Source organism: Streptomyces sp. CB02056 (assembly GCF_001905545.1).
Taxonomy (GTDB): Bacteria; Actinomycetota; Actinomycetes; order Streptomycetales; family Streptomycetaceae; genus Kitasatospora.
In genome coordinates this window covers 226,385-282,935 of record NZ_LIPD01000004.1, presented here as the reverse complement: position 1 = coordinate 282,935, position 56,551 = coordinate 226,385, and the positions used below count along the sequence as shown (strand labels likewise).

55 protein-coding genes and 1 pseudogene (2 of these 56 cut by a window edge) are annotated in these 56,551 nt (G+C 72.8%); 11 read left to right on the top strand and 45 right to left on the bottom strand.

Annotated features, from left to right (window positions below; translation table 11 throughout):
* Positions 1–449, bottom strand: the start of a protein-coding gene (locus AMK13_RS13145) for an aminotransferase class V-fold PLP-dependent enzyme (protein WP_241852864.1). It extends 724 nt beyond the left edge of the window; only the first 449 of its 1,173 coding nucleotides appear in the window; it begins with the start codon at positions 447–449; the stop codon falls past the left edge of the window.
* Positions 450–541: 92 nt separating this feature from the next.
* On the opposite strand from AMK13_RS13145, the gene AMK13_RS13140 reads away from it, so the two are divergent.
* Entirely contained in the window at positions 542–2,608 is a 2,067-nt protein-coding gene (locus AMK13_RS13140; RefSeq protein WP_198959342.1) for a S9 family peptidase, read from the top strand.
* 182 nt (positions 2,609–2,790) lie between these two features.
* Positions 2,791–5,157 (top strand): immune inhibitor A domain-containing protein, encoded by a 2,367-nt coding sequence (locus AMK13_RS13135; protein ID WP_074002331.1) that lies wholly within the window; start codon positions 2,791–2,793, stop codon positions 5,155–5,157.
* A gap of 121 nt (positions 5,158–5,278) precedes the next feature.
* On the opposite strand, the gene AMK13_RS13130 is transcribed toward AMK13_RS13135, so the two are convergent.
* The gene (locus AMK13_RS13130) at positions 5,279–6,715 is read right to left on the bottom strand and encodes an MFS transporter (RefSeq protein WP_074002330.1); all 1,437 of its coding nucleotides are present in this window, start codon (positions 6,713–6,715) and stop codon (positions 5,279–5,281) included.
* 86 nt (positions 6,716–6,801) lie between these two features.
* On the opposite strand from AMK13_RS13130, the gene soxR reads away from it, so the two are divergent.
* Positions 6,802–7,275 (top strand): redox-sensitive transcriptional activator SoxR, encoded by a 474-nt coding sequence (soxR, locus tag AMK13_RS13125; RefSeq protein WP_049651587.1) that lies wholly within the window; start codon positions 6,802–6,804, stop codon positions 7,273–7,275.
* A gap of 150 nt (positions 7,276–7,425) precedes the next feature.
* Here soxR and AMK13_RS13120 read toward each other — a convergent pair whose 3' ends face one another.
* From AMK13_RS13120 to AMK13_RS13100, 5 genes are read right to left on the bottom strand one after another with little or no spacing between them, the layout of a single operon-like run.
* Positions 7,426–8,427 carry an ABC transporter ATP-binding protein gene (locus AMK13_RS13120; RefSeq protein WP_049651588.1) on the bottom strand — a complete coding sequence of 334 codons (1,002 nt, stop codon included), beginning with the start codon at positions 8,425–8,427 and terminating at the stop codon, positions 7,426–7,428.
* Positions 8,427–9,425, bottom strand: coding sequence for an ABC transporter ATP-binding protein (locus tag AMK13_RS13115; RefSeq protein WP_049651589.1), 999 nt, complete (start codon positions 9,423–9,425; stop codon positions 8,427–8,429). The genes AMK13_RS13120 and AMK13_RS13115 overlap by 1 nt, the downstream gene beginning before the upstream one ends.
* Complete coding sequence (locus AMK13_RS13110; RefSeq protein ID WP_074002329.1) at positions 9,425–10,411, bottom strand: ABC transporter permease; 987 nt, start codon at positions 10,409–10,411, stop codon at positions 9,425–9,427. Before AMK13_RS13110 ends, AMK13_RS13115 begins: the two co-directional genes overlap by 1 nt.
* Complete coding sequence (locus tag AMK13_RS13105) at positions 10,408–11,370, bottom strand: ABC transporter permease (protein WP_074002328.1); 963 nt, start codon at positions 11,368–11,370, stop codon at positions 10,408–10,410. Before AMK13_RS13105 ends, AMK13_RS13110 begins: the two co-directional genes overlap by 4 nt.
* A gap of 13 nt (positions 11,371–11,383) precedes the next feature.
* Complete coding sequence (locus tag AMK13_RS13100; protein WP_049651592.1) at positions 11,384–13,132, bottom strand: ABC transporter substrate-binding protein; 1,749 nt, start codon at positions 13,130–13,132, stop codon at positions 11,384–11,386.
* A gap of 162 nt (positions 13,133–13,294) precedes the next feature.
* Here AMK13_RS13100 and AMK13_RS13095 point away from each other — a divergent pair, with 162 nt between their 5' ends.
* On the top strand, positions 13,295–14,746 hold the full coding sequence (locus AMK13_RS13095) for an aminopeptidase P family protein (RefSeq protein ID WP_074002327.1): 1,452 nt from the start codon (positions 13,295–13,297) through the stop codon (positions 14,744–14,746).
* A gap of 22 nt (positions 14,747–14,768) precedes the next feature.
* Here AMK13_RS13095 and AMK13_RS13090 read toward each other — a convergent pair whose 3' ends face one another.
* From AMK13_RS13090 to AMK13_RS13070, 5 genes are all read right to left on the bottom strand, one after another.
* Positions 14,769–15,098, bottom strand: coding sequence for an XRE family transcriptional regulator (locus AMK13_RS13090; RefSeq protein WP_074002326.1), 330 nt, complete (start codon positions 15,096–15,098; stop codon positions 14,769–14,771).
* A gap of 2 nt (positions 15,099–15,100) precedes the next feature.
* A complete protein-coding gene (locus tag AMK13_RS13085) occupies positions 15,101–15,466 on the bottom strand; it encodes a type II toxin-antitoxin system RelE/ParE family toxin (RefSeq protein WP_074002325.1) in 366 nt (121 codons plus the stop codon).
* A gap of 100 nt (positions 15,467–15,566) precedes the next feature.
* On the bottom strand, positions 15,567–16,589 hold the full coding sequence (locus AMK13_RS13080; RefSeq protein ID WP_074002324.1) for a nitronate monooxygenase: 1,023 nt from the start codon (positions 16,587–16,589) through the stop codon (positions 15,567–15,569).
* A 48-nt stretch (positions 16,590–16,637) separates the two neighbouring features.
* A complete protein-coding gene (locus AMK13_RS13075) occupies positions 16,638–17,264 on the bottom strand; it encodes a response regulator transcription factor (RefSeq protein ID WP_049656462.1) in 627 nt (208 codons plus the stop codon).
* Positions 17,261–18,466 carry a sensor histidine kinase gene (locus AMK13_RS13070; RefSeq protein ID WP_049656461.1) on the bottom strand — a complete coding sequence of 402 codons (1,206 nt, stop codon included), beginning with the start codon at positions 18,464–18,466 and terminating at the stop codon, positions 17,261–17,263. The genes AMK13_RS13075 and AMK13_RS13070 overlap by 4 nt, the downstream gene beginning before the upstream one ends.
* Positions 18,467–18,631: 165 nt before the next feature.
* On the opposite strand from AMK13_RS13070, the gene AMK13_RS13065 reads away from it, so the two are divergent.
* Positions 18,632–19,708, top strand: a complete 1,077-nt coding sequence (locus tag AMK13_RS13065; protein ID WP_049656458.1) for an ABC transporter permease — start codon at positions 18,632–18,634, stop codon at positions 19,706–19,708.
* On the top strand, positions 19,705–20,388 hold the full coding sequence (locus AMK13_RS13060) for an ABC transporter ATP-binding protein (protein ID WP_049656456.1): 684 nt from the start codon (positions 19,705–19,707) through the stop codon (positions 20,386–20,388). The genes AMK13_RS13065 and AMK13_RS13060 overlap by 4 nt, the downstream gene beginning before the upstream one ends.
* A 1-nt stretch (position 20,389) precedes the next feature.
* On the opposite strand, the gene AMK13_RS13055 is transcribed toward AMK13_RS13060, so the two are convergent.
* The 3 genes from AMK13_RS13055 to AMK13_RS13045 form a co-directional block, all read right to left on the bottom strand.
* Positions 20,390–20,986 (bottom strand): Uma2 family endonuclease, encoded by a 597-nt coding sequence (locus tag AMK13_RS13055; protein ID WP_049656455.1) that lies wholly within the window; start codon positions 20,984–20,986, stop codon positions 20,390–20,392.
* A 93-nt stretch (positions 20,987–21,079) separates the two neighbouring features.
* Positions 21,080–21,796 (bottom strand): GntR family transcriptional regulator, encoded by a 717-nt coding sequence (locus tag AMK13_RS13050; protein WP_049656453.1) that lies wholly within the window; start codon positions 21,794–21,796, stop codon positions 21,080–21,082.
* 241 nt (positions 21,797–22,037) lie between these two features.
* Complete coding sequence (locus AMK13_RS13045) at positions 22,038–22,919, bottom strand: NAD(P)-dependent oxidoreductase (protein ID WP_074002323.1); 882 nt, start codon at positions 22,917–22,919, stop codon at positions 22,038–22,040.
* A 251-nt stretch (positions 22,920–23,170) separates the two neighbouring features.
* Here AMK13_RS13045 and AMK13_RS13040 point away from each other — a divergent pair, with 251 nt between their 5' ends.
* Positions 23,171–23,728, top strand: coding sequence for a TetR/AcrR family transcriptional regulator (locus tag AMK13_RS13040; RefSeq protein WP_074002606.1), 558 nt, complete (start codon positions 23,171–23,173; stop codon positions 23,726–23,728).
* Positions 23,729–23,884: 156 nt separating this feature from the next.
* Positions 23,885–24,214, top strand: a complete 330-nt coding sequence (locus AMK13_RS13035) for a hypothetical protein (RefSeq protein WP_049656450.1) — start codon at positions 23,885–23,887, stop codon at positions 24,212–24,214.
* Between the two features lie 178 nt (positions 24,215–24,392).
* On the opposite strand, the gene AMK13_RS13030 is transcribed toward AMK13_RS13035, so the two are convergent.
* The 24 genes and pseudogenes from AMK13_RS13030 to arc all read right to left on the bottom strand — a co-directional run bounded on the left by AMK13_RS13030 (position 24,393) and on the right by arc (position 47,655).
* Positions 24,393–25,328 (bottom strand): ornithine cyclodeaminase family protein, encoded by a 936-nt coding sequence (locus tag AMK13_RS13030; RefSeq protein WP_338016276.1) that lies wholly within the window; start codon positions 25,326–25,328, stop codon positions 24,393–24,395.
* A 23-nt stretch (positions 25,329–25,351) separates the two neighbouring features.
* Positions 25,352–26,380 carry a proline racemase family protein gene (locus AMK13_RS13025; protein ID WP_074002322.1) on the bottom strand — a complete coding sequence of 343 codons (1,029 nt, stop codon included), beginning with the start codon at positions 26,378–26,380 and terminating at the stop codon, positions 25,352–25,354.
* Positions 26,380–27,738, bottom strand: a complete 1,359-nt coding sequence (locus tag AMK13_RS13020) for an aldehyde dehydrogenase family protein (protein WP_079272090.1) — start codon at positions 27,736–27,738, stop codon at positions 26,380–26,382. Before AMK13_RS13020 ends, AMK13_RS13025 begins: the two co-directional genes overlap by 1 nt.
* Before the next feature lie 50 nt (positions 27,739–27,788).
* The gene (locus AMK13_RS13015; RefSeq protein ID WP_049660310.1) at positions 27,789–28,793 is read right to left on the bottom strand and encodes a proline racemase family protein; all 1,005 of its coding nucleotides are present in this window, start codon (positions 28,791–28,793) and stop codon (positions 27,789–27,791) included.
* Positions 28,794–28,886: 93 nt separating this feature from the next.
* Positions 28,887–29,750 carry a dihydrodipicolinate synthase family protein gene (locus tag AMK13_RS13010; protein ID WP_369808372.1) on the bottom strand — a complete coding sequence of 288 codons (864 nt, stop codon included), beginning with the start codon at positions 29,748–29,750 and terminating at the stop codon, positions 28,887–28,889.
* 179 nt (positions 29,751–29,929) lie between these two features.
* Positions 29,930–31,345 carry an FAD/NAD(P)-dependent oxidoreductase gene (locus AMK13_RS13005; protein ID WP_074002321.1) on the bottom strand — a complete coding sequence of 472 codons (1,416 nt, stop codon included), beginning with the start codon at positions 31,343–31,345 and terminating at the stop codon, positions 29,930–29,932.
* Positions 31,326–31,643 carry a (2Fe-2S)-binding protein gene (locus AMK13_RS13000; RefSeq protein WP_049652011.1) on the bottom strand — a complete coding sequence of 106 codons (318 nt, stop codon included), beginning with the start codon at positions 31,641–31,643 and terminating at the stop codon, positions 31,326–31,328. The genes AMK13_RS13005 and AMK13_RS13000 overlap by 20 nt, the downstream gene beginning before the upstream one ends.
* A gap of 79 nt (positions 31,644–31,722) precedes the next feature.
* Positions 31,723–32,883 carry an NAD(P)/FAD-dependent oxidoreductase gene (locus AMK13_RS12995; RefSeq protein WP_049652010.1) on the bottom strand — a complete coding sequence of 387 codons (1,161 nt, stop codon included), beginning with the start codon at positions 32,881–32,883 and terminating at the stop codon, positions 31,723–31,725.
* A 131-nt stretch (positions 32,884–33,014) separates the two neighbouring features.
* Entirely contained in the window at positions 33,015–33,908 is an 894-nt protein-coding gene (gene tatC / locus AMK13_RS12990) for a twin-arginine translocase subunit TatC (RefSeq protein ID WP_049652009.1), read from the bottom strand.
* A 163-nt stretch (positions 33,909–34,071) separates the two neighbouring features.
* Positions 34,072–34,377 (bottom strand): Sec-independent protein translocase subunit TatA, encoded by a 306-nt coding sequence (gene tatA / locus AMK13_RS12985; protein ID WP_049652008.1) that lies wholly within the window; start codon positions 34,375–34,377, stop codon positions 34,072–34,074.
* Between the two features lie 191 nt (positions 34,378–34,568).
* Complete coding sequence (locus AMK13_RS12980) at positions 34,569–34,781, bottom strand: hypothetical protein (RefSeq protein ID WP_049652007.1); 213 nt, start codon at positions 34,779–34,781, stop codon at positions 34,569–34,571.
* A 21-nt stretch (positions 34,782–34,802) separates the two neighbouring features.
* Positions 34,803–35,033 (bottom strand): hypothetical protein, encoded by a 231-nt coding sequence (locus AMK13_RS12975; protein ID WP_049652006.1) that lies wholly within the window; start codon positions 35,031–35,033, stop codon positions 34,803–34,805.
* 3 nt (positions 35,034–35,036) lie between these two features.
* Positions 35,037–35,963 carry a helix-turn-helix transcriptional regulator gene (locus tag AMK13_RS12970; RefSeq protein ID WP_181970795.1) on the bottom strand — a complete coding sequence of 309 codons (927 nt, stop codon included), beginning with the start codon at positions 35,961–35,963 and terminating at the stop codon, positions 35,037–35,039.
* Between the two features lie 26 nt (positions 35,964–35,989).
* Positions 35,990–36,964 (bottom strand): helix-turn-helix transcriptional regulator, encoded by a 975-nt coding sequence (locus tag AMK13_RS12965; protein ID WP_049652004.1) that lies wholly within the window; start codon positions 36,962–36,964, stop codon positions 35,990–35,992.
* Positions 36,965–37,141: 177 nt separating this feature from the next.
* On the bottom strand, positions 37,142–37,525 hold the full coding sequence (locus tag AMK13_RS12960; RefSeq protein WP_049652003.1) for an FKBP-type peptidyl-prolyl cis-trans isomerase: 384 nt from the start codon (positions 37,523–37,525) through the stop codon (positions 37,142–37,144).
* Positions 37,526–37,688: 163 nt separating this feature from the next.
* Positions 37,689–39,002, bottom strand: coding sequence for an FKBP-type peptidyl-prolyl cis-trans isomerase (locus tag AMK13_RS12955; RefSeq protein WP_049652002.1), 1,314 nt, complete (start codon positions 39,000–39,002; stop codon positions 37,689–37,691).
* 203 nt (positions 39,003–39,205) lie between these two features.
* Positions 39,206–40,195, bottom strand: coding sequence for an FKBP-type peptidyl-prolyl cis-trans isomerase (locus AMK13_RS12950; RefSeq protein ID WP_074002320.1), 990 nt, complete (start codon positions 40,193–40,195; stop codon positions 39,206–39,208).
* 123 nt (positions 40,196–40,318) lie between these two features.
* Positions 40,319–41,680 carry a Pup--protein ligase gene (pafA, locus tag AMK13_RS12945; protein ID WP_049652001.1) on the bottom strand — a complete coding sequence of 454 codons (1,362 nt, stop codon included), beginning with the start codon at positions 41,678–41,680 and terminating at the stop codon, positions 40,319–40,321.
* Positions 41,681–41,801: 121 nt separating this feature from the next.
* Positions 41,802–42,557, bottom strand: coding sequence for a proteasome subunit alpha (gene prcA, locus AMK13_RS12940; RefSeq protein ID WP_049652000.1), 756 nt, complete (start codon positions 42,555–42,557; stop codon positions 41,802–41,804).
* Positions 42,558–42,751: 194 nt separating this feature from the next.
* Positions 42,752–43,549: a proteasome subunit beta gene (gene prcB / locus AMK13_RS12935; RefSeq protein ID WP_369808298.1), complete on the bottom strand. Its 798-nt coding sequence runs from the start codon at positions 43,547–43,549 to the stop codon at positions 42,752–42,754.
* Positions 43,546–43,623, bottom strand: a pseudogene (locus tag AMK13_RS46405) (endonuclease VII domain-containing protein); the annotation flags it as partial. The gene prcB and the pseudogene AMK13_RS46405, both read right to left, overlap by 4 nt.
* 132 nt (positions 43,624–43,755) lie before the next feature.
* On the bottom strand, positions 43,756–43,974 hold the full coding sequence (locus AMK13_RS12930) for a ubiquitin-like protein Pup (protein WP_049652012.1): 219 nt from the start codon (positions 43,972–43,974) through the stop codon (positions 43,756–43,758).
* A 174-nt stretch (positions 43,975–44,148) separates the two neighbouring features.
* Positions 44,149–45,660: a depupylase/deamidase Dop gene (gene dop, locus AMK13_RS12925; protein ID WP_049651998.1), complete on the bottom strand. Its 1,512-nt coding sequence runs from the start codon at positions 45,658–45,660 to the stop codon at positions 44,149–44,151.
* Between the two features lie 228 nt (positions 45,661–45,888).
* Complete coding sequence (gene arc / locus AMK13_RS12920) at positions 45,889–47,655, bottom strand: proteasome ATPase (protein WP_049651997.1); 1,767 nt, start codon at positions 47,653–47,655, stop codon at positions 45,889–45,891.
* 286 nt (positions 47,656–47,941) lie between these two features.
* Between arc and AMK13_RS12915 the strand changes: the two genes are divergently transcribed.
* Positions 47,942–48,244, top strand: a complete 303-nt coding sequence (locus AMK13_RS12915) for a ferredoxin (RefSeq protein WP_049651996.1) — start codon at positions 47,942–47,944, stop codon at positions 48,242–48,244.
* 12 nt (positions 48,245–48,256) lie between these two features.
* Here AMK13_RS12915 and AMK13_RS12910 read toward each other — a convergent pair whose 3' ends face one another.
* The 3 genes from AMK13_RS12910 to AMK13_RS12900 form a co-directional block, all read right to left on the bottom strand.
* Entirely contained in the window at positions 48,257–48,868 is a 612-nt protein-coding gene (locus AMK13_RS12910) for a hypothetical protein (RefSeq protein ID WP_079272089.1), read from the bottom strand.
* Between the two features lie 129 nt (positions 48,869–48,997).
* Positions 48,998–49,957 (bottom strand): tRNA (adenine-N1)-methyltransferase, encoded by a 960-nt coding sequence (locus AMK13_RS12905; RefSeq protein ID WP_074002319.1) that lies wholly within the window; start codon positions 49,955–49,957, stop codon positions 48,998–49,000.
* A 46-nt stretch (positions 49,958–50,003) separates the two neighbouring features.
* Positions 50,004–51,215 (bottom strand): site-2 protease family protein, encoded by a 1,212-nt coding sequence (locus tag AMK13_RS12900; RefSeq protein ID WP_074002318.1) that lies wholly within the window; start codon positions 51,213–51,215, stop codon positions 50,004–50,006.
* A gap of 166 nt (positions 51,216–51,381) precedes the next feature.
* Here AMK13_RS12900 and AMK13_RS12895 point away from each other — a divergent pair, with 166 nt between their 5' ends.
* Together AMK13_RS12895 and AMK13_RS12890 are read left to right on the top strand one after the other, a co-directional pair.
* Positions 51,382–52,281, top strand: a complete 900-nt coding sequence (locus tag AMK13_RS12895; RefSeq protein WP_049650979.1) for a RecB family exonuclease — start codon at positions 51,382–51,384, stop codon at positions 52,279–52,281.
* Positions 52,282–52,953: a response regulator gene (locus AMK13_RS12890; RefSeq protein ID WP_049650980.1), complete on the top strand. Its 672-nt coding sequence runs from the start codon at positions 52,282–52,284 to the stop codon at positions 52,951–52,953.
* A 97-nt stretch (positions 52,954–53,050) separates the two neighbouring features.
* On the opposite strand, the gene AMK13_RS12885 is transcribed toward AMK13_RS12890, so the two are convergent.
* The 3 genes from AMK13_RS12885 to metH all read right to left on the bottom strand — a co-directional run.
* Positions 53,051–54,655, bottom strand: coding sequence for an ABC transporter substrate-binding protein (locus AMK13_RS12885; RefSeq protein ID WP_158077697.1), 1,605 nt, complete (start codon positions 54,653–54,655; stop codon positions 53,051–53,053).
* Positions 54,656–54,876: 221 nt separating this feature from the next.
* Complete coding sequence (locus tag AMK13_RS12880) at positions 54,877–55,581, bottom strand: HAD family hydrolase (protein WP_049650982.1); 705 nt, start codon at positions 55,579–55,581, stop codon at positions 54,877–54,879.
* 139 nt (positions 55,582–55,720) lie between these two features.
* Positions 55,721–56,551, bottom strand: partial view of a methionine synthase gene (gene metH, locus AMK13_RS12875; RefSeq protein WP_074002317.1) — the final stretch only. It continues 2,682 nt past the right edge of the window; the window shows 831 of its 3,513 coding nt (coding positions 2,683–3,513); its start codon lies beyond the right edge, outside the window — the gene reads right to left on this strand; its stop codon occupies positions 55,721–55,723.

Below are 56,551 nucleotides of genomic sequence, written 5' to 3'. Positions count from 1 at the left end.
GCCTGCTCGTCGGGGGCGTCCAGCGGGACGGGGGCCACCACGAGTTCGGCGCCGGTCTCGGCGGCCTTGCGGGCGGCGGCCTGGGTCACCGCGCCGTAGCCGTGGTCGGTGACCAGGATCCGGTCGCCGGGCGCGAACGGGATGCTGTCGAGGGCGATCGCGACCGCCTCGGTGACGTTGGAGACGAGCGCGAGCCGGTCCGGGTCGGTGTCGAGTTCGGCGGCGATCAGGGCGCGGGCGGCGGCGATCCGGGCCGGGAGGTCGGCGAAGAAGCCGTCCGGGTCCTGCTCGTGCTCGGTGCGCAGCCGGTCCTGCGCCCGCTGGACGGGGACGGGCACGGCGCCGAAGGAGCCGTGGTTCAGGTGCGCGGTCCGCGGCGACACGCTGAACAGCCCGTCGGCGGCGGGCAGTGGCGCCGGGGGTTCGACGGTCCGCAGGTCCTCGATCACGGTTTCCTCCGCTCACTGGCGCACACTGGTGTGTGACATTTCACATGACAGACTACTGGTCGGGACACGCACCGCGCGACCACCATCGGGCCGTGACCATCACCGACGCCTTCCTTGCCCTCAGCGCCCGTACCGGTCGGTTCACCTTCGGCGCGCCGCGTGCGTACACCTTCGCCGAGGACGGTACCCGGCTGCTGCTCCTCCGCTCCAGCGGTCCGGAGGATCCGGTCGACCGCCTCCACCTGCTCGACACCGCCACCGGCGAGGAGCGGCTGGTCGCCGACCCGGCCGCGCTGCTGCCCGGCCGCACCGGCCGGCGCGACGACCTGCCCGTGGTCGAGCGCCGGCTGCGCGAACGCAGCCGGCTGGTCGCCGCCGGGATCGGCACGTACGCCGCCACCGCCGACCTCGCCACCGCCGTCTTCACCCTGGACGGCCGGCTGTTCCGCACCGACACCACCGCCGGCACCAGCGACGAACTCCCGGTCGCCGGGCCCGCGTTCGACCCCCGGCCGGACGCCACCGGACAGCGCGTCGCCTACGTCGCCGAGGACGCCCTGTACGTCACCCCCGGCCTCGAACCGCTCTCCCCCGCCGACGGCGCCCGCTGGGGCGTCGCCGAGTTCGCCGCCGCCGAGGAGCTCGGCCGCCACCGGGGCCACTGGTGGCGCCCGGACGGCGGCGCGCTGCTGGCCGCCCGGGTCGACGAATCCGCCGTCCCCCGACGGTACTTCGCCGACCCGGCGCACCCCGGCGAGGCCCCCGAGGACTTCGCCTACCCGCAGGCCGGCGGCCCCAACGCGGACGTCCAGCTCTGGGTGCTCGGCCTCGACGGCACCCGGGTCCGACTGCGTTGGGACACCGAGGAGTTCCCGTACCTCTGCGCCGCCTCCTGGACCTCCACCGACGAGGTGCTGCTCACCGTCGCCGACCGCCTGCAGCAGAACGTGCTGCTGCTGAGCGCCGACCCGGCCACCGGTGACACCGCCGAACTCTCCCGCACCACCGACGAGTTCTGGGTGGACGACCTGCCCGGCACCCCCGCCCGGCTGGCCGACGGCCGGCTGCTCACCGTCCACGACACCCCGCAGGCCCGCGGCCTCGCGCTCGACGGCAAGCCGCTGGACACCACCGGCCTGCAGATCCGCCGGGTCGTCGGCCGGCTGCACGGCCGACTGCTCTGCGAGACCGGCGAGGGCGACCCGTTCGACCAGTACGTCCACCTGGTCGACCCGGACGGCGGCGCACCCGAGCCGCTCGCCTCCGGCCCCGGCCTGCACTCGGCGCTCGCCGCCGCCGACACCCTGCTGCTCACCTCGGCCACCGCCGACGGCGTCCGGCGCGTCATCAGCCGCGACGGCCACGAGCTGGCGCTCACCGACCTCAGCGAGCCGCTGCCCCACCGGGTGGAGCCGCAGCTCGCCCGGGTCACCGAACGCGCCCTGCCCAGCGCCGTGGTGTACCCGCGCGGCCACGTCCCCGGCACCCGGCTGCCCGTCCTGCTGGACGTCTACGGCGGGCCCGGCTACCAGGCGGTGGCCGCCGAACCGCGCCGCTGGCAGCTCAAGCAGTGGTGGGCCGACCAGGGCTTCGCGGTGGTCACCGTCGACAACGGCGGCACCCCGTTCGTCTCCCCGGACTTCTCCCGCACCATCTTCCGGCGGATGTCCCAGGTGGCGCTGGACGACCAGGTCGACGCGCTGCACGCGCTCGCCGAGCGGCACCCGGACCTCGACCTCGGCCGGGTCGGCGTGCGCGGCTGGTCGTACGGCGGCTACTTCGCGGCGCTCGCCGTGCTGCGCCGGCCAGACGTCTTCCACGCCGCCTGCGCGGGCGCCCCGCCCACCGACTTCCGGCTCTACGACACCGCGTACACCGAGCGCTACCTCGGCCTGCCGCAGGAGAATCCGGAGGGCTACGCCGACGACTGCCTGCTCCCCGACGCGCCCGGTCTGAACAGGCCGCTGCTGCTGATCCACGGGCTGGCCGACGACAACGTCCACCCCTCGCACACCCTGCTGCTCTCCCAGGCGCTCACCCGGGCCGGCCGCCCGCACAACGTGCTGCCGCTGCCCGGCGCCACCCACATGACCCCGGGCGGGCTGCTGGAGCAGCTGGCCCAGGCCGAACTCGCCTTCCTGCGGGCCTCCTTGGGCTGATCCGCAGCAGCGTCGGGGCCGCCGGGTGACGGCCCGGCAGTCGAAGGGCGTCGCACCCCCGGGTGCGGCGCCCTTCCGCTTGCCGCACACCTCTTTCACGTAACCCGTGACATGTGAAATATTACCTGCGCTTCACCTACCGATGACCGAGGCACCCCCATCCCCCGGAAAGGACCGGTCAGTTGCGCAGACTGTCCGCGGCCCTCGCCGCCGCACTCACCACGAGTGCGATAGCGGCCACCCTGCTGGGCACCCCCGCCCAGGCCGCACCCCCGACCCCCGCCACCCTCGCCGCCGCGTCCGCCGACGCCCAACAGGGCGCCGAGGCCCCGCCCGCCCCGCTCGCGCCCCAGGAGCGCGAGCGCCAGGCGCTGCGCGGCAAGGCCCTGGAGCAGCTCAACAAGGGCACCGTCGCCAAGGCCGCCGGCAAGCGGGCCCCGGCGAAGGTGAAGGTCGGCAACGACTACGTCCAGCTCGCGCACCAGCGCACGGACAAGGTCTTCGTGATCCTCGCCCAGTTCGGCGACCAGGTCGACAACACCACCCAGTGGAACGGCCAGCCCCGCTACGGCGGCACCCCCGGCCCGGCCCACAACCAGATCCCCAAGCCGGGCAAGGACGACAACCACACCCTGTGGTCACAGGACTTCGACCGCGGCTACTACCAGAAGATGTTCTTCGACGACACGCCCGGCGCGGTGTCGATGCGCAACTACTACCGCACCCAGTCCTCCGGCCGGTACGACGTCGAAGGCACCGTCAGCGACTGGGTCACCGTCCCGTACAACGAGGCCCGCTACGGCAGCAACAAGGGCCCGCAGGGCTCCGGCGCCTGGACCCAGGGCCAGGAGTTCATCCGGGACGCCGTGAAGGCCTGGTACGACGGCGAGGTCGCCAAGGGCCGCTCCGCCGCCGACATCAAGGCGCAGCTCGCCCAGTACGACGTCTACGACCGCTACGACCACGACAAGAACGGCGAGTTCGCCCAGCCGGACGGCTACCTGGACAACGTCGTCGTGGTGCACGCGGGCGTGGACGAGACCTGGGGCGGCGGCGCCCAGGGCGCCGACGCGCTGTGGGCGCACCGCAGTTGGACCTTCCCGGACGCGACCGGGCAGACCGGCCCGGAGGGCAACAAGATCGGCGGCGCCCCCGTCGGCGACACCGGCCTGTACGTCTACGACTACGTCCAGGCGGGCGAGAACAGCGGCGTCGGCCTGTTCGCCCACGAGTTCGGCCACAACCTCGGCCTGCCCGACCTGTACCCCACCAACGGCGGTGACAACAGCGTCAACTTCTGGTCGCTGATGTCCTCCGGCTCCTACCTGGGCAAGGGTCCGAACACCACCGGCGGCTACCCCGGCGACCTCGACGCCTGGAGCAAGCTGCAGTTCGGCTGGCTCGACTACGACGAGGCGCAGGCCGCCACCCGCTCCACCCACGCACTCGGGGTGAGCAGCTACAACACCGACCAGGCCCAGGCCGTCCTGGTCCACCTGCCGGACGGCACCACCCGCACCGACCTCGCCGACCCCTACGAGGGCGGCCGGCAGTGGTGGAGCGACACCGGCGACAACCTCGACAACTCCCTGGCCCGGGACGTCGACCTGCGCACCGCCGCCGGACCGGCCGCCCTGGACGCGGCGGTCTGGTACGACACCGAGCAGGACTACGACTTCCTGACCGTCGAGGCCTCCACCGACCAGGGCAAGCACTGGACCTCCCTCGGCGGCACCGTGGACGGCGCCCCGATCGGCAACACCAGCGCCAACACCCCTGGTCTGAGCGGCAGTTCCGGCAGCTACAAGCAGCTGCACATCCCGCTGGACGGCTACCTCGGCCAGCAGGTCCGGCTGCGCTTCCACGTCACCTCGGACGGCAACACCCACGGCCGGGGCGTGCTGGTGGACGCCGTCAAGGCCACCGCCGGCGCCGCCGTGCTGTTCGCCGACGGCGCCGAGAACGGCGCGAACGGCTGGACGGCCGGCGGCTTCACCATCATCGACGGCCGCACCGCCGTCAAGCAGCACCCGCGCGCGTACCTCGCCGAGAACCGCCGCTACACCGGCTACGGCGAGTTCCTGAAGACCGGCCCGTACAACTTCGGCTACAGCGGCGTCGCGGGCAAGGCCAACGTGGTGGACAACTACCCGTACCAGGAGGGCGTCCTGATCTGGCTGTGGGACACCTCGTACGGTGACAACAACACCAAGGACCACCCCGGCGGCGGGCTGATCCTGCCGATCGACGCCCGTCCGGCGCCGATCCGCTTCGGCGACGGGACGCTGGTCAACGGGCGGGCGCAGACCTACGACGCGACCTTCTCGCTCAAGCCGACCACGGCGTTCACCCTGCACAAGGGCGGCGTCGCGGTGCGCATCCCGTCGAAGCCGGCCGTCCCGGTCTTCAACGACCGCACCGGGGTGTACGGCGACCCGGCCACGCCGCAGCTGACGGTGAAGGTCCCGGACACCAACACGAAGATCGAGGTCGTCCGGGAGTCCCAGGGCGGCAGGATCACCACCGTCCGGGTGGGCCCGGCCTCCTGACCGGTACGTGAAGGGCCCCGGATCCCCCCGACGAAAAGGGATCCGGGGCCTGCTCGTGTGCCCGGGGCCTGCTCGTGCGCCCGGGCCTGCTGGGTACCCGAGGCCGGCCGGATACCCGGGGTCAGCGCCCCAGGCTGCGCGCGGTGCGCGCGGCGGTGACCACCCCCAGGACGGTGATCGCGGCGATCCCGAAGGTCATGTACCGGGCCGAGTCGACCGGGCTGTCCCCGCCCAGGTTGACCAGGGTGCCGGCCAGCGCCGAGGTCACCGAGAAGGCGATCAGCTGGGTGGTGTTGATCGCCGCGGCCGCCTTGCCGCCCTCGGCCGGGTCGCTGCTGCTGCGCATCGCGGCCACGCTCAGGTGCGGGAAGGCCAGGCCTATCCCGGTGCCGGCGGCGAACAGCGCCACCGCCCAGAGCAGCACCCGGAGCCCGGAGGCGTGCCCGGTCTGCGACAGCCCGTACACCAGCAGGCCGCCGACCAGCACCAGCGGGGCGACCCGGATCGCCAGGGCCCGGCCGCGGGCCGACTCGATGCCGACGCTGAACAGCTGGGCGGCGGTCCAGCCGGCCGAGGTGGCGGCGCCGAGGAAGCCGGCCACCAGCGGGCCGAGGCCGCCCAGCTGCTGGCCGAACAGCGGGATGAAGTTCTCCGTCACCACGCCCGCGCAGAGCACCGCGACGGTCAGGTAGAGCCACTTCAGGGGGTTGCCGGGCCGGTAGGTCTGCCGCGGCAGCACCGTCGCCGCCGAGCGTCGCTCGACCGCCGCGAAGCCCACCAGCAGCGCCAGTCCGGCGAGCAGGCAGAGCGCCGTCGGCCAGCCGGACGGCACGGTCGAGCTGACGCTGAAGACGGCCGCCGCCAGGGTGAGCAGCAGCAGCGAGGGCAGCGGCACCGGGCCGCCGCCCCGACCCGTGCCGGAGCGCCCAGGCAGCACCCGGCGGGCCAGCACCGCCAGCACCAGCGCGGCGGCCAGCAGCAGGACGTACGCCCCGCGCCACGCGCCGAGCTGGGCGAAGAGCCCGCCCAGCGACGGCCCGACCAGGGTGCCGACGCCCCACATCGCGGAGACCAGTCCGGCCGCGCGGGTCCACAGCCGCTCGGGCAGGGCGCTGCGGATCACCGCGTAGCCGAGCCCGGCCACCAGCCCGCCGCCGAGGCCCTGCACCACCCGGCCGAGGATCAGCGCCGCCATCGACGGGCTGAGCGCGTTGACCACGGCGCCGGCGCCGAAGACCAGGAAGCCCAGGACGTAGGCCCGGGCCGCGCCGAGGCGCTCCAGCAGCCGGCTGACCAGCATCGAGGCGATCACGGCGGCCATCAGGAAGCCGGTGGCCACCCACGCGTAGTACCGCTCGCCGCCGATGTCGGCGACGATCGAGGGCATCAGCGCGGCGGTGAAGTAGAGGTTCATCGCGTACAGCGCGACGCCGCCGGCCAGGATCGAGGCGGGGGCGGCGTACCGGCGGGAGAAGAGTTCGCGCCACCCGGCGGCGGCCCCGGCGGACTGCGACTCCGGTGCGTAACTGCCCTGCTCAGCAGGGGAGGTGTCGGTCACTACGGCAGATGATTCGGTCACGTCCGGTACGCTAGGACTTCAAGGGAACTTGAAGTCAAGGAAGCCGAAGGAACCGAGGAGTCGCCATGACCACCGCGCCGGTCGACCTGCTGAGCGTCGGGGAGGTGGCCCGGCGGGCCGGGATCGCCACCTCGGCGGTGCGCTTCTACGAGGACCAGGGGCTGATCTCCTCCGAGCGCACGGCCGGCAACCAGCGGCGCTACCGGCGGCACGTGCTGCGCCGGATCTCGCTCATCCTGGTCGCCAAGCGGCTCGGCATCCCGCTCTCCGAGGTCGCCGAGGTCTTCACCGGCCTGCCCGAGGACCGGATGCCCGGCAAGCACGACTGGGAGCGCATCTCCCGGCGCTGGGCCGAGCAGCTGCGCGCCCGCCGGGCCGAGCTGGAGCGGCTGGAGGACGAGCTGACCGGCTGCATCGGCTGCGGCTGCGTGTCGCTGCGCCGCTGCCGGGTGCTCAACCCGGGGGACGAGCTGGCCGCCGAGGGGCCGGGCCCCCGCCGGCTGCTGCCGGAGGAGGGCCTGCTGCCCGTCGAGGAGTGAAACGCCGTCGACGGGTGAGGCTCCGTCGACGGGTGAGATGCCATCGGCGAGTGGGACGCCGTCGACGCGTGGGCGGGGAAGGGGTTGGAACCCGGCCGGACGCGGCCCTCGCAGGGTTCCCCGCCGCGTCCGACCGGGGGCTTGTGCGGCTCAGACCTCCGGGAAGTGGCAGGCCGCCTGCCGCTCGCCGGGCCCGGCGATCCGCAGCAGCGGCCGCTCGGTCCGGCACAGGTCCTGGGCCTTCGGGCAGCGCGGGTGGAAGGTGCAGCCGGGCGGCGGGTCGGCCGGGCTCGGCGGGTCGCCGAGCAGCACGATCCGCTCCCGGGTGCGCTCCGCCTCCGGGTCGGGCAGCGGGACGGCGGACAGCAGCGCCCTGGTGTACGGGTGCGCGGGGCTGCCGTACACCTCGGCCTTGTCGCCGATCTCCACGATCCGGCCCAGGTACATCACCGCGACCCGGTCGCAGACCCGCTTGACCACCGAGAGGTCGTGCGCGATGAACACGTACGCCAGCCCGAGCTCCTGCTGGAGCCGCTCCATCAGGTTGACCACCTGGGCCTGGATGGAGACGTCCAGCGCGGAGACCGGCTCGTCGGCGATCACCAGCCGCGGCGAGGTGGCCAGCGAGCGGGCGATGCCGATGCGCTGGGCCTGGCCGCCGGAGAACTCGTGCGGGTAGCGGTCCAGGTGCTCGGGGATCAGCCCGACCAGCTCCATCAGCTCGGCGGCCCGCTTGCGCGCGGCCGCCGCGCTCTCGCCCTGGACGAGCAGCGGCTCGGAGATGATCCGGGCCACCGTCTGCCGGGGGTTGAGCGAGGAGTACGGGTCCTGGAAGACCATCTGGAGGTCGCGCCGGTGCGGCCGCAGCCGGGCCTGGGAGAGCCCGCCGATCTCGGTGCCGTCGAAGGTGACGGTGCCCGAGGTCGGGTCGAGCAGCCGGACGATCATCCGCCCGGTGGTGGACTTGCCGCAGCCGGACTCGCCGACCAGGCCGAGCGTCTCGCCCGCGCCGACGTCGAAGCTCACCCCGTCCACCGCCCGGACCGGCGCACCGGGGCGCCCGGTGCGGCTCCGCCGGCCGGGGAAGGTCTTCACCAGGTCCCGTACGGACAGCAGCGGTCCGGCCGCGTCCTTCGTCGACGGTGTGGTCATCACAGCACCCCTTCCGGCACCAGCGGCAGGTGGCAGGCGGCCTGGTGGCCGGGGGCGAGCCGGTCGAGCACGGGGCGCTCGGCCAGGCAGCGGGAGTGCTCCTCGGCGGACGCCGCGGTGGTGCGGGCGCAGCGCGGGGCGAAGGAGCAGCCGGGGGCGGGGGCGATCAGCGACGGCGGGCTGCCGGGGATGGCGCGCAGCGGGGCGTCGTCGGTGTCGTCCAGGCGCGGCAGCGAGTCCAGCAGGCCGCGCGTGTACGGGTGCGCGGGCTGCGCGAACAGCCGGTCCACCGGGGCCTGTTCGGCGGCCCGGCCGCCGTACATGACCAGCACCTCGTGGGCGACCCGGGCGACCACGCCGAGGTCGTGGGTGATCATCACGACGCCGAGGCCGCGCTCCTGCTGGATCCGGGCGATCAGGTCGAGGATCTGCGCCTGGACGGTGACGTCGAGCGCCGTGGTGGGCTCGTCGGCGATCAGCAGCTCGGGCTCGCAGGCGAGCGCCATGGCGATCATGACGCGCTGGCGCATGCCGCCGGAGAACTGGTGCGGGTACTCGTCGACCCGGCGGGCCGGCTCCGGGATGCCGACCTCGGCCAGCATCTCCACCGCCTTGGCCCGCCCGGCCTTGCGGTTGGCCTTGAAGTGCACCCGGTAGTGCTCGGCGATCTGCTCCCCGACGGTGTAGAAGGGGTGCAGGCTGGACAGCGGGTCCTGGAAGATCATCGCGATCCGGCGGCCCCGGACGGTGCCCAGCTCCCGCTCCCCGAGCCCGTTCAGTTCCTGCCCGTTCAGCCGGATCGAGCCGGTGACGGCGGCGCCGCGGTGCAGGCCCATGACGGCGAGCGAGGTGACGGACTTCCCGCTGCCCGACTCGCCGACCAGCCCGAGGGTGCGACCGGCCTCGACGGCGAAGGAGATCCCGTCCACCGCGCGGACGGTGCCGCGCGGGGTGTCGAAGGCGACCTTGAGGTCCTCGACCTCCAACAGCCTGGTCATCAGTACCTCACTCTCGGGTCGACGAACGCGTAGAGCAGGTCGACCAGCAGGTTCGCCGCGACGATGAAGAAGGCCGCGAGCAGGGTGACGCCGAGGATCACGGGCTGGTCGGAACGGGCCAGCCCGTCGTAGAACAGCCGGCCGACGCCGGGCAGACCGAAGATCGACTCGGTGATGACCGCGCCGGCCAGCAGGCCGCCGAGGTCCATGCCGAAGATGGTCAGGATCGGCGTCATCCCGGAGCGCAGCCCGTGCTTGACGGTGACCGTCCGCGGCGGCAGGCCCTTGGCCCGGGCGGTGCGGATGTACGGCTCGGCCATCGCCTCGATCATCGAGTTGCGGCTCTGCCGGGCGTACATGGCCGCGTACAGCAGGGCCAGCGCGATCCACGGCAGCAGCAGGTTGGAGCCCCATGCGAAGGGGTTCTCGGTGAACTTGTGGTACGAGGGGTAGGGCAGCACGCCGGCCGTCCTGACCAGGCCCCAGATCAGCATGATCGAGGTGAAGTAGACCGGCAGCGAGGCGGTGCCGACGGACAGCACCATCAGGGTCTTGTCGATCGGCCTGCCCTTGCGCAGCGCCGAGGTGACGCCCGCGCCGAGGCCGAGGACCAGCCAGAGCACGGCCGCGCCGAGGGCCAGCGAGATGGAGACCGGCAGCCGGTCGGTGAGCAGGTCCCAGACCGGCAGCCCGTACTCGTAGGAGTAGCCGAGGCAGGGGAAGCCGCAGTGCACCGCGCTGGGGCCGGAGCCGTAGTCGCGGCCGGCGAAGATGCCGCCGAGGTAGGCGAGGAACTGGTCCCAGACCGGCTTGTCCAGGCCCATCGCCGACTTGACGTCGGCGAGCCGCTCGGGGCTGCAGGTCTTGCCGCAGGCGGCCGCTGCCGGGTCGTTGGGCAGCAGGTAGAAGATGGTGAAGGTGATGGCGCAGATGGCGAGCAGGATGCCCGCCACGCCGAGCAGCCGGCGGCCGAGGTAGAGGATCACGACCGGCCTCCCCGGGGGTCGAGGATGTCGCGCAGCGCGTCGCCGAGCAGGGTGAAGGCGAGCACGGCGACGAACAGGAAGGCGGTCGGGATCAGGAAGTAGGTCGGGTCGGTCTCGTAGTGCACGATGCTCTCGGCGATCATCTGGCCCCAGGACGCGGTCGGCGGGCGGACGCCCACGCCGAGGTAGCTGAGCGCGGCCTCGGTGGCGATCATGCCGGGGACGAGCAGGGTGGTGTAGGCGATGATCGGGCCGGAGACGTTCGGCAGGATCTCGCGGGTGAGGATGCGCCAGGAGCGCGCCCCGCCGACCTTGGCGGCCTCGACGTACTCGCGGTGCTTGAGCGAGAGGGTCTGGCCGCGCACCACCCGGGCGATGCCGGGCCAGGTGAACAGCCCGATCACCAGGGTGATCAGCAGGATCCGGTTGACGTCCTTGGCCACCGACATCATCGCGATCATGAAGATCAGCGAGGGGAAGGACATCGTGAGGTCCATCAGCCGGGACAGCAGGGTGTCGACGCGCCCGCCGAAGTAGCCCGCCGCGATGCCGGCCAGGGTGCCGGCGATCACGACCACGGCGGTCGCGGTGAACGCGATCAGCAGGGACACCTGACCGCCGTGCAGCACCCGGGCGAACAGGTCGCGGCCGCTGCCCGGCTCGACGCCCAGCCAGTGCCGGGCGCTGATGCCGCCGAAGTCGCCCCGGGGCACGCCGCCCAGGTACGGGTCGACGGCGCGCTTGTCGAACTCCTCCGGGGTCCAGCCGCCGAGGGCGCTGAGCGGTCCGGCCAGCGCCGTGACCAGGATCAGCACGCCGACGGTGATCAGCCCGAACCGGGCCGAGCCCTTGGCCCACAGCTGGTCCCAGACCAGCCGCCAGGGCCCGCGCCCGGCACTCTTCTTGGCGCCCCCCGCCGTGGCGTCGGCCACGGCGGCGGGCTCAGTGGTGGTACTCATCGCTGCCGGCCCCTCACTTGCCCTTGGCGGGGTCCTTGAGGCCGATGGCACCCAGGTCGAGCATCCCGGCGTAGCCCTGGTTGCCGAAGGCGCCGGCCACGTTGGTGCCGACCAGCAGGGGGCGGCGCTGCCAGATCAGCGGGACGGCCGGGGCCTTCTTCGCCAGGTCCTGGTCCAGCTGCTGCCAGGCCTTGTTGGCCTCGTTGACGTCCGTCATGGCCGCGATCTGGTCCATCCGGTCCATCGTGGCCTGGTCCTTGAACTGGCTCAGGTTGCCCTGGTTGCCCTTCTCCTTGATGGTGCGGCCGTCGAACTGGAACGGCAGGAAGGTCGCACCGGAGGGGTAGTCGGGGCACCAGCCGCTGATGGTCAGGTCGGGGGCGTTCTTGATGTCGCCGACGGTGTCCTGGAAGGCGGACGGGTCGGTGGTGTTGATGGTGACCTGGACGCCGGCCTTGGACAGCGACTGCTGGATCGCCTCGGCGCGGCTCTTGTCGCCGAGCGAGACGGTGAGCGAGACCTTGAGGTCGCTCTTGCCCGCCTCCTGGAGCAGCTTCTTGGCCTTCTCCGGGTCGCCGGCCGCCGGGACCTTCAGCGGGTCGGACTTGACGCCGCCGGTCAGCGAGGGCGGCAGATAGGAGGTCGCCACGTCGGCCATCGCCGGGCCGCCGAAGGCCGTCACCTGCCCCTCGCGGTCGACCGCCCACATCATCGCCTCGCGCACCTTCGGGTCGTCGAAGGGGGCCTTGGAGGTGTTCATGTACAGCATGTCGGTACAGCCGGTGACCTCGGCGGCCATGCGGGACTTGACGTCCGGCTTGGGCAGCACCTTGGCGACGGTCTCGTGCGCCATCCACGGCATGTTGATCGCGTTGGCGTCGGCGCCGTCGCTGGCGATGATCCGGTCGTCGGCCTGGCCGCCCTTGATGCCCTCGGTGACCACGACCTTGTCCGGGTAGGCCTTGCGGACGGTGTCGGTGGCCGGGTCCCAGTTGGTGTTGCGGACCAGCACCAGCTGCTTGCCGCGGTCGTAGGTCTCGATCTTGTACGGGCCGGAGGAGAACGGCCGGGCGTCGTACTGGGTGCCCTTCTCCTGGGACTGCGGCACCGGGGAGAAGGTCGGCAGCGAGACGGTGGAGGAGAACTCGGCGACCGGGCGCTTCAGGTGGAAGACGATCGTCTTGTCGTCCGGGGTCTCGATGCTCGCCAGGTGCTCGCCGTTCAGCGGGCCCTTGTAGTTCTCGCCGCCGGCCAGGTACTGGATCGCGTAGTCGGGGCCGCCGGTGAGGTCCGGGGAGAAGGACCGCTCGACGTTGTACTTGATGTCGGCGGCCTTGATCGGCGAGCCGTCCTCGTACTTGAGGCCGTCCTTGAGGGTGAAGGTCCACACCTTGCCGCCGTCGGAGGACTTGCCGAGGTCGGTGGCGAGGTCCGGGACGATCTCGCTGCCCGCCGCGCCCGGCTCGGCCTTGAAGGTGGTCAGGGTGCGGTAGATCAGCCGGGTGCCGAAGTCCATGTGCGGCACCACCCAGCTGCGGGCCGGGTCGAGGTGGGCGAAGTCCTGGTTGGTCAGGACGGTGAGGGTGCCGCCCTTGGCAGGGGTGCCGCCGATGACCGAGCCGGACGCGGCGCCCGGGCCCTTGCCGTCGGAGGGGGCGGCGTCGCTGCCGCCGTCACTCTTGTCGTTGGAGCAGGCCCCGAGGCCGAGGGTGAGGGTCGCCGCGAGGGCCGCCGCGAGGGCGGCGTGGGTGCGCCTGGTCATGTTGCAACTCCGCTGTGGGGGGCCCGATCCGCCGGATCTGGCCGCTGCGCTGTGTGACCCGTAACATAGTAATGTGAAATTGCACTGCACAAGAGGTGACGGCTCCCGTTACCGACCTGTGTCCGTGCCAGCATCTCCCCCGCCCCGCCAAGGAGTTCACCGGTGACCCTTCCCCCGACCGGCCTCAACACCGGGAGCCACGACCTCCCGGTCTCCCCCGCCCTCGCCTCCTTCATGGCCACCAGCTGGGCCGCCACCCCGCTCCCCGCCGACCGGCGCGTCCCCGGCCACGACCGCTTCCCCGGCCGCCGCGCCCGGCTCTCCGCCGCCTTCCCCGGCGAACGGCTGGTCGTCCCGGCCGGCCGGCTCAAGGTCCGCTGCAACGACCTCGACTACCGCTTCCGCCCGCACAGCGCGTACGTCTGGCTCACCGGCCTCACCGGCGAGGACCAGGCCGACCACGTCCTCGTCCTCGAACCGGCCGGCCCCGAAGGCCACGAACCCGTCCTCTACCTGCGCCCGCGCTCACCGCGCGACGGCGGCGAGTTCTACCGCGACCGCCGCTACGGCGAGTTCTGGGTCGGCTCCCGGCCCGACCTCGCCGAAGCCGCCCAACTCACCGGCGTACGCACCGAACACCTCGACGACCTCGGCAAACTGCTCACCGGCCCCCAGCCCCCCACCCGGGTCCTGGCCGGCACCGACCCGCTCGTCGACGAGGCCACCGGACGGCCCGCCGACGGCCGGCGGGACGGCGAACTCGCCGCCGTCCTCTCCGAGTTGCGCCTGGTCAAGGACGAATGGGAGATCGGACAGCTGCAACTGGCCGTCGACCACACCACCACCGGCTTCGAGGACGTCGTCCGCGCCCTGCCCACCGCACTGCGCCACCACCGCGGCGAACGCTGGATCGAGGGCGTCTTCGACCTGCGCGCCCGCGCCGAGGGCAACGGCACCTCCTACACCACCATCGCCGCCTCCGGCGCCCACGCCTGCGTCCTGCACTGGATCCGCAACGACGGCGCCCTCGACCCGAACTCCCTCCTCCTGCTGGACGCCGGCGTCGAGACCGACACCCTCTACGCCGCCGACATCACCCGCACCCTGCCGCTCAGCGGCACCTTCACCCCGATCCAGCGCCAGGCCTACGACCTCGTCCTCGCCGCCCAGAGCGCCGGCATCGCCACCCTCCGCCCGGGCGCGCGGTTCCGCGACTTCCACCGCGCCGCCATGCGGGTCATCGCCGAAGGCCTCGCCGACTGGGGCGTCCTGCCCGTCTCCGCCGAAGAGGCCCTCGCCGAGGACAACGGCCTCTACCGCCGCTACACCCTCTGCGGCAGCGGCCACATGCTCGGCCTCGACTACCACGACTGCGCCAAGTCCCGCGCCGACCGCTACCTCGACGCCACCCTGGAGGAGGGCATGGTCCTCACCGTCGAACCCGGCCTCTACCTCCAGCCCGACGACGAGACCCTCCCCGCCGAACTCCGCGGCCTCGGCATCCGCATCGAGGACGACCTCGTCATCACCCCCGACGGCGCCCACCTGATGTCCGGCGCCCTCCCCCGCACCGCCACCGACGTCGAGTCCTGGATGGCGACCCTGCTGTCCTGAGGAGGCCGCCAGGAGCGGACGGTCAAGCCACCTTGATCGTCCGCTCCCCCCGCCGAATCATCACCTCGACCTCGCCGCCGATCGCCGCCGAATACGCCCGCAGGTTGTCCAGGCTGTCCACCTGCCCGTGCTCGATCTGGGACACCCGCGCCTGACTCACTCCCATCAGCGCCGCCACCTCCTTCTGGGTGAGGTCGGCCGACTTCCGCATCTCGGCCAGCTCGTAGCCGCGGATCCGGGCCAGGTTCTCCTTTCGGATCCGAGCCCGGTCGGCCTCCGCCTCCGGCGAGGCCAGCCAGGGGTTGATCCGCTGCGCCTCAGCCCACACCTCGGTCCAACTACGGCTCGTCATGCTCACGCTCCCTTGTCCTTCTCCTCGACGTACTGCTCATAGCGAGCCTCCGCCAGCGGGATGTTGATGTCGTACCACCGGGACCACTCCCCGTTCTTGTCGCCGGCGACCAGGATGACGGCCTCCCGTTCGACATCGAAGACGAAGAGCATTCGAACCTCGGAGCGCCCCGCCGAGCCGGGCCGGAGCTCCTTCAGGTTGTGCAACCTGCTTCCATGAATCCGGTCCACCAGCGGGCGCCCGAGCAGTGGCCCCCTCCTGGCGAGCAACTCGATCGCGTCGGCGATCTGGTCGGCCGTGTCCGGGTCCTTGACAGCGATGTCCAGGAACCAGTCGTTCACCGGACCGATGAGTGTGATCTCCCACATGGAACCAAATTAAGTTTGCCCTTATACGTTACCGCGCGCTTTCCCGCTCAATCCACCCCTGCGAGGGACAACACGCCGGGTCCTGCGCGCCCCCGACCGACTACCCGCGCGCTGCCTGCCACAGGTCGGCGATGATCCGCTCCGCCGGGCCGGTGCGGGCCAGGTGGTGGGCGGTGCCGGCCCAGAGGTGCATGGCGTCGGTGTCGCCGCGGCGGGCGGCGGCGGCGCGGAGGGGGGCGGTGAGGTGGTGGACCTCGGGGTAGGCGGGCGGGGCGTACGGGCCGTGGCGGTCGATGAAGCCGTTTCGCAGGCCGCGGGCCGGGCGGCCGGTGAAGGCGCGGGTGACGGCCGTCTCCGGGAGTTCGACGAGCGCCGCCCGGTGGGCGGCCGAGGCGCCGGACTCGTCCGAGCGCAGCAGCGCCGTGCCCAACTGCACCGCCACCGCCCCCGCCCGCAGCGCGGCCGCGACGGCCGCGCCGTCGCCGAGCCCGCCCGCGGCGATCAGCGGCAGCGCCGTCACCTCCCGTACGGCGGCCAGCAGTTCGAGCAGCGGCTGCTCCCCGGGCCGGTCCGTCACCCGGTGGGTGCCCCGGTGGCCGCCCGCCTCCGGGCCCTGCACGCACAGCGCGTCCATCCCGAGGGCCTGCGCCGCCCGCGCCTCCTCGGGCGTGGTGACGGTGGCGACCTGGGTCGTGCCGACCGCCCGCACCGCCGCCGCCTCCTCGGCCGTGGGCAGCCCGAAGGTGTACGAGAGCACCGGCACCGGGTCGGCGAGCAGGAGGGCGAGCTTGGCCTCCCAGTCGTCGCGGTCCGGCCCGATCTCCCCCGGCAGGGTCACGCCCCACTGCTCGGCCTCGGGGCGCAGCCGCTCCCGGTACGCCGCGACGGCCGCCGCGTCCCCGGGCGTGCCCGGCACGAAGAGGTTCACCCCGTACGGCCGGTCGGTCGACTTCCGTACCGCCGCGATCTGCTCGGCCATCGCCCCGGCGGTCTTGAGGGCGCCGGCCAGGAACCCCAGCCCGCCGGCCCGGTTCACCGCCGCCGCCAGTTCGGGCGTCGAGGGCCCGCCCGCCATCGGGGCGGCGATCACCGGTACGGCGAGCTCGTCGAGACGGACGGTCATCAGGCGCTCCTCACACTGCCACGGGCACGGAACACCCCCACCCTACGCTCAGCGGATCAGCCCCAGCCGCCGTGCCTCGCGCACCGCCGCCGTGCGCGAGTCCACGCCCAACTTGGTGTAGATGTGCACCAGATGGGACTTCACCGTGGCCTGGCTCAGGTGCAGCCGCTGGCTGACCTGCTGGTTGGTCAGCCCGTCCGCGACCAGCCCCAGCACCTCGGTCTCCCGGGCGCTGAGCGCCGCCGCGGGCGTCCGCATCCGCTCCAGCAGCCGGTCCGCCACGCTGGGCGCCAGCGCGCTGCGCCCCGCCGCGGCGGCCCGGACGGCCTGGGCCAGCTCCTCCGGCGGCGCGTCCTTCAGCAGGTAGCCGGTGGCGCCCGCCTCCAGGGCGGGCAGGGTGTCCGCGTCGGTGTCGTACGTGGTGACCACCAGGACCCGCGGCGCGCCCGCCCGGGCGGTGATCGCCGCGGTGGCCTGCGCCCCGTTCATGGCCGATCCCGGCCCGAACTGGAGGTCCATCAGCACCACGTCCACGCCCGGCTCGGCCGCCAGTTCGACGGCCCGCTCGGCGGTGGCCGCCTCCGCCACGATCGCGAAGTCCGGTTCGCACTCCAGCACGGCCCGCAGCCCGGCCCGCACCACCGGGTGGTCGTCGGCGATGAGCAGCCGGATCACTGGCCGGCCTCCGGGGTGACCGGCAGCTGCACCGCCACCGTCGTACCCTGCCCGGGCGCCGACTCCACCGTGAAGCCGCCGCCGAGCGCCCGCGCCCGGGCCCGCATCGACGGCAGCCCGAAGCCGCCGTCCCCGCCGGTGCGGCCGGCGACCGCCGCCGGGTCGAACCCGGCCCCGTCGTCGTACACGTCCAGTGCCACCTCACCCTCCATGTAGCTGAGTGTCACCTCGGCCCGCGCGGCCCCCGCGTGCCGGACGGTGTTGCCGAGCGCCGACTGCGCGATCCGCAGCAGCGCGACCTCCTCCGCGGCCGGCAGCCGGACCGGGGCGCCGGAGACGTGCAGCTTCACCGGCAGGCCGCTCTGCGCCGTCGTCGTCGCGCACAGCCGCTCCAGCGCGACCGGCAGCGGGTCGCCGTCCAGCGCGGGCGGGGTGAGCGCCCGGACGAACCGGCGGGCCTCGTCCAGGTTGTCCTGGGCGGCCTGCCGCGCCTGCTCGACGTACCCGGCGGCGGTCTCGGTGCGCTCCGGCAGGGCCCGCTGGGCGGCCCGCAGCAGCAGCTGGATGGAGCTGAGGCCCTGTGCGAGGGTGTCGTGGATCTCCCGGGCGAGCCGCTCCCGCTCGGCCAGCACCCCGGCCGCGTGGTGGGCGGCGGCGGCGTCGGCGCGGGCGGCGGTCAGCTCGTCGATCAGCCGGCGGCGCTCCTCGCTCTCCCGGTACAGCGCCTGGTAGCCGAGCACGGTGGCGGTGGCGACGGCCGCGCCGAGCGCGGGCCCGATCGAGGCCGCGAAGCTGAAGCTGTGCTGGTGCCAGGACCACGCGGCGATCGACGCGGCGGCGGTCAGCCCGACGGCGACCAGCCCGCCGCGCCGCCCCAGCAGGTGCAGCTCCAGGAAGTACAGCGGGAAGGCCAGCCAGACGCCGTCCTGGGTGGTGATCAGCACGCCCGCCCAGGTGACACCGAGCAGCGCCAGCCAGAGCGCGGCCGCCCGCCGGGAGCGGCGCACGGCGGCCAGCTGCGGCCCGACGGTGTAGACGGCGGCCATCGCGGTGGCCGCGGCGGCGACGGCGGCCGGATCGCCGCCCCGGTCGACGAGGACGGCCCGGGCGACGGCGAGCGCGAGCAGGCCCGCCACGAGCAGGTGCAGGCAGACCTGGAGGACGCGGGCGACGGGGGTGGTTCTGGATCGTTCGGTCGCCATCCGTCCAGCCTAAGTTCCTAGCCCGGCACCCGGCATCAATCAAAAGGTTGAACTCGGGCTCTCCCCTTTGATGCCCAGGATGCAATCCCCGGCGCGATGCCCCGGACCCCTCCCGTCCAGGACGGTGGAAGTGTCGAAACCACCTGCCCAGAGGAAGGCCCCGTCGTGTTCGTCGCCTGGAGGGACCTGAGGTTCGCCAAGGGGCGGTTCGCCCTGATGGGAACCGTCATCGTGCTGATCACCGTGCTGGTCGGCCTGCTGTCCGGGCTGACCGCCGGGCTCGGCCGGCAGAACATCTCCGCGATCACCGGCCTGCCCGCCGACCACCTGGTCTTCGGCAAGCCGGCCGACGGGCAGAAGCTCTCCTTCACCGACTCCCAGGTCACCCCCGACCAGTGGCAGGCCTGGGCCCGCGAGCCCGGCGTCACCTCCGCCCAGCCGATCGGCATCACCACCACCAAGGCCGCCGCCGGACAGCGCACCGCCGCACTCTCCGCCTTCGGCGTCCCGGACGGCTCCGCACTCGCCCCGCAGGGCAGCCGGATCGCCCCCGGCCAGGCCGTACTGTCCAAGACCGCCGCCGAGAACCTGGGCGGCCTCGCCCCCGGCGCCGACTTCACCCTGGCCGGCCACCCACTGCGGGTCGCCGCCGTCGAGGGCGACGCCGCGTACAGCCACACCCCGGTGATCTGGACCAGCCTCGGCGACTGGCAGCAGGCCGCCCCCGGCGGCGCCGGCCACGCCACCGTCATCGCGCTCGACACCGCCAAGGGCGCCGACCTGGCCGCCGCCGACGCCCGCCACGGCACCGAGACCCGCACCCGCGACGACGCCCTCGCCGCGATCGGCTCCTACACCTCCGAGAACGGCTCCCTCCAGCTGATGCGCGGCTTCCTGTTCGCCATCTCGGCCCTGGTGATCGGCGCGTTCTTCACCGTCTGGACGATCCAGCGCAGCGGCGACATCGCCGTCCTCAAGGCCCTCGGCGCCTCCACCCGCTACCTGCTGCGCGACGCCCTCGGCCAGGCCGTCCTCCTGCTGCTGCTCGGCACGGTCGTCGGCACCGCGATCGCGTCCGGCTTCGGCGCGCTGATCGGCTCCGCCGTCCCCTTCGTCCTGGACGCCCCGACCGTCCTGCTGCCCGCCGCCGTCATGATCGCCCTCGGCGCGATCGGCGCGGCCCTGTCCATCCGCCGGATCACCTCCGTCGACCCGCTGACCGCCCTCGGGAGCGCCCGATGAGTCTCGTCCTCGACCGCATCACCCTCACCTACCCGGACGGCGACGGCCGGCTCACGGCACTCGACGAGGTCTCGCTGACCGTCCCCAAGGGCACGCTCACCGCCGTCGTCGGCCCCTCCGGCTCCGGCAAGTCCAGCCTGCTCGCGGTCGCCGCCACCCTGATCACCCCGGACTCCGGGCAGGTCGTCGTCGACGGCACCGACACCGCGGGCCTCAGCCGGGCGGACCTCACCGCGCTGCGCCGCACCAGGATCGGCATCGTCTTCCAGCAGGCCAACCTGCTGCCCTCGCTCACCGCCGTGGAGCAGTTGCAGGTGATGGCCCACCTCGACGGCCGCCCCCCGCGCGGCGCCCTCCCCCGCGCCCTGGAACTCCTCGACGCCGTCGGCCTGCGCGACCAGGCCGCCCGCCGGCCCCACCAGCTCTCCGGCGGCCAGCGCCAGCGGGTCAACATCGCCCGCGCGCTGATGAACGACCCCACCGTCCTGCTGGTCGACGAACCCACCAGCGCCCTCGACCACGAACGCGGCGCCGCCGTCCTCGACCTGATCACCGACCTCACCCACCGCCGGGCCACCGCCACCGTCCTGGTCACCCACGACCGCACCCACCTGACGGCCGTCGACCAGATCGCCGAGGTCCACGACGGGAGGCTGACCCTCCCGGCGGCGGCGCTCTGACCTACTTCTTGGCCGTCAGCACGTCGTCCACCGAGAGCGTCACCGACGCTCCGATCGACTCCGGCAGGGTGAAGGACTGCCCGGGGTGGTGGACGGCGTGCACCCGGTATTCGCCGTCCCGCGGATCGGTGAGCACCATGACTCGCTGATTCGCGCGATCCACGATCACGTAGACGGGCACGCCGGCAGACGCGTAGACGAAAGGCTTCCTCTTCAAGTCATCGCTGTGGTTGGACGAGGTGACTTCCAGAACGAGCCGGAAGACGGCCGGGTCGTAGCAGTTGTACTCGATCAGGTGATCGTCGATATCGGCGTCGACAACCACCAGATCGGGAATCGCATAGTCCGACGGCCCATCCGGCAGCCAGATCCCGACGCCCTGAAGGACTTCGGTCCCGCCTCCATCGAGGCCGGCCTGGAACAGCACGCGCATCAGGCGGCTCAGCGACTTGCTGTGCGAAGCGTTCGGCGGCGGCGTCACGGTGATCTGGCTCCCGACGATCTCGACCCGGTGCCCGGTGAACTGGTTGGAGATCAGCTCAGCGGCTTCGAGCAGCGTCGGCTGCTCCATGGGCTCTTCCACTGCTGCGGCGGACATGGATTTCCTCCTGGCTGCCGATGTCGAGAGCATCATCGTAGAACCGGCACGCCTTTCGGCGCCCGATCCTCAGTTTTCACCCGAACGAGCGGTTTAGCCCCGGCCGGACCGCAGGCGCAGGGCCGAGGGCTCCGGTTCGGCGGGCTTCTCCTCGCCGGCCCAGAGGGAGCGGACGTGGCTGAGGTGGCGGGTCATGCAGGCCTCGGCCCCGGCCGCGTCGCCGGCGAGCAGCAGGTCGAGCAGCTCCAGGTGCTCCTCCGCCGAGGAGACCAGCTCGCCGCGCTCGTCGAGCCGGTTGAGGCCGTAGAGCCGCGAGCGCTTGCGCAGGTCGCCGACGACCTCGACCAGTCGCGAGTTGCCGGCCAGTCCCAGCAGGTCGAGGTGGAACTGGCGGTCGGCCTCCAGGTAGCCGATCAGGTCGTGCTTGCGGGCCGCCGCGACGATCGCCTCGGCCTGCGGGCGCAGCCGCTCCAGCTGCTCCTTGGTGGCGGTGCGCGCCACCCGGCCGACGGTCGGGACCTCGATCAGGGCGCGGATCTCGGTGAAGTCGTCGAGGTCGCGGTCGGTCAGCTCGGTGACGCGGAAGCCCTTGTTGCGGACGGCTTCGACCAGGCCCTCGCGGGCGAGGTCGAGCATGGCCTCGCGGACGGGGGTCGCGGAGACGCCGAAGTCGGCGGCGAGCGCGGGGGCGGAGTAGACGACGCCGGGGCGCAGTTCGCCGGAGATCAGGGCTGCCCGGAGTGCGTGCGCGACCTGGTCGCGAAGCCGCTCCTGTACGGAGATCAGGGTGCGGGACTTGAGGTCGGCCATGGTGTTCCTCCGGGTGGGTGCAGAACACCAGCGTACAATGTCACGTTACGTTGCGTGCGCAACAGCCAGTGATTCGAACACCCGTCACCGACCCGCCGCACCGGCCCCTCCTCCTGCCGAACGCCATGGTGACAGCGGCCGTTGGCCGTGACAACGGCCGACGGCACACGATCTTCCGGTCCGCCCGGGAGGTCCGTACGAAGATCCGCCCGGAGGCCCGCCCGGAGGCCCCTGCGGAGGGCTACGCCCGGCGGAACCGCCCCACCAGGGTGCTCAGGCTGGCCGCACCGTCCCCGTCCGCCACACCCCGCCGGACCGCCTCCGCGAGGAGGGCCGGCAGGGCGCCGTCCACCCCGGAGTCCTCCGCGGTGTGCTGGACGTGCTCGATGCTCGCGAGTGCCATCGTCAGCCGGTCGACGTCCCCGCGGTGGTCCCCGGCGGTGATCCGCGGCGCGTAGAACTCGATCATCCGCGGCAGCAGCGCGGCGGTGGGCAGGGCGTACGGCAGGAACTCCTCGGCGGTGATGCCGTTGGCCTCGGCGACCGCCGTGGCGTGCAGGTAGCCGACCATCGAGGACCAGAACAGGTCCATCTGGATCTGGTAGTACAGCTGGGCCAGCCCGGGGTCGTCGCCCCGGTAGTCGGCCGCGGTGAGCACCTCCAGGGCGGCCCGGTGCCGCCGGAACAGCTCGACCGGGCCGCTGTAGAAGGTGGACGACTCGGGGCTGCCGATGCCCGAGGGCGGCACCTGCACCCCGCCGGTCAGGTGCCCGGCGCCGCGCTCGGCCAGCCAGCGGGCGGCGTCGCGGGCCCGCCCGGGGGTGTCCGAGCTGAGGTTCGCGACCACCTTCCCCTTCAGCGCCGGCTCGACCGACTCCAGGACGGTGAACACGGCGTCGTAGTCGGTGAGGCTGAGCACCACCAGTTCGTTCGCCGCCACCGCCGCCTCCGCGCTGGGCGCCGCCTGCGCACCCCGGGCGACGAGTTCGTCGGCCCGTCCGGCCGTGCGGTTCCACACCGTGACGGCGTACCCGGCGTCCAGGAACGCCCGGGCCATGGCCTGCCCCATCGGGCCGAGCCCGATCACCGTCACGGATCGCTTCGCCTGCTGCTCCACGGACATGCGTGTTCCCCTCCACTGGACGAATGCCTAGAACGAACGCTCTATCCAGAGCGCCGGAGCCGACGCTAGCACAGGACTGGAACGAACGCTCTACTTAGAATCTCGGCTAGGATCACGCCGTGAAGACGCCCGAGAAGACCCCCGCGAAGGCCGACCCGAAGGCCGCCGTGAGGGTCGCTGCGAAGGCCCCGGCGAAGGCCGCACCGAAGGACGGCGCGCGGGCCGAAGCGAAGCCCGGCACCCGGGAGCGGATCGTCCGGGCCACCTCCCGGCTGCTGCAGCGCCAGGGGTACGAGGGCACCGGGATCAAGCAGATCTCCCGCGAGGCCGAGGCCACCCTCGGCTCCGTCTACCACTTCTTCCCGGGCGGCAAGCAGGAGTTGGCCGCCGAGGCGATCCGGCACGGCGACGAGGAGTTCGCCGTCATGCTGCACGCCGGGCTCGGCTCCTCACCGGACCTGGGCGAGGCGATGACCGCCTGCACCCGGCTGCTCGCCACCGAACTGCGCGCGTCCGACTGGCAGGACGGCTGCCCGATCACCAGCACCGCCCTGGAGACGATCGGCCGGGTGCCGGTGATCGAGGAGGCGGTGGCCGAGGCCTTCGCCCACTGGCGGGCCGTCGTGACGGAACGGCTGCTCGCCGCCGGCATCGGCGAGCAGGACGCCCGCGAGCTGGCCGGCACCGTGATCAGCACCCTGGAGGGCGCCGAGCTCGCCGCCCAGGTCGCCCGCAGCGAGGAGCCGCTGCTGGTCACCGGCAAGCACCTGGCCCGCCTGCTCACCGCCTACGCCGACGACCGGGCCTGACGCGCGGAACCCGACCTGACGCGCGGAACCGGACCGCCCGCCCGGGAGCCTGCCGGAAAACGTCCGGAAAACGTGAGGAGCCGGTGCAGCGGGGGATCCCATCCCGCTGCACCGGCTCCGGCTCCACAACTCCCGACCACCACCAGGAGTAACGCCGTGTCGATCGACATCGCGCTGTACGACGGCCGCCCGAACGGCGGCCGCCGCACCAGCGCCAGGTTGCTGCACCTGTCGAGCCCCGGCGAGGCCCTCACCTCCGCCCTGGCCCGGCACACCGATCCGACCCGCCACCGGCTCGGCCGGATCGACCCGTACGGGGACACCCCGTTCAACGAGCAGGACGCCGGCGCCGCCTTCGAGGAGGCCACCGCCCTGCTCGCCCGCTGCACCACCGGGGAGCAGCGGGCGGCCGTCCGCGAACTGCGCAACCTGCTCGCCAACTGCGCCGCCACCCCGGGCAGTTGGCTCGTCTTCCTGGGCGACTGAACCGCTAGGGCGTGTCTTCAAACTCCCGTCGTCCGCCCGGAGGGCGGGCGGGGCGGCGTTGGGGTGCGTGCATCGCAAGGCGGAGGAGGGAGCCACTGCGGAGCATTGGCGACCGACGACAACGCGGCGAGGTACGTGCCCCGGCGTCGCCCCGCAGACGCGAGTTTGAAGACACGCCCTAGGACGCGGCCCGGTACACCTCCGCCGCGACGGCCAGGTCCTGCCAGGCCATCCCGACGCTCTTGAAGAACCGCGGCCGCCCGTCGGGCACCAGCGCGTCGCCGCGCACCAGTTCGGCGAGGTTCCACAGCTGCCGCCCGGCCACGCCCGCCATCAGCAGGTCCCCGGCCTCGCGCTCCGCGACGGTACGCGCCTCGACGTACAACTCGGCGCGCTGGACGAGCAGTTCGTCCACCTCCCGGGCGTCCGGCTCGTGCGAGCCGACCGCCGCCACCGCCGCGTGGGCGGGCACCAGGGCGCCGTCGAACAGCGGGGTGCGCGCGGTGGTGCAGCAGACCACCAGGTCCGCCTCGCGGACCGCGCGCGGGTCGCCGACCTCGGCCGCCAGCCCGAGCTTCCGCCCGTAATCGGCCAGCGCCCCGGCCCGTTCGGCGTTGCGCGCCACCACGGTGAGCCGGCGCAGCGGCCGGACGGCGAGCAGGGCGTCCAGGTGCCCGTACGCCTGCGGTCCGGAGCCGAACAGCACCAGGTGCTCGGCCTCCGGCACGGCCAGCCGCCGCAGCGCGGCCGCGGTGACGGCGGGCGTGCGCAGCGCGGTGAGCGCGGCGCCGTCCAGCAGGGCGAGCGGCTGGAGGGTGGGCCCGTCCAGCAGCAGGTAGCTGCCGGTGATCCGGGGCAGTCCGGCCGACGGGTTGGCGGGCGCGACCCCGGCGATCTTCACGCCGGCGTACGGCCCGGCGGCGGCCGGCATCATCAGCAGTTCGCCGGCGGGCACCGGTACGGCCGACCGGGCGGGTGCCGCCTCCGGGTCGAACCCGTCCAGCAGCACCCGCTCGATCGCCCCCACCGCCCCGGCGGGTCCGACCCCGCCGGTGCCCGGCACGGCGTACTGGAGCGGCACAACCGCCGCGCCGGGCACTTCGGTTGGCTTCACGGCTTCGGTCGCACGCACGGTGGTCACAGCAGGAACCCCGCTCCCAGGTCGTCGTCCGGCTCCAGCACGAAGCCGTGCTCGCCGGTGCGGAAGGCCGTCCCGCCGACCTCGGTGACCACGCCCTCGCCCTGCGGGTCGCCGCCCGGGAGGACCTGCCCGCTGAAGACCGTCCCGATGATCGACTCGTGCCGCAGCGGCTCGCCCGGGGCCAGCCGCCCCTCGGCGGCGAGCACCGCGAGCCGGGCGGAGGTGCCGGAGCCGCAGGGCGAGCGGTCGATCTGGCCGTCCGCGAAGACGGTGACGTTGCGCTGGTTCAGCACCCCGTCCACCGGGGGGAGTTCGTCGTGGAGGATGACCCCGTACACGCCCGACAGCCGGGCGTCCGTCGGGTGGGCGACCGCCTCCGAGCCGGCCAGCGCGGCCCTGATCTCCCGCCCCACGGCGGTGAGTTCGGGCAGCTGCTGCTTCTCCACGGCGAGCCCGAGGGCGGCCGCGGGCACCGAGGCGTAGCAGGCGCCGGAGTGCGCCACGGCGACCTCCACGGTGCCGCGCGAGGTCTCCACCGGGAGCTTCAGCGCGGTGACCCGGCTGGGCACGTTGCGGAAGGTCACCCCGGTGGTCCGCCCGCCGGAGCGGTGCACCAGGGCGGTGACCCGGCCGGACGGCACGTCGATCCGCACCCGCGCCACCCCGTCCGCGGGGGCGGCCACCAGTCCGGAGTCCACCGCCCAGGCGCCGAGCGCGATGGTGCCGTGCCCGCAGGCGGTGGAGTAGCCGTCCTTGTGCCAGAACAGCACGCCCAGGTGCGCCTCGTCGTCGTCCGCCGGGACCAGGAAGCCGCCGTACATCCCGGCGTGGCCGCGCGGTTCCCGGCTGAGCAGCTGCCGGACCTCGTCCAGCGCGCTGGGCCGGGGCGCGGTCGCGCTGCCGCCCGCGCCGAGCGCGATGGCCCGGCGCTCGGCGACGGTGTCGCCGGGGATCGGGGGCACGCCGTCCAGCACGATCCGGAACGGCTCGCCGGCCGTGTGGTAGTCGACCGTCCGTACGAACATCAGAGCGCACCTCCGCCCGGCAGCACGCTGACGGTCCGGCTGACGGTGTAGAAGTCCAGGGCGGCCTGGCCCTGTTCGCGGTCGCCGTGGCTCGCGCCCTTGGCCCCGCCGAAGGGCAGGTGGAAGTCGACGCCGCTGGACGGCGCGTTGACCCGGATCATGCCCGCGTCCAGCCGGTCGGCGGCGGCCAGCGCCACGTCCAGGCTGCGGGTGTGCACCGAGGTGGAGAGGCTGTGCGGGGTGTCGTTGGCGAGCGCGATGGCCTCGTCCAGGTCGGCCGCGGCGTGCAGCACCGCGATCGGGCCGAAGAACTCCTCGCGGGCCAGCGGGTGTTCGGCCGGCACCTCGGCGAGCAGGGTCGGCTCGACGTACCAGCCGGTCCGCTCGGGCACCCCGCCGCCGGTGAGCACGCTGGCCCCGGCCTCGACGGCCGAGGAGACGGCCCCGGTCAGCCGCTCCCGCGCCCCGGCGTTGATCACCGGCCCGCAGACCGCGTCGTCGACCGCCGCCAGCGCCTTGACCAGCGCCTCGCGCAGCGGCTCGTACGCGGCGCCGACCGCGATCACCCGGCTGGTGGCGGTGCACTTCTGCCCGGCGTACCCGGCGATGGCCGCGGCGATGTGCCCGGCGGCCTGCGCGATGTCGGCGTCCGGCAGCACCAGCGCGGCGTTCAGCCCGCCGAGTTCGGCCTGCACCGGTACCCCGCGGTCGGTCGCGGCCCGCACCACGGCCCGGCCGACGCCGGTCGAGCCGGTGAAGGAGACCACGTCGGCGGCGTCGACCAGCGCCGCGCCCTCCTCCGCCCCGCCGGGCAGCACCGTGAACACGTCCTCGGGCAGCCCGGCCAGCTCCGCCAGCCGCAGCGCGCAGGCCGTCGCCTCGGGGGCCGGCTTGAGCACCACCGCGTTGCCGACGGCGAGGGCCGGCGCGGCCTTCCAGGTCGGGATCGCCAGCGGGAAGTTCCACGGCGCGATCAGTCCGGCGACCCCGTACGGGCGGCGGCGGGTGAACAGCAGCCCGGGGCCGGCGGCGGTCTCGTGCACCGCCCCGGAGGGCGCGTACGGCGCCTGCGCGTAGTAGCGCCAGATCGCCGCCGTGCGGGCGACCTCGCCGAGCGCCTCGGCCAGCGGCTTGCCGACCTCGCGCACGATCAGCGCGGCCAGCTCGTGGGCGTGCGCCTCCACGGCGTCCGCGATCCGGCCGAGCGCCGCCGACCGGGCGCCCGCCCCGGCGGCGAGCCAGTCGCCCTGTGCCGCCCGGGCCCGCCCGACGGCGGCCCGCACGGCCTCGGCGCCGGGCTCCTCGACGGCGACCACGAGGTCGTCGGGGTCGGCGGGGTTGTACGAGGTGATGGTCACGGCCAGCAGCCCTTCGGGGGGAGGTACGGGGACGAAGGAGGAAGGAGGGGTCAGAGCAGGAAGCCCGCCGGGAACGGGTCGCTCGGGTCGAGGAAGTACTGGGCGGTGCCGGTGACCCAGGCCCGCCCGGTGACGGTGGGCACCACCGCGGGCAGCCCGGCCACCTCGGTCTCCTCGACCAGCCGCCCGGTGAAGGTGGTCCCGATGAAGGAGTCGTTGCGGAAGTCCCGCCCGAGCGGCAGTTCGCCGCGCGCGTGCAGCTGGGCCATCCGCGCCGAGGTGCCGGTGCCGCAGGGCGAGCGGTCGAACCAGCCGGGGTGGATGGCCATCGCGTGCCGGGAGTGCTCGGCGGTGGAGCCGGGGGCGAGCAGCTGGACGTGGTGGCAGCTGTGGATGGACGGGTTCTCCGGGTGCACCGGCCGGTCCGGGCCCGCGTTGATCGCGTCCATCATGGCCAGGCCGGCGTCCAGGATCTCCTGCTTGCGCTCGCGCTCGAAGGGCAGCCCGAACTCGGCGAGCGGCAGGATGGCGTAGTAGTTGCCGCCGTACGCGAGGTCGTAGGTCACCGTGCCGTAGCCGGGCACCTCGACCTTGCGGTCCAGGGCGACGGAGTAGGAGGGCACGTTGCGGATGGTCACCGCCTTGGCGGCGCCGTCCTCGACCTTCACCTCGGCGACCACGAGTCCGGCCGGGGTGTCCAGCCGTACGGTGGTGACCGGCTCGACCACCGGGACCATCCCGGTCTCGACCAGCACGGTGGCGACCCCGATGGTGCCGTGCCCGCACATCGGCAGCAGTCCGGAGACCTCGATGTAGAGCACGCCGAAGTCGGCGTCCGGCCGGGTCGGCGGCTGGAGGATCGCGCCGCTCATCGCGGCGTGGCCGCGCGGCTCGTACATCAGCAGGGTGCGGAAGTGGTCCAGGTGCTCCTGGAAGTGCACCCGGCGCTCGGCCATGGTGGCGCCGGGGATGACGCCGAAGCCGCCGGTGATCACCCGGGTCGGCATGCCCTCGGTGTGCGAGTCGACGGCGTGGAACACGTGACGGCTGCGCATGGGTCACAACTCCCGTACAGGTTCGGATGGTTGGTGGGTAGGCCGGGCCGACTGCCGCCGCAGCCGGCCCGGAGGCCCGGGATCGCGCCGGTGTCAGACCAGGCCGTCGGCCAGCGCCTTCTCGGTGGCCGCGCGGACGGCCTCCTCGATCTCCGGGACGAGCGGCAGGCGCGGGGCGCGCACCGGGCCGCCGGGGCGCCCGGCGATGTCCATCGAGAGCTTGATGGCCTGGACGAACTCGGTCTTGGAGTCCCAGCGCAGCAGCGAGTGCAGCGACTTGTACAGCGGCAGCGCGTTCTCCAGGTCCTTGGAGACGGCGGCGTCGTAGAGCGCGACCGAGGCGGCCGGCAGGGCGTTCGGGTAGCCGGCGATCCAGCCGACCGCGCCCGCGAGCGCCAGCTCCAGCAGCACGTCGTCGGCGCCGATCAGCAGGTCCAGCCCGGGGGCCAGCTCGGCGATCTCGTACGCCCGGCGGACGTCGCCGCTGAACTCCTTGACCGCGACGATCGAGCCCTCGGCGTGCAGCTGGGCGAGCAGCGTGGGGACGAGGTCGACCTTGGTGTCGATGGGGTTGTTGTACGCCACGATCGGCAGCCCGGCCTTGGCGACCTCGGCGTAGTGGGCGCGCACCGAGGCGTGGTCGGCCCGGTAGGCGTTCGGCGGCAGCAGCAGGACGGAGCCGGCGCCGGCCTCGGCGGCCTGCTCGGCCCAGCGGCGGGACTCGGCGCTGCCGTAGGCGGCCACGCCGGGCATCACCCGGGAGCCGTCGCCGGCCGCCTCGATGGCGACCTCGACGACCTTGGCGCGCTCCTCGGCGGTGAGCGTCTGGTACTCGCCCAGCGAGCCGTTGGGGACGACGCCCTCGCAGCCGGAGTCGATCAGCCAGCGGACGTGCTCGGCGTAGGCGTCGTAGTCGACGGAGTGGTCCGGGCGCAGCGGAAGCGTGGTGGCGACCATGATGCCGCGCCAGGGACGGGTGCTGTCGTGCTGGGTGATGGACACATGAGCTCCTTGATGAGGTGTGACATTTTACTAGAGTGGACGGGCCGGAGACAAGGTCCCCGGCCCGTCCTTCGACGACGGACCCCGGGGGCGTGCCCGACCGTTCCCGCCCGACGCGAGCGGTCGGGCACGCCCTACGCCTCCGGGTTCGGCCCCGCCGCCAGCTGGGAGAGCGGCACCGGGCAGCCCAGCGGCCGCCGGTCCGGCCCCGGCTCACCCGGGCCGGCCAGGCAGGCCACGGCCGGACCGCACATCCGGCCCTGGCACCAGCCCATCCCGGCCCGGGTGAGCAGCTTCACGGTGCGCGGATCGCCCGCGCCCAGGTCCTCGACGGCCTCCCGGATCGCCGCCACCGGCACCTCCTCGCACCGGCAGACGTCGGTGTCCGGACGCAGCCAGCCGGTCCAGCCGGGGCCCGGCCGGTGCGCGGCGGCCATCAGGTCGGCGAAGGCCCGCAGCCGGGAGCGGCGGCGCAGCAGCGCGGCCGCGGGCCGCTCCCCGGCCACCGCGTGCGCGGCCAGCTCGCCCTCGGCGAGCGCGAGGTCCGCGCCGCCGACGCCGTTGGTCTCCCCCGCCGACCAGAGGCCGGGCACGCTGGTGCGCAGCCGGGCGTCGACCTCCAGCGCGACCGCGCCGTCCGGCCCGGTCACGGTCCGCGCGCCGAGCTCGGTGGCCAGGTCGATCTGCGGCAGCAGGCCGTGGCCGACGGCGAGCGCGTCGCAGTCGATCCGCCGCCCGGTGCCCGGCACCGGCCGCCAGTCGGCGTCCAGCCGGGCCACCGTGACGCCGGTGACCCGGTCCGTCCCGTGCGCCTCGACCACCGCGCTGCGCGGGCGCAGCCGTACGCCGTGCCGCAGCAGAGCACCGCCGTGCCCGGCGCCCTCGACCAGCTTGCCGGGGACGGCCGCCAGCACGCCGGGGCGCCGCGCGTACCCGAGGTAGGCGGTGGCCTCGACCACGGCGGGCACCTCGGCCCCGGCGGTGACCAGCGAGGAGGCCGCCGCGAGCAGCAGCGGGCCGCTGCCGGCCACCACGATCCGCTTCCCGGGCAGCACCAGGCCGGCCTTGAGCATGGCCTGGGCGCCGCCCGCGGTGACCACCCCGGGCAGGGTCCAGCCGGGGAACGGCAGCTGCCGCTCGTACGCGCCGGTGGCGAGCAGCACCGACCGGGTCAGGACGGTGGCCCGGTCGGTGCTCTCCGGTCCGCGGGTGACGTGCACCGCGAAGCCGTCCCCGGTGCGCTCCAGCGCCCAGACCTGGTGCCCGGCCAGGAAGTCGGCCCGCCCGGCGCGCCCGTGCGCGTCGAGCCGGTCGGCCAGCCCGGTGTAGGCGGACCAGTGGTGGTGCAGCCGGTCCGGCCGGGCCGCGCCGAGGCCGGGCGCCGGGTGGCGGTAGTACTGCCCGCCGGTGCTCTGCCCGCCGTCCAGCAGGGCGCAGCGCAGCCCGAGGTCGGCGGCGGTGACGGCGGCGGCCAGCCCGGCCGGGCCGGCGCCGACCACCACGAGGTCGTACGGCGGGGCGTCGAGGGGTTCAGACGGCGAGGTCGGCACGGCCGTGGCCCTCCTGGGTGGTGACGGTGGTGCCGGGCTCGGCGGGGAGCAGGCAGGTGCGCTGGTTGGGGCGGCCGTCCACGGTGGCCAGGCAGTCGAAGCAGGCGCCGATCCCGCAGAACGCCCCGCGCGGCTTCCCGCCGACCCGGGTGGTGCGCCAGGCGAGCACGCCGTCGGCCCAGAGCGCGGCGGCGATCGACTGCCCGGGCAGCGCGGGGACGGGCCGCCCGTCGAACTCGATGTGGTGGGCGGGCCCGGGCTCGGCCTCGACCAGCCCGGCGGGGGTGCGGCGGCGCATCGGCGGCCTCTCCAATCTCACGGGTCCAGGAAGGAATCTCACACAGGCCTCGGTCGCAGGCGTCCGGGCCGTCACGCCGTCACTCGGCCGGGAAGCGGTCCGCCCGGAACGGCGCGAGGTCCAGCTCCGGCTGCTTGCCGGTGAGCTGCTCGCTGATCAGCAGCCCGGTCGCCGGGGCCAGCCCGATGCCGGCCCCCTCGTGCCCGCAGGCGTGGTACAGCCCGGGCACCCGGGGGTCCGCGCCGATGGCCGGCAGGTGGTCCGGCAGGTACGGGCGGAAGCCCCGGTAGGCGCGCAGCACGGTGACGTCGGCGAGCACCGGGAAGAGGGCGGCGGCCTGGGCGGCGAGCCGGCTCAGCACCTCCTGGGAGAGCGTGCGGTCGAAGCCGACCCGCTCCCGGCTGGCGCCGATCAGCACCGGCCCGCCCGGGGTGCCCTCGATCACGGCGGAGGTCTCCAGCCCGGCCGATCCGCTGGCCACGTTGGCCACGTAGTCGGCGGCGTAGACCTTGTGCCGCACGACCCGCGGCAGCGGCTCGGTGACCAGCACGAAGCCGCGCCGGGGCAGCACCGGCAGGTGCACCCCGGCCAGCGCGGCCACCTCGCCGCCCCAGGTGCCGGCCGCGTTCACCACGGCGGGGGCGGCCAGGTGCCGCCGGTCGGTCCGGACGCCGCGCACGGCGCCGTCCGGGCCCCGGTCGACGGCGGTGACGCTCTCCCCGGTGATCAGCTCGGCGCCCATCCGGCGGGCCTCGCGCAGCAGGTGGGCGGCGGCGAGGGCGGGCTGGACCTGGGCGTCCTGCGGGTAGTGGAAGCCGCCGGCCAGGCCCTCGGCCAGGTGCGGCTCCAGTTCGCGCAGCCGCTCGCCGGGCACCTCCTCGGCCTCGACCCCGACGGCGCGCTGCCCGTCGGCGAAGGCCCGCAGCGCGTCCTGCCCGGCGGCGGTGGAGGCGACCACCACGCCGCCCTTGGGCTCGTACTCGATCGCCGGGCCGAGCCGCTCGGCGAGGTCGCGCCAGAGCCGGGTGCTGAGCAGGGCGAGGTCGAGTTCGGGGCCGGGCTCCTTGTCGGAGACCAGCAGGTTGCCCTCGCCCGCGCCGGTGGTGCCGCCGGCCACGGGCCCGCGGTCCACGACGGCGACGGCGAGCCCGGCGCGGGCGGCGTAGTAGGCGCAGGCGGCGCCGACCACACCGGCGCCGACCACGACCACGTCCAGGGGAGGTGTCTCGGTCTTCAGCACGCCAGTAATATGTCACATGCCATGCGAGCTGCCAAGACCACCCGCCGAAACCCGGAACCGCCCCGACCAGCGGAAAGCCCCGGCCCACCGCTCGGCAGCGGCGGACCGGGGCTCCCTCAGGCCCTACCGACTCACGTGATGTCGTCCATCTCCTCGCGGCGGGACGCCGGCACCGAGGCGCCGGCCGCCGGAGCCGCCGAGGCCTGGACGGACTCCGCACCGGCCACCGGCTGCACCGAGAGGTCCAGGTGCGAGGCCTCCTCGTCGTCCAGCCCGGAGTCCGGGTTGCGGCGCGCCTTGCGCTTGTCGTTGAAGATCGCGATCGCCACCGCGATGAAGTACAGCGCCCAGATCGGCGCGGCCAGCGCCAGCATGCTCAGCGGGTCGGCGCTCGGCGTGGCGAAGGCCGCGAACACCGTGATGCCCATGACCATGCCGCGCCACCAGCCCAGCAGCCGCTTGCCGCCGACCACGCCGACCATGTTCAGCATCACCAGCAGCAGCGGGAACTCGAAGGCCAGGCCGAAGACCAGCACCATCCGGGTGGCGATGTCGAAGTAGTCCTCGGGCGGCAGGATCGGCGTGGTGTCGTTCGGGGTGAACGAGAGCAGCACGTCGACCGTGGTCGGCAGCACCAGGATGGCCACGGCCACACCGGCCAGGAACAGCGGCGTCCCGCAGATCAGGAAGACGACCGTGTACTTCTTCTCGTGCCTGTGCAGGCCCGGCGCCACGAAGGCCCAGACCTGGTAGAGCCAGATCGGCACGGTCCCGACCACGCCCGCCGTCAGGGCCACCTTCAGCATCCAGGTGAAACCGGCGGTCAGACCGATGTTCGAGACCTGGGCGCACTTGCCGTGGTAGTGCTTGGCCAGCTCCAGGGTTTCGCACCGCGGCAGCGGCTGCAGCAGGAAGTCCTCGATCTGCTTGTGGTAGACCGCCGCCACGATGGTGATCAGCACGATCGCCAGGACCGACTTGACCACGCGGTTGCGCAGTTCCCTCAGGTGGTCGGCGAGGGCCATCCGCCCCTCAGGATCCTTTGACGCCTTCGGCGCCTTGGAGAGCTTGCTCAACCCCGGTCCTCAACTCGTGCGTCGGGGCCCGCCGGTCGGCGGGCCTCCGTGGTCGCGAACGCCGCGCACACGGTGTGCGCGGCGGGCGTCAGGTGCCTCACGTGCGCCGCGCTCAGTGCGGGCGGTCGCCGTCGGGCGCGGAGGCCCCGGCGGCGGGCTCGGTCACCGGACGGGCCGTGGCCGACGCTCCCGGAGCGGCCTGGACGGTCCTGGCCGCGGCACCGTCGACCGGGGCCGGAGCCGGGGCGGGCCGGGACGGCTGCTCGGACTCGCCGTCCGAGCGCATCGCCTGCGCCTCGCTCTTCAGGATCCGCATCGACTTGCCCAGCGAACGCGCCAGGTCCGGCAGCCGCTTGGCTCCGAACAGCACGATGGCGAGGATCACGATCACCACGATCGCGGTCATCGAGATGCGCATGCGCGACCACCTTCAGTCATGGCGGCCCGACGGGCCGTCCGCTGCGGATGGTAACCGCTGCGGATGACGCCACGACGACGGCCGCCCGAACAGGACAGCGGCCCCCGGTACACGGTTCAGGAGCCAACTGAGAGCGTAACCCGCCCCCGCCCGCGCGCAGCAGCCCCCGTACCACCGCGGTCCCGACCGTGCTATGCGGCGGGGACGCTCCGCTCCCCCGCCGGGGCGCCCTGGGCGGGCACCGCGTCCGCCAGGTCCCCGGCCGCCGCGGCCAGCGCCCGCGAGGCCGCGTCCACGCCCTTGGCCAGCGCCCGCACGTCCAGCCAGAGCCGGATCGCGAGGACCCCGAGGACCAGCAGGCCCGCGGTGGCGAGCAGGACGGCGGCGACGAGCATCCAGGACATGCGCCCCAGCCTATACGCGTACTACCCCTCGGCCGGGACGAGCCGCATGGTGCGCACCCCGGCCCCGGTGAGCGCCTCGACGATCTTCTCCCCGGCCGGCTTGCGCACCGCCGCCCCGCACCGCGGGCAGCCGAAGCTGTAGTGCGCCTGGGCCGGGGTGCGACCGAGGGTCAGGCGGAAGTCCTCGGCCGGGAGCTCCACCTTCTCCCGGCACTCGGAGCAGTACACCTTGAATCTGGTCCCGGGTTCCACCGCTCAGACCCGCCCCTCCCCGTAGGCGGCCAGCGCCTCCCGCGCGGCCGAGCGCGCCTGCTCGGCGAGCTCGGGCGGCGAGACGATCCGGCCGTCCCGGCCCAGCCGCAGCGCCAGCGGGCGCAGCTGGGAGGGGTCGGCGCTGCGCAGGGTGATCCGCAGCCCGCCGTCGGGCAGTTCCTCGGCCCGGTCGTGGGTGTAGTACTCGGCCACCCAGCGTCCGCCGGAGGAGACTTCGACGACCACCTCGGGGTCGTCCGCCGCCGGGTTGACCAGCCCGCCGCTCAGGTCCCGTGGCTCGCGCCGGGGCGGGTCGGCCGGGACGTCCAGGACGCGGATCTCGGCGACCCGGTCGAGCCGGAACATCCGGTGGTCCTCGGAGGTCCGGCACCAGGCCTCGAGGTAGGTGTGGCCCTCGGTGAGCAGCCGGATCGGGTCGACCTCGCGCTCGGTCATCCCGCCGCGCCCGTGCGAGTAGTAGCGCAGCCAGAGCCGGCGGCCCTCGCTGAGCGCGCGGTCGATGTCGGCGAAGACGTGGCTCTCCGCCTCGAAGGTCACGCCGACCCGGGCGCTGCCCTCGGCGCTCTCCCCCGCCGCGTTCTCGATCTTGGCGACGGCCCGGGTGAGCGCCTCCCGGTCCCCGGCCCGCAGGCCCGGCAGTCCGGCCACCGCGCGGGCGGCCACCAGCAGCGCGGTCGCCTCGTCGGCGGCCAGCCGCAGCGGCTGGGCGACGTCGTCGACGTTGTGCCACCAGATCCGCTCGCCGTCGGTGTCGATGTCGAGCAGGTCGCCGCCGCGGAAGCTGGTGCCGCACATCGGCAGCACGTTGAGGTCCGCGATCAGCTCGCGCTCGCTGATCCCGAACGCCCGGGCCACCTCGGCGACCTCGGCCCCGGGCCGCTCGCGCAGGTAGGTGACCAGCGACAGCATCCGTCGCGTCTGGTCGATGGCGTTGCTCACGCGCCCACTCCTTCGAAACCCGCGACCGCCCGCAGCCGGTCGACCACATCCGCCCGCAGCTCCTCCGGCCCGAGCACCAGCACGTCCGGCCCGAACTCGGCCAGGTCCGCGCCGAGCCCGTTGCCGTACGGGATCTCCAGCTCGTCCCACAGCTCGTCCACCCGGGTGCTGCCCAGCGCCTTGGTCCGCAGCGGGAAGCCGGCGCCCCGGCGGACCCGGACGGTCGCGGTGGCGGTCGCCCCCTCGCCCGCGAACTTCGCCACGGTGGCCCGGACGTCCACGTGCTCGGGCACGGCACCGAGGAACGCCCCGGACTTCGCCTTCACCCGGCCGGTGATCCGGCTGAGCCGGAACACCCGGGCGTCGCCCCGGTCGCGGTCGTACCCGGCCAGGTACCAGTGCCCGCGCCAGCACTCCAGCGCCCACGGCTCGACGCTGCGCTGCTCGACGGCGGCGGCACCGGCCTTGCGGTACTCGAAGGTGACCGGACGGCGGTCCCGGGCGGCGGTGAGCAGCGGCTCGAACGCGGCCTCCCGGGCGGGGATGCGCGGCTCCAGGGCGGTCCGGCCCTCGGCCTCGGCGAACGGCACCCCGGCCGCGCGCAGCTTCTGCAGGGCGCCGCTGGCCGCACCGGACATCTTGGCCTGCTGCCAGACCCGGGCCGCCAGGGTCAGCGCGGCCGCCTCCTCGGCGTCCAGGGCGATCTCGGGCAGCCGGTTGCGGTCGGCGCGGGCCAGGTAGCCGAGCTCGCCGTCCAGGGTGCTCTCGTCCACGTCGATCACCAGGCCGAGCTCGCGCAGGTCGTCCTTGTCCCGCTCGAACATCCGGTTGAAGGCGTCCTCGCTGCTGTTCTGCCAGGCCTCGCGGTACGCCTCGATGGATTCCCGCAGCTCCTTCTTGGAGAGCGGACGTCTGGTGTTCATCAGGCACAGGGCGAGATTCATCAGCCGCTCTGCCTTCGCGATCGCCATCGCTGACCCTTCCGGTGTGCCGCGCCGCGCGCGGGGTGCGCCAACCGGGCGATCACCACCCGGCGGGACCGACCGTACCGGTAGCGGTACGCACGGCAAAAGCGGCCTCCCCGAACGCCCCCGGACACGCCCGTGGGCCGGGCCCCCGGAGGGGTCCGGCCCACGGCACGAGCGGGCTCAGACGGCCAGCAGGTCGACCACGAAGATCAGGGTCGAGTGCGGCGGGATCGCCGAGGTCGGCGACTGGGCGCCGTACGCCAGACGCGACGGGATGGTCAGCTCGCGGCGGCCGCCGACCTTCATGCCGACGACGCCCTGGTCCCAGCCCTTGATGACCCGGCCGCCGCCCAGCGGGAAGCGGAACTCGTTGGGGCTCCGGTTCCAGCTCGCGTCGAACTCCTCGCCGGTCTCGAAGGTCACACCGACGTACCGGACGCTGACGTTCTGGCCCGGCTTGGCCTCCGCGCCGTCGCCCACGACGATGTCGCGGATCTGCAGCTCCGTCGGGGCGTCGCCGATCGGGAAGTCGATCTCGGGCTTCTCGTTGAGGTTGACGCTCACAGTCCCTCTTCTCACATTCGCTCTGCTGTCACGACCAAGCGGCGGACGCCCGCACCCGGTCCGTTCGTCCCGGACCACGGTACGGGCGCCCGCCGCCCGTTGGGGACCGGCCACGCGGCCGGACCCGAAGGTCACACGTGCACCATTGTCACCCGAAAGTGGATCAGCCCTGACCGGCGTCCAGGATGTCCACCACGAAGACCAGCGTCGCACCGGGCGGGATGTCGCCCTGGCCCTTGTCGCCGTAGCCCAGCGAGGCGGGGATCACCAGCTCGACCCGGCTGCCGACGGTCTGGCCCTCCAGGCCCTGGTCCCAGCCCTGGATGACCTGGCCGCCGCCGACCGGGAAGGTGAACGCCTGGCCCTTGCTGAGCGAGGAGTCGAACACCTTGCCGCTGGAGAACAGCGCGCCGGTGTACTGGACGACGACCTTCTCGCCCTTCTCCACCTTCGGCCCGGTGCCCTTGATCAGGACGTGCGACTTCAGCTCGGTCGGGTCCTTCGCCCCGGCGACCGGGGTGATCTCGGCCGGCTTCTTGCCGTTGTCCTTGACCTGCGGGAAGTCCGCGGGCGGCGGGGTGACGGTACCGCTCACCACGGCGTCGGGCGCGTTGGCGTTGCGGATGTCGATCACGAAGACCAGGTCGTCCTTGGGCCCGATCGACATGTCGGCCTTGCCCTGGGCGCCGAACGCGGCGGCCGGCGGGGCCACCACCAGCAGCCGGCTGCCGGCCTTCTTGCCGATCACGGCCTGGTCCAGCGCCGGGATCAGCGAGTCGGTCCCGGCCTGGAAGATCTGCGGCTTCCCGTTGGCGTCGTACGAGCTCGGGATGTCCTTGCCGGTGTTCCAGTCCTTGGCGGTGTAGTCCACCGAGGCCCAGGAGTTCTTCTCCACCTTGGCGCCGGTGCCCTCGGTGAGCACCTTCACCACGAAGGAGCCGTCGGAGGCCTCGCCCGGGATCTGGATGTCGGCCTTCTTGCCGAAGTCGCCGGCGACCGTCGGCAGCACCTTGGCGCTGTCCTTGATCGGCGGCACCGGGTCGGCGGTCGGCGTGGGCGGCGCGCTCTTGGCCGCGTCCGGCTTGGCCGCGGCGCTGTCCTTGGAGCCGTCCTTGTTCACCATGTACAGCGTGACGCCGCTGCCGACCAGCAGCAGGGCGATCACCGTGCCGAGGATCACGCCCAGCTTGCCGACGCCGGGCGGGTTCTCGTCGTACCCGGCCTCCGACGTGTCGGACTTGCGCACGTTGGAGGCGAAGATCTGCGGGGCGTCGTCCGTCTTGGTCCCGCCCGCGGCGCGCGGCGCCTCGCCGGGCTGCGCCCAGCCCGCCTGCTGCGCCAGGATCGCCGGGGGGACGACGATCGACTCGCGGTCCCCGCCAACCGGACCGCCGGGACGAGAGGCGGCCGGGTCACCCGCGGAGCTGTCGTTCGCCGCGGTGCCGGCCCCGCCCGGGCTCGGCGTCTTCTCAGTCATGACTCCCCATCCATCTCGCCACGAGGTCTTCCAGGTCTGCGCCCGGCGTGGGCACGCCGGCCTGCCGTCGCACCGCCCGCCCCGGACCTCGGCGCCGGGCGGCGCCTGCCACAGTGCGTGGGCAGTATGACAGCTCAGGATGAGGGCGGACGCTTCGTTGTACGAGCGTCCGCCCAAGCGTACGGAATCCCCCCGGTGACTTCCTAGACCGCTTCGAGAATGTCGATCACGAAGACCAGGGTCGAGTTCGCCGGAACCGAGCCCTGCGCCTTGTCCTGGTAGCCGAGCGCCGGAGGCACCACCAGCAGGACCCGGCTGCCGACGTTCTGCCCGACCAGGCCCTTGTCCCAGCCCTCGATCACGCTGCCGGTGCCGATCTGCACCGCCTGCGCGCCGCCGTGCGTCCAGGAGGCGTCGAACTGCTGGCCGTTGGCCCAGAGCACCCCGGTGTACTGCACCACCAGGGTCTGCCCGCTCTTGACCTGCTTGCCCTCGCCCTTGATCAGCACCGCCTGCTGGAGGTCGGTGGGCGCGGCCTGCCCGGTCGGGATCGTGATCGTGGCCGGCGCCTTGCCGTTGTCCTTGACCTGCGGCATCGTCGCGGCCGGCTCGGCCATCGCCCCGGTCAGCGTGGAGTCCGGCGGCAGGCTCTCCATGATGTCCAGCACGAACACCACGGTGTCGCCCTTGTTGACGCCCAGCTGGGTGGAGCCCTGCTCGCCGAAGGCCGCCGCCGGCGGGGCGACCACCAGCAGCCGGCTGCCCACCTTCTTGCCGATCACGCTCTGGTCCAGCGCCGGCACCAGCTGCCCGCTGCCGGCCTGGTAGAGCTGCGGCTTGCCGTTGGCGTCGTACGAACTGGGCAGGTCCTTGGCGGTGGTCCAGTCCCTGGCGGTGTAGTTGACCGTCACCCAGTCGCCCTTGTTGACGGTCGCCCGGTCGCCCTCGCTGACCGTGTTCACCACGAACTGGCCGCCGGGCTGCTGGCCCTCGGGGATGGTGATGGTGGCCTTGCTGCCGAACCCGCCACCCGAAAGAGTGGGCATCGGTGACGCCTCGCCGACCGGCGCGGGCACCGTCGGGGCGGCGCTCGCCGCGGACGGCGTCACCGGGCCCGCCGCCTTGGGCGAGCTGCTGCAGGCGACCGCGAGCAGCAACGGCAGGGTGAGAAGCAAACCGGCGGTGCGGCGCACGGTGGTCCTAACTGTCGGTCGAAGTCGGCTCTCCTGACTCGACGGACAGCGTATGCCCGGCACGCGTCCGGCCCCGGTAGACACCACCGGGGCCGGTCGCCGCCTTGATCACACGGCCGGGGGCTACATCCCCGCGATCAGCTTCTCCACCCGCTCGTCCACCGAACGGAACGGGTCCTTGCACAGCACCGTGCGCTGCGCCTGGTCGTTCAGCTTCAGGTGCACCCAGTCGACCGTGAAGTCCCGGCGCTGCTCCTGGGCCCGCCGGATGAAGTCCCCGCGCAGCCGCGCCCGGGTGGTCTGCGGCGGGATCGACTTGGCCTCGAAGGTCTTGAGGTCGGTGGTCACCCGCTGCGCCTGGCCCTTGCCCTGGAGCAGGTAGAACAGGCCGCGGCGGCGGTGGATGTCGTGGTACGCGAGGTCGATCTGCGCCACCCGCGGGTTGGACATGCTCATCTGGTGCTTCTCGCGGTAGCGCTCGATGAGCTTGTACTTCATGATCCAGTCGATCTCCTGGGCGACCCCGTCCAGCCGCTCGCTGCGGACGGCCTCCAGGGTGCGGCCCCACAGGTCGAGGACCCGGGCGACGGTGCCGGTGTTGATGCCCTTGCGGTCCGCGAACTCCAGGGCCTTGGTGTAGTACTCCTCCTGGATGTCCAGCGCGCTGGCCTCCCGGCCGTTGGCGAGCCGCACCTGGTGGGTGCCGGTGAGGTCGTGGCTGACCTCGCGGATCGCCCGGATCGGGTTCTCCAGGGTGAGGTCGCGCATCACCACGCCGGCCTCGATCATCCGCAGCACCAGGTCGGTGGAGCCGACCTTGAGCAGCGTCGTGGTCTCCGACATGTTGGAGTCGCCGACGATCACGTGCAGCCGGCGGTAGCGCTCGGCGTCCGCGTGCGGCTCGTCCCGGGTGTTGATGATCGGGCGCGAGCGGGTGGTGGCGGAGCTGACGCCCTCCCAGATGTGCTCGGCCCGCTGGCTGACGCAGAACACCGCGCCGCGCGGGGTCTGGAGCACCTTGCCCGCCCCGCAGATCAGCTGCCGGGTGACCAGGAACGGGATCAGCACGTCGGCCAGCCGGGAGAACTCCCCGTGCCGGGCCACGCAGTAGTTCTCGTGGCAGCCGTAGGAGTTCCCGGCCGAGTCGGTGTTGTTCTTGAAGAGGTAGACGTCCCCGGCGATGCCCTCCTCGTGCAGCCGGCGCTCGGCGTCCACCAGGAGCCCCTCGAGGATGCGCTCACCGGCCTTGTCGTGCGTCACCAGCTCGACGACGTCGTCGCACTCGGGGGTGGCGTACTCGGGGTGGGAGCCGACGTCGAGGTAGAGGCGGGCGCCGTTGCGCAGGAAGACGTTGCTGCTGCGGCCCCAGGAGACGACCCGGCGGAACAGGTACCGCGCCACCTCGTCCGGGGACAGCCGTCGCTGCCCGCGGAACGTGCAGGTCACGCCGTACTCGTTCTCCAGCCCGAAAATCCGGCGGTCCATGAGCACTCCATTCTCTGTCGGAGCTGTCCGAAACCGCCTCCACGACGACTGGGCCGCCGCAGGGGCACCGGAGTCCCGGACGACGGCGGCGGGGCCGCCGTCCGGGACTCCACAGGCACTGCTACACCGGCGTGCCGTCCGCCGGGTTGTCCTCGTCGTCCGCTTCCGCGGACTGGTCCCCGTCGAGCAGCCGGCCCAGCTGGTTGCCCAGGATCCGCTTGAACTTGCGCTGCTGGAACCGCTGGCGGTCGAGGACCGCCACCTCCAGCTGCTCCGGCGTGAGGCCGCGCGGGCTGCCGCCGTTGGGGTCGCGGGCGAGCGAGTCCACGGCGAGCTTCACCGCCTCGGTGAGGCCGATGCCGGCGCGGTGGCGCTGGCCCAGGTAGTTGCCGATCGAGTCGGCGTTGCCGCCGACCACCACGTAGTTCTTCTCGTCCACGACCGAACCGTCCGGCGTGAGCCGGTAGATCTGGTCGTTGTCGGGGGTGCGGCCGACCTCGGCCACGATCAGCTCGACCTCGTACGGCTTCTCGCCGACCGAGGAGAAGATGGTGCCCAGGGTCTGGGCGTACACGTTGGCCAGGCCTCGGGCCGTGACGTCGGCCCGGTCGTAGGAGTAGCCGCGCAGGTCGGCGTAGCGGACGCCGCCGATGCGCAGGTTCTCGAACTCGTTGTAGCGGCCGACCGCCGCGAAGGCGATCTTGTCGTAGATCTCGGAGACCTTGTGGAGCGCCCTGGAGGTGTTCTCCGCGACGAAGACGATGCCGTCGGCGTAGGTGAGCACGACCACGCTGCGGCCGCGCGCGATGCCCTTGCGGGCGTACTCCGCGCGGTCCGCCATGGCCTGCTGGGGCGAGACGTAGAACGGTGTCGACACCGGCGGTCGTCCCCTTTCTGTGAGGTGATGGCGTGGGGGTGTCTTGTGGAACTTAGCCGGGTCCGCGACGCCAGGGCACGCACCTCGCGGCGTTGTCGTCGGTCGCCAATGCTCCGCAGTGGCTCCCTCCTCCGCCTTGCGATGCACGCACCCTGACGCCGCGGCCTGATCCGACAAGATCCACAAGACACCCCCTAGATCAGCGGGGCCTGCGGGCCGTTGGGCCGGTCCAGGCGCTCGTCGGTGATGGCGACGACGATCTCCGTCACCTCCGCGTCGGTGAGCCGGCGGAAGCCGTCCTCGGTGATCAGCGAGACGATCGGGAAGATCTTCCGGGCGAGGTCCGGGCCGCCGGTGGCGGAGTCGTCGTCCGCCGCGTCGTACAGGGCCTGGACGACCAGGGTGGCGGCCTGGTCGGCCGTCAGGCCGTCGCGGTAGAGCTTCTTCAGCGAGCCGCGGGCGAAGACCGAGCCCGAGCCGGTGGCGGCGAAGCCGCGCTCCTCGGACCGCCCGCCGGTGACGTCGTAGTTGAAGATCCGGCCGCGGCCGAGGTCCAGGTCGTAGCCGGCGAACAGCGGCACCACCGCGAGGCCCTGCATCGCCATGCCCAGGTTGCCCCGGATCATGGTGGTGAGCCGGTTGGCCTTGCCCTCCAGGGAGAGGGTGGCGCCCTCGATCTTCTCGTAGTGCTCCAGCTCCAGCTGGAACAGCCGGACCATCTCGACCGCGAGGCCGGCGGTGCCGGCGATGCCGACCGCGCTGTACTCGTCGGCCGGGAAGACCTTCTCCATGTCCCGCTGGGCGATCACGTTGCCCATCGTCGCCCGGCGGTCACCCGCGATCACGACGCCGCCGTCGAAGATCGCGGCCACCAGCGTGGTCCCGTGCGGGGCCTCAACCACGACGCCCTCGGGGAGCCCCCGGAGCCCGGGGACCATCTCCGGCTTGTGCTCGGCGAGGAAGTCGAGGAACGAGGACGACCCCGGGGTCAGGAAGGCAGCCGGTAGACGCCCGGTGCCACGAGTGTTGGCTTCCACACGATTCCTTCCAGGTAGCTTGAAGCGCGCGCTGCCCGCACCCTACCCGCCCGACGATCACTGTCCACGGGTGGAGGGGCCGGTGCCGGACGGCCGGGCGGTGTTCGCCGCCCGGCCGCCCCGATCGGTCGCGACCGTGAATTCGGAATGCCCGGACCGGGCTATTGCCCGCCCTTCTGGACGAATCCGCGAACGAAATCCTCGGCATTCGACTCGAGGACCTCGTCGATTTCGTCCAGAACCGCGTCGACGTCGTCGCTCAGCTTTTCCTGGCGCTCCTTGAGGTCCTCGGAATTCTGGCTTTCCGCGGCCTGCTCCTCGACCTCCTCGGAGGAGCGGTTCGCCCGCTGCTGGCCGCCGCCGGTGTCCTTGCTCGCCATTTCCCTCACCCCGCTCGATTCGTCTGGCACGGTTGGGTCGTTGCTTGCTGCACCGACCCTATACACAAGGTGCGACTGCCGCTCCCGGTTTGCCGGTGGCGCTTCCTGTCCAACACCCGCTGCCACCCCGGATGATTCCCATTCGGCGGACGTTCACCCATGGTGATCGAAAAGTTACCCGCCGGACAGCACCCGGAGCAGGTCCTCGGCCGTGCGGCAGCGGTCCAGCAGCTCCTTGACGTGGTTGCGGGTCCCGCGCAGCGGTTCCAGGGTGGGCACGCGCTGCAGCGAGTCCCGGCCGGGCAGGTCGAAGATCACCGAGTCCCAGGAGGCCGCCGCGACGTGCTCCGCGTACTGCTCCAGGCAGCGCCCGCGGAAGTACGCCCGGGTGTCGTCCGGCGGCTTGGAGACGGCCCGCTCGACCTCGCCCTCGGTGAGCAGCCGCTCGAACCGCCCGCGGGCCACCAGGCGGTTGTAGAGGCCCTTCTCGGGCCGTACGTCGCTGTACTGGAGGTCGACCAGGTGCAGCCGCGGGTTGTCCCACTCCAGGGCGTCCCGGCTGCGGTAGCCCTCCAGGATCTCCCGCTTGGCGACCCAGTCCAGCTGCCGGGACAGCGACATCGGGTCGCGCTCCAGCCGGCCGAGGACGTCCTCCCAGCGGGTCAGCACGTCCACCGTCTGCTCGTCCGCGTCGGTGCCGAAGCGGTCCTCGACGTACTTGCGGGCCAGCTCGAAGTACTCGAGCTGGAGCTGGACGGCGGTGAGCTTGCGCCCGTTGCGCAGGGTGATCAGGTGCTTGAGCGTCGGGTCGTGGGAGACCCGGTGCAGGGTGCGCACCGGCTGGTCGACGGCGAGGTCGGCGGCGATGAACGAGTCCTCGATCATCGACAGCACCAGCGCGGTGGTGCCCAGCTTGAGGTAGGTGGAGATCTCGGAGAGGTTGGCGTCCCCGATGATCACGTGCAGCCGGCGGTACTTCTCGGCGTCGGCGTGGGGTTCGTCCCGGGTGTTGATGATCGGGCGCTTGAGCGTCGTCTCCAGACCCACCTCGACCTCGAAGTAGTCCGCCCGCTGGCTGAGCTGGAAGCCGTGCGCCGAGCCGTCCTGGCCGATGCCGACCCGGCCGGCGCCGGCGACCACCTGGCGGGAGACGAAGAACGGGGTGAGGTGGCGGACGATGTCGGCGAACGGTGTCGCCCGCTTCATCAGGTAGTTCTCGTGGGTGCCGTAGGAGGCGCCCTTGTTGTCGGTGTTGTTCTTGTACAGGTGGATGGTCTGCCCGTTGGGCAGTTCCAGCGCGCGCTGCGCGGCGGCGGCCATGATCCGCTCGCCGGCCTTGTCCCAGAGCACGGCGTCGCGCGGGTTGGTCACCTCGGGCGAGCTGTACTCGGGGTGCGCGTGGTCCACGTAGAACCGGGCCCCGTTGGTGAGGATGACGTTGGCGAGGCCGATGTCCTCGTCGGTCAGCTGGCTGGCGTCCGCGACCTCGCGGGCCAGGTCGAACCCCCGTGCGTCGCGCAGCGGATTCTCCTCCTCGAAGTCCCAGCGGGCCCGCCGTGCCCGGTGCATCGCCGCCGCGTACGCGTTGACGATCTGGGACGAGGTGAGCATGGCGTTGGCGTTGGGGTGCCCGGGCACGGAGATCCCGTACTCCGTCTCGATGCCCATCACGCGCCGTACGGTCATGCGGCCCTCCTTGCCCGGTGCACCGCCCCCGACGGGCGGAGCACTCTGACGTACCGCCGAACAACACCGGTGCCGGGCCTCTGCCCGCGCACGGTGGGTCGAGCCTAGAACCCGGCGCCGAACGGCGGGCCCGGAGACGCGCCGTCCGGCTGCGGGGCCGCGAGGCGCCACAGCCGGACGGTGTGCGTACAGCTCCGGGGACCGCTGCCGGCCCGGACAACCGCGTGCTTACAGGTACTGCCCCGTGTTGGCGACAGTGTCGATCGAGCGGCCGGACTCGGCGCCCTGCTTGCCGGTGACCAGCGTGCGGATGAAGACGATCCGCTCGCCCTTCTTGCCGGAGATGCGGGCCCAGTCGTCCGGGTTGGTGGTGTTCGGGAGGTCCTCGTTCTCCTTGAACTCGTCGACGCAGGCGGCGAGCAGGTGGGAGACGCGCAGGCCCCGCTGACCGTGGTCGAGGAAGTCCTTGATGGCCATCTTCTTCGCGCGGTCGACGATGTTCTGGATCATCGCGCCGGAGTTGAAGTCCTTGAAGTACAGGACCTCCTTGTCACCGTTGGCGTAGGTGACCTCCAGGAAGCGGTTCTCCTCGGTCTCGGAGTACATCCGCTCCACCACCGACTGGATCATCGCGACCACCGTGGCCTCGACGGAGCCCTCGTGCTCCTTGAGGTCGTCCGGGTGGAACGGCAGCGAGTCCTTGAGGTACTTGGAGAAGATGTCCTTCGCGGCCTCGGCGTCCGGGCGCTCGATCTTGATCTTGACGTCCAGGCGGCCGGGCCGCAGGATCGCCGGGTCGATCATGTCCTCGCGGTTCGAGGCGCCGATGACGATGACGTTCTCCAGGCCCTCCACGCCGTCGATCTCGGCGAGCAGCTGCGGGACGATGGTGTTCTCCACGTCCGAGCTGACGCCGGAACCGCGGGTGCGGAACAGCGACTCCATCTCGTCGAAGAAGACGATGACGGGCGTGCCCTCGCCCGCCTTCTCCCGGGCCCGCTGGAACACCAGGCGGATCTGCCGCTCGGTCTCGCCCACGTACTTGTTGAGCAGCTCGGGGCCCTTGATGTTGAGGAAGTAGCTCTTCCCCTGGGGGCGTCCGGTGACCTCGGCCACCTTCTTCGCCAGCGAGTTGGCGACCGCCTTGGCGATCAGCGTCTTGCCGCAGCCGGGCGGGCCGTAGAGCAGCACGCCCTTGGGCGGGCGCAGCTCGTACTCCTTGAAGAGGTCGGCGTGCAGGTACGGCAGCTCGACCGCGTCGCGGATCAGCTCGATCTGGTTGCTCAGGCCGCCGATCTGGCGGTAGTCGATGTCCGGGACCTCCTCGAGGACCAGCTCCTCGACCTCGGACTTCGGGACGACCTCGAAGACGTAGCCGGAGCGGGGCTCCAGCAGCAGGGCGTCCCCGGACCGGATGGTCAGCCCGCGCAGCGGTTCGGCGAGGCGCACCACCCGCTCCTCGTCGGTGTGCCCCAGCACCAGGGCGCGCTCGCCGTCCTCCAGGAGCTCCTTGAGGGTGACGATCTCGCCGATGTTCTCGAAGGCCATCGCGTCCACGATGTTGAGGGCCTCGTTGAGCATCACTTCCTGGCCGCGCCGCACCTCGTCGAGGGCGACGCTCGGGCTGACGTTCACGCGGAGCTTGCGCCCGCCGGTGAAGATGTCCGCGGTGCCGTCCTCGTTCGCGTCGAGGAAGGTGCCGAAGCCGGCCGGGGGCTGTGCCAGCCGGTCCACTTCCTCCTTGAGGGCCACGATCTGGTCGCGGGCCTCTCGCAGGGTGGAGGCGAGCCGTTCGTTCTGGGCGGTCACGCCCGCCAGGTTGGTCTGGAGCTCGACGATCCGCTCTTCGAGGATCCTCGAATTGCGCGGCGAGTCGGCGAGCTTGCGGCGCAGCACGGCGATTTCCTGCTCAAGGTACGAGACCTGAGCGGCCTCGTCGGAACCACGAGCGGGCCTGCCGGTGCTGCGGTTGTAGTCGTCATCGTGGGCTGCCACGGTCCTCACCTCCTCCGGGGAGCTGGACGCTTCCAGACCCTACCTGGGACCAGGGGTCCGTAAACCCCTAGATCAAGAAAGATGGAACGGGCGTGTCCGATCTTCGCCCCAGCGTGCTTCCCCTCTGCTAAGGGGGATACCCACCGCGCACCGCCCAAAGCGGGCCAGATGTATCGTCGAGCGAAGTGATATCCGATCGCGACCACAAGTCGAGGTCCGATCGTTGTACGAATGGCGGGATTGCTCCAGGAATAGGGGCGACCCGGGACAGAAACGGCAGGGGACCATGTCGGTGACCGAGCAGACGGCGGCGGCCGAGGCGCTGGAGGTGTGGATCGACCAGGATCTGTGCACCGGTGACGGCATCTGCGTGCAGTACGCGCCCGAGGTCTTCGAGCTCGACATCGACGGGCTGGCCTACGTGAAGGGGCCGGACGACGAGCTGCGCCAGCAGCCCGGGGAGAGCGCCCCGGTGCCGCTGACGATCCTTCAGGACGTGGTGGACTCGGCGAAGGAGTGCCCCGGCGACTGCATCCACGTGCGCCGGGTCGCCGACCGGGTCGAGGTGTACGGTCCGGACGCGGAGTAGGACGGGCCGGGCTCAGGCCTGGTGGAGCGGGGCGGCGGTCTGGGAGCGTTCCCAGCCGCCGCTCCGCTGCGTCCAGGTGAGGTCGAGCGAGATGTCGGGCCGGAACCGCGGCACGTCCTCGCTCGAATACCCCTGCGCGTGGCCGGTGATGGCGCCGTCCGAACGCACCGCGATCCGGCTCACGGTGAGGTTCTCGCGCTCGGGGAGCAGGGTGGCCACCACCTCGGGGCGCTCGCCCGGGCCGAAGCCGAGCAGGTAGACGGCGTCCGGCGGGGTGCCGGTCTCGGTGGCGCAGTGCGCGGCGACCACCGTGCCGGGGCGTCCGTCGCCGAGCCGGGCCGGCACGCTGAGCGCCGTCTTGACCGGGAACGGGCCGCAGTCCAGCGGGAGTTGGGCCCGGGCCGGGTCGGGGGCGGCGCTCGCGACGAGGGCCTGGGGGGTGCCGTGCGCGGGCACCGGGGTGCCGGTCGCCGGGGAGGCCGCGAGCGCGGCCGCCACCACCGCGCCGCAGCCGGCCAGGGCGACGGCCCAGTGCCAGGGGACGGTGCGCGCGTGCCCGGGCCCGGAACGGCCCCGCGGTGTCTGCTGTCCAACCGTCGCCGTCGTCCCGACCGCGGTCTCCACCAGGCGTCCCCTCCAGCGCTCCAAGAGCCAAGGCGTGAGCCAGCATCGTCCCACACCGTGATCGGCGGAATGCGAAAGGGGTGGTACGAGCGGTGTGCTCGTACCACCCCTTGTCGGTGGGTTCGGGGCTCAGCCCAGGTCGGGCTGGTCCGCCTCCGTGGCCTGGGCGGCCTTGCGGGCGGCGGCGCGCTCCTGGAGGGTGGGCTCGGGCGTCCCGTTGTCGTAGTCCTCGCCGTACGCGCCCTTGGCCGGACGGCGGCGGCGCAGCGGCGGCTCGACGCCGTCCGCCAGGCGGCGGGCGGTGAGCAGGAAGCCGGTGTGGCCGATCATCCGGTGGTCCGGGCGGACCGCCAGGCCCTCCAGGTGCCAGGTGCGGACCATGGTCTCCCAGGCCTGCGGCTCGGTGAAGGTGCCGTGGTCGCGCAGCGCCTCGACGGTCTTCGACATCTGCGTGGTGGTGGCCACGTAGCAGCAGATGAGGCCGCCGGGGACGAGCGCCTCGGAGGCGACGTCCAGGCACTCCCAGGGCGCCAGCATGTCGAGGATGACGCGGTCGACGTCGGTCTCGACCAGGTTGTCCTGGAGGTCGCCGACGGTGAGCTTCCACGCCGGGTGCGGGCCGCCGAAGTAGCGCTCGACGTTGCCCTGGGCGATGTCGGCGAAGTCCTGCCGGCGCTCGTAGGAGGCCAGCATGCCGGTGTCGCCGACGGCGCGCAGCAGGTAGGTGGAGAGCGCGCCGGAGCCGACGCCGGCCTCGACGACGCGGGCGCCGGCGAAGATGTCGGCCATCGCCAGGATCTGCCCCGCGTCCTTGGGGTAGATCACGGCGGCGCCGCGCGGCATGGACAGGACGTAGTCGGGGAGCAGGGGGCGCAGCGCGAGGTACGGGACGTTCCCCGTGGTGCGCACGACCGTGCCTTCGGGGGCGCCGATCAGCTCGTCGTGCGGGAACGCACCCTTGTGGGTGTGGAACTGGTTCCCGGCCTGGAGCGTGAACGTGTAGTGGCGACCCTTGGGGTCGGTCAGCTGGACCTGGTCCCCGACCTGGAAGGGCCCGCGTCGGCGGGCGGCACCGGTCGGTTCGGACATGCGGACAATCCTAAGGGAAGCGGAGCCTTCCGCCTTACCACCATGATCAGCGGCCGGAGACGGCGGCGGTCAGCCGCTGCTCGATGTCGCTGAGCGCGGCCACGCCGTACACCCGGCCGTCCGGCTCGACCACCAGGTACTCCCCCGCCGGGGTGGCCTGGACGGCCCGCAGCAGGTCCTCGCCGCCGAGGTCGGCGTCCAGCCGCAGCCCGGGTTCGAGGTCGCGGGCGAGCGGGCCGACGGCCACCCAGGGGCGGCGGTGCTCGGGCACCGAGCGGACGGCGGACTCCCGGACGAGGGCGATCGGCTCGCCCCGGCCGTCCACCACGATCACCGCGCCAGCCCCGGCCTCGCGGGCGCGGCGCAGCGCCTCGCCGAGCGGGGTGTCGGCGGTGACCTCGACGGCCCGCCGGGCCAGCTCGCGCAGCCGCAGGGAGGGCAGCACCTCCTTGAGCCGGGCGTTGCGCAGGCTGCCGGTGGCGCCGTTCCAGATGATCGCGGCGAGCACCGCGGCCAGCACCGCGTCCACCAGGGTGTCGGTGGTGGTGCGCTCGACCCCGCGGGCGGCGCTCAGCAGCGGCAGGCCGATCAGCACGGCGACGGCCAGCCCGCGGCCGACCCAGGCGGCGGCCACCGTGCCGGTCATCGGCCGGCCGGTGATCGCCCAGACGACCGCGCGCAGCATCCGGCCGCCGTCCAGCGGCAGGCCGGGCAGCAGGTTGAAGGCGGCGACCACCAGGTTGGAGACCATCAGGCCGGTGAGCAGCACCCCGGGCACGGTGGACAGCTCCACCGCCCGCACCCCGAGGTAGAACACGCCGCCGAGCAGCAGTGAGAGCAGCGGGCCGACGAAGGCCAGCCAGAACTCCCGCCAGGGGCTCTCCGCCTCGTTCTCGATCTCGGAGACCCCGCCGAAGAACTGGAGCTGGATCCGCCGCACCCCGAGCTTGTACCGCAGTGCGACCAGGGTGTGGGCGAGCTCGTGCACCAGGACGGAGGCGTAGAAGGCGACCGCGAAGAAGAACGCGACCAGGTAGCGGGCGCCGCCGAGGTCGGGCAGCACGTCGCCCAGCTGCCCGCCGAACACCCAGGTGATCAGCGCGGCGATGACGAACCAGGAGGGGGTGACGTAGATGGGCACGCCGAAGGGCCGGCCCATCAGGATTCCGCCGCGGCGCTCGGGCGGCGGCGCGGCCGGGCGCCCGTCGCCCGCCTGCGGTGGCCGTTCGGAGGGCTGCTGCCCCCTGCTGTCGCTCACCGTGATCCCTTCGGTCGTCTCCCCCGTCGTGCCCGGTGCGCCCACGCTACGTGATCGCGGCCCCCCGGCGCTGCGCGGCCCTCCTTCTGCCTTCATACCCACTCACCGGCGGCTGTGGCAGCACCGTGGCAGCGGGATGACAGCAAAGGGCAATAGGGTCGTAGCCATGCAGCACACCCAGACCAGCAGTGCCGCCGGGCGCCCGGCGGCACCCCCGACCGGGCTCTCCCCGTCCCGAGCGGGGGACTTCCTCACCTGTCCCCTGCTGTACCGGCTGCGGGTGATCGACCGGCTGCCCGAGCCGCCGAGCTCGGCGGCGACCCGGGGCACGCTGGTGCACGCGGTGCTGGAGCGGCTGTTCGACAGCCCGGCGGCCGAGCGGACCCCGGACCGGGCGCTGGGCCTGCTGCGCCCGCAGTGGGAGCGGCTGCTGGGCGAGCGCCCGGAGCTGGGCTCGCTGTTCCCGGACGACCCGGACGGTGCGGCGCTCACCCGCTGGCTGGCGGACGCCGAGAAGCTGGTCGGCCAGTGGTTCCGGCTGGAGGACCCGACCCGGCTGCACCCGGTGGAGCGGGAGCTCTACGTGGAGACGGCCCTGGACTCGGGGCTGCTGCTGCGCGGCTACATCGACCGGGTGGACGTCGCCCCGACCGGCGAGGTCCGGCTGGTGGACTACAAGACCGGCCGGGCGCCCTCGCGGGACTTCGAGGGCAAGGCGATGTTCCAGATGAAGTTCTACGCCCTGGTGGTGTGGCGCTGGAAGGGCGTGCTCCCCAAGCGCCTCCAGCTGGTCTACCTCGGCGGGGGCGGGGACGTGGTCAGCTACGACCCGGACGAGGCGGACCTGCTCGCGGTGGAGCGCAAGCTCCGGGCGCTGTGGGAGCGGATCGGCCACGCGGTGGCCACCGGGGACTTCCCGGCGACCCGCAACCGCCTCTGCGACTGGTGCGACCACCAGGCCAGCTGCCCGGAGTTCGGCGGCACCCCGCCGCCGTACCCGCTGCCGCTGGCCCGTACGTCGGATGAAAGCGATCCCACGGGGGATCCGATGAGCAAGGAGTCCTAGGTGACGATCCGAGTGCTGCTGGTCGACGACCAGCCGCTGCTGCGCACCGGTTTCCGGATGATTCTGGAGGCCGAGTCCGACCTGGTGGTGGTCGGCGAGGCCGGCGACGGCCAGCAGGCGCTGGACCAGGTGCGGGCGCTGCAGCCCGACGTGGTGCTGATGGACATCCGGATGCCCAGGATGGACGGCGTCGAGGCGACCCGCCGGATCGCCGGCCCGGGGCGCGACGGCCCGGCCAAGGTGCTGGTGCTGACCACCTTCGACCTGGACGAGTACGTGGTGGAGGCGCTGCGCGCGGGCGCCAGCGGCTTCCTGCTGAAGGACGTCCCGGCCGAGGAGCTGGTGCAGGCGATCCGGGTGGTCGCGGACGGCGCGGCGATGCTGGCGCCGAGCATCACCCGCCGGCTGCTGGACATGTACGCCACCAAGCTGCCCTCGGGCGACGAGGCGCCGCCGCAGGCGCTGGGCGCGCTGACCGAGCGCGAGCTGGAGGTGCTGAAGCTGGTGGCGCGCGGGCTGTCGAACGCGGAGATCGCGGCCGAGCTGTTCGTCAGCGAGACCACCGTGAAGACCCACGTGGGCCATGTGCTGACCAAGCTCCAGCTGCGCGACCGGGTGCAGGCGGCGGTGTACGCCTACGAGAGCGGGCTGGTGCGCCCGGGCGCCCTGTAGCGGGCCGCCAGCGGCCCCAGGGCGGCAGAAACGTCACGGCGGCCCGCCTGCTCCCCCGTACCGACGGGGAAGCGGGCGGGCCGCCGTCCTGCGGGCGCTACTTGTTGGTCCGGCTGATCTCCCAGAAGCGGAAGTAGCCGGTGGTGTCGACGGTGGACTCGACGCCGGTGACGTACGAGCGGGCCGCGAAGAAGGACTTGTTCTGGTACAGCGGGATCAGCGGCACGTTCTCGGCCTCGATCTGCTGTATCTGCGCGTAGGTGCCGGCCGCGGCGCTGCGGTCGGTCTGCTTGAGGCCCTCCGGCACCAGCCGGCCGCTGATCCGCGGGTCGTCCCAACCGTGGTGGTACGCACCGCCGTTGATCAGCAGCGGGGCGAGGTAGTTGTCCGGGTCCGGGTAGTCGGCGAACCAACCGATGATGTACGCCTGGTACTTGCTCTCGGCCCAGCCCTTGCGGTACGAGTCCCAGTCCGGCTCCTGGGCGAGCGTCACCTGGAACAGGCCGCCGGTCTCCAGCTGCTTCTTCAGCGTCTCGGCCTCGTTGCTGCCGGCCCGCGAACGGGACCAGGTCAGCGTGAACTTGACCGGGGTCTGGACCTTGGCGTCGGCCAGGATCTTCTTGGCCTTGTTCACGTCCTGGTCGCCGTAGCGGTCGAAGAAGGCCGTGGTGTGGCCGGGCAGGCCGGCCGGGACCATGGAGTAGAGCGCCTGGACGGTGCGGGCGAAGACGTCGCGGGCCAGCGCCTTGCGGTCCATCATCTGGGCGACGGCCTGGCGGACCGCGACGTTGCTCATCAGCGGGTCCTTGGTGTTGAGGACCAGCGAACGGGTGTCGTTGCTGTCGCCCTCGGTCACCTGGAGATCGGCCTTGCCGCCCTGCTGGTCGGAGCGGACCTGGGCGGCGGTGTTCGGCTCCAGGCTGTTGTCGGTGAGGTCGATCTCGCTCTTGTCCAGCGCGGTCTTCAGGTCCTCGGCCTTGTCGAAGTACCGCACGGTGAACTTGCTGTTCCGGAGCTTGGCCTCGCCGCCGTACTTGTCGTTGGCCGACAGCACGACCTTGCCCAGCTGCTTGCCGCCGTTCAGGTTCTCGACCGAGTCGATGCGGTACGGGCCGGAGCCGATCAGCTTGTCGTTGGGGACGACCTTGTCGGCGGGGTAGACCTGGTGGTCCACGATGGCGCCGGCCGGGCTCGCCAGCTTGGCCGGCAGGGTGGCGTCGGGCGCGGAGAGGTGGAAGAGCACCTCGTTGTCGCCCTTGGCCTCGACGGACTTGATCGAGTCCAGCAGTTCGACCGGGCCGTTCTGGTCGTTGATCTTCTTGGTGCGCTCGATCGAGAAGACCACGTCCTGGGCCGTCATCGGGTGCCCGTTGGAGAACTTCAGACCGGGCTTCAGGGTGCAGTGGTACTCGGTGGCCTCGGCGCTGGTGAACTCGCAGGACTGCGCGGCGTCCGGGGAGGGCGCGCTGGCGGCGGCCTGGAAGGTGAGCAGCGACTGGAAGGTGTTGCGCAGCAGCAGCCAGGAGCCGGAGTCGTAGGCGGCGGCCGGGTCCAGGACACCGGTCAGCTGGCTGGTGCCCATGGTGATGGACTTGCCGCTGTCCCCCTTGACCACGTCGGTCACCGATCCGCAGCCCGCCACCGACACGGCGACCAGGCCGGCGCAACCGAGTACTGCCAGGCGTTCAGCTGAAGTCTTCACGAGGCGCGTCCTTCTGGGTGGCACGAACTGGAGTAGCGTGCCATATCGAACACGCACGACCGGTACCCGTGCAGATGACGTTTGGGACACGGTCGTTGAGGGCATCACCACGCGCCCGACGAGTTGTCAGCCAATGACCGTTTTCTCCCCCGGCAGCGCCGGTCCGGGGGCTCGCCGGGCCTCGTACCGGCGAGTAGAGCCGTCTCGCAATGAGACGACAATCACACCCGCGAGGCGACCAGGGAGCGCAGCAGGTCGAGGTCGACCTGCTCCAGCGAGGACACCACCAGCCGCCCCGGAGCCGGCTCGACCGGCGCCACCGAGGGCACCGCGATCACCGGGCAGCCGGCCGCCTCGCCCGCCCGCACCCCGGTCGGGGTGTCCTCGACCACCACGCAGCGGGCCGGCTCCGCGCCCAGCCGCCGGGCCGCCTCCAGGTACGGGTCCGGGAACGGCTTGGTGCGCGGCACCTCGTCCCCGCCGATGCTGAAGGCGAAGTGGTGGGCGCCCAGCGAGCGCAGCACGATGTCGATCACGTGCCGGTGCGAGGCGGACACCAGGGCGGCCGGGATGCCGTGCGCGGCAAGGGTGTTGAGCAGCCGCTCGGCGCCCGGCATGAGCGGCACGCCGCCCGCCAGCAGGTCGACGAAGCGCTGGTTGACCAGCACGCCGAGGTCCGCCGGCGCGATGTCCGCCCCGGTCCGGGCGACCAGGTACTCCATCACCCTGGCCATCGGACCGCCGACCACGTGGGCGCGGTCCGCCTCGTCCAGCTCGTGGCCCAGCTCGGCGAAGAGCGAGGCCTCGGCCTGCCACCAGAAGTCCTCGGTGTCCACCAGCGTCCCGTCCATGTCCAGCAGCACCGCCTGGAGCCCGCGGTCGTCCCCGTGGTCGAGGATGCGCGTGGCAGTGGGGCTGGTGGTCATGGCGGGGGTCCTTCCGGCAGGCCCGGGCGGCCCCGGGGAAGGCACGGGCCGGCCCGCAGGTGAGCGGACCGGCCCGTTCAGGATCATCAAGGATACGCCCGCTTCGTCCGGAAAGAGCGAATGCGGCGGGAACCGGGGGTTACCGGGCGTTGAAGTACTTCGCCTCCGGGTGGTGGATCACGATCGCGTCGGTGGACTGCTCCGGGTGGAGCTGGAACTCCTCGGAGAGCACCACGCCGATCCGCTCCGGCTTCAGCAGCTCGGCGATCTTGGCCCGGTCCTCCAGCTCGGGGCAGGCCCCGTAGCCGAGCGAGAAGCGGGCGCCGCGGTACTTGAGCGCGAACATGTCCTTGACGTCCTGCGGGTCCTCGCCGGAGAAGCCCAGCTCGTAGCGGACCCGCGCGTGCCAGAACTCGGCCAGCGCCTCGGCCAGCTGCACCGAGAGGCCGTGCAGCTCCAGGTAGTCCCGGTAGGAGTTCTCGGCGAACAGCTCGTTGGCCGCCTCGGAGATCCGGTTGCCCATGGTGACCACCTGGAGGCCCACCACGTCCCGCACCCCGGACTCCTCCGGGCGGAAGAAGTCGGCCAGGCAGAGCCGGCGCCCGCGCCGCTGGCGCGGGAAGGTGAAGCGGGTCCGCTCGGTGCCGTCCTCGTGGAAGACGATCAGGTCGTCGCCCTTGGAGTTGGCCGGGTAGTAGCCGTAGACCACGGCGGCCTCCAGCCAGCCCTCGGTCTGCAGGCGGTCCAGCCAGGCCCGCAGCCGCGGCCGGCCCTCGGTCTCCACCAGCTCCTCGTAGGACGGCCCGTCGCCCACCCGGGAGGCCTTCAGGCCCCACTGGCCCTTGAACAGCGCGTCCTCGTCCAGCCAGGAGGCGTAGTCCGCGAACGGGATGCCCTTGACGATCCGGTCGCCCCAGAACGGCGGGACGGGCACGGCGTTGTCGACGGCGACGTCGGAGCGGATCTGGCC

Bases quoted from the DNA above. Each gene is read 5' to 3' on its own strand.
- AMK13_RS13120 (WP_049651588.1), bottom strand. From the start codon at position 8,427: ATGACCACACCGTCGACGAAGGACGCGGCCGGACCGCTGCTGTCCGTA.
- tatA (WP_049652008.1), bottom strand. From the start codon at position 34,377: ATGCGCATCTCGATGACCGCGATCGTGGTGATCGTGATCCTCGCCATC.
- AMK13_RS13010 (WP_369808372.1), bottom strand. From the start codon at position 29,750: ATGGTCGCCACCACGCTTCCGCTGCGCCCGGACCACTCCGTCGACTAC.
- AMK13_RS12880 (WP_049650982.1), bottom strand. From the start codon at position 55,581: ATGACCACCAGCCCCACTGCCACGCGCATCCTCGACCACGGGGACGAC.
- AMK13_RS13070 (WP_049656461.1), bottom strand. From the start codon at position 18,466: ATGGCGACCGAACGATCCAGAACCACCCCCGTCGCCCGCGTCCTCCAG.
- AMK13_RS12930 (WP_049652012.1), bottom strand. From the start codon at position 43,974: ATGGCGAGCAAGGACACCGGCGGCGGCCAGCAGCGGGCGAACCGCTCC.
- AMK13_RS13015 (WP_049660310.1), bottom strand. From the start codon at position 28,793: ATGCGCAGCCGTCACGTGTTCCACGCCGTCGACTCGCACACCGAGGGC.
- dop (WP_049651998.1), bottom strand. From the start codon at position 45,660: ATGACCGTACGGCGCGTGATGGGCATCGAGACGGAGTACGGGATCTCC.
- AMK13_RS13000 (WP_049652011.1), bottom strand. From the start codon at position 31,643: ATGCGCCGCCGCACCCCCGCCGGGCTGGTCGAGGCCGAGCCCGGGCCC.
- pafA (WP_049652001.1), bottom strand. From the start codon at position 41,680: ATGGACCGCCGGATTTTCGGGCTGGAGAACGAGTACGGCGTGACCTGC.
- AMK13_RS13050 (WP_049656453.1), bottom strand. From the start codon at position 21,796: ATGGCCGACCTCAAGTCCCGCACCCTGATCTCCGTACAGGAGCGGCTT.
- AMK13_RS12970 (WP_181970795.1), bottom strand. From the start codon at position 35,963: ATGCTGTCGCTGGTCACCTACCTGCGCGAGCGGCCCGGGGCCGAGGTC.
- AMK13_RS12905 (WP_074002319.1), bottom strand. From the start codon at position 49,957: ATGTCCGAACCGACCGGTGCCGCCCGCCGACGCGGGCCCTTCCAGGTC.
- AMK13_RS13115 (WP_049651589.1), bottom strand. From the start codon at position 9,425: ATGACCAGGCTGTTGGAGGTCGAGGACCTCAAGGTCGCCTTCGACACC.
- AMK13_RS12895 (WP_049650979.1), top strand. From the start codon at position 51,382: ATGCAGCACACCCAGACCAGCAGTGCCGCCGGGCGCCCGGCGGCACCC.
- AMK13_RS13045 (WP_074002323.1), bottom strand. From the start codon at position 22,919: ATGTCCGTGGAGCAGCAGGCGAAGCGATCCGTGACGGTGATCGGGCTC.
- AMK13_RS12980 (WP_049652007.1), bottom strand. From the start codon at position 34,781: ATGTCCTGGATGCTCGTCGCCGCCGTCCTGCTCGCCACCGCGGGCCTG.
- AMK13_RS12955 (WP_049652002.1), bottom strand. From the start codon at position 39,002: ATGACTGAGAAGACGCCGAGCCCGGGCGGGGCCGGCACCGCGGCGAAC.
- AMK13_RS13080 (WP_074002324.1), bottom strand. From the start codon at position 16,589: ATGACCGTCCGTCTCGACGAGCTCGCCGTACCGGTGATCGCCGCCCCG.
- AMK13_RS12965 (WP_049652004.1), bottom strand. From the start codon at position 36,964: ATGGCGATCGCGAAGGCAGAGCGGCTGATGAATCTCGCCCTGTGCCTG.
- AMK13_RS12915 (WP_049651996.1), top strand. From the start codon at position 47,942: ATGTCGGTGACCGAGCAGACGGCGGCGGCCGAGGCGCTGGAGGTGTGG.
- AMK13_RS13090 (WP_074002326.1), bottom strand. From the start codon at position 15,098: ATGACGAGCCGTAGTTGGACCGAGGTGTGGGCTGAGGCGCAGCGGATC.
- AMK13_RS13085 (WP_074002325.1), bottom strand. From the start codon at position 15,466: ATGTGGGAGATCACACTCATCGGTCCGGTGAACGACTGGTTCCTGGAC.
- AMK13_RS13060 (WP_049656456.1), top strand. From the start codon at position 19,705: ATGAGTCTCGTCCTCGACCGCATCACCCTCACCTACCCGGACGGCGAC.
- AMK13_RS13055 (WP_049656455.1), bottom strand. From the start codon at position 20,986: ATGTCCGCCGCAGCAGTGGAAGAGCCCATGGAGCAGCCGACGCTGCTC.
- AMK13_RS13025 (WP_074002322.1), bottom strand. From the start codon at position 26,380: ATGTTCGTACGGACGGTCGACTACCACACGGCCGGCGAGCCGTTCCGG.
- tatC (WP_049652009.1), bottom strand. From the start codon at position 33,908: ATGGCCCTCGCCGACCACCTGAGGGAACTGCGCAACCGCGTGGTCAAG.
- AMK13_RS13105 (WP_074002328.1), bottom strand. From the start codon at position 11,370: ATGAGTACCACCACTGAGCCCGCCGCCGTGGCCGACGCCACGGCGGGG.
- soxR (WP_049651587.1), top strand. From the start codon at position 6,802: ATGACCACCGCGCCGGTCGACCTGCTGAGCGTCGGGGAGGTGGCCCGG.
- AMK13_RS13100 (WP_049651592.1), bottom strand. From the start codon at position 13,132: ATGACCAGGCGCACCCACGCCGCCCTCGCGGCGGCCCTCGCGGCGACC.